This window comes from Bacillus sp. AFS031507, from assembly GCF_002584635.1.
In the GTDB taxonomy this organism is placed as follows: domain Bacteria; phylum Bacillota; class Bacilli; order Bacillales; family Cytobacillaceae; genus Neobacillus.
The window spans coordinates 1-57,671 of sequence record NZ_NUOW01000020.1 but is presented as its reverse complement, the minus strand read 5'-3'; the positions used below and the strand labels follow the sequence as shown (position 1 = coordinate 57,671).

At 37.6% G+C, this 57,671-nt stretch carries 46 protein-coding genes and 1 pseudogene (1 of these 47 running past the window's edge); 37 read left to right on the top strand and 10 right to left on the bottom strand.

The genetic code is table 11. From position 1 onward, the window contains the following. The 18 genes and pseudogenes from COE25_RS18655 to COE25_RS18570 form a co-directional block, all read left to right on the top strand. Positions 1-951, top strand: partial view of an NAD(P)/FAD-dependent oxidoreductase gene (locus COE25_RS18655; protein WP_098933677.1) — the 3' portion only. Its footprint begins 138 nt before the window's first position; only the last 951 of its 1,089 coding nucleotides appear in the window; its start codon lies off the left edge, out of view; its stop codon occupies positions 949-951. A 25-nt stretch (positions 952-976) separates the two neighbouring features. Further along, positions 977-1,315, top strand: a complete 339-nt coding sequence (locus COE25_RS18650) for a (2Fe-2S)-binding protein (protein ID WP_257208877.1) — start codon at positions 977-979, stop codon at positions 1,313-1,315. Beyond that, positions 1,316-2,401 carry an NAD(P)/FAD-dependent oxidoreductase gene (locus COE25_RS18645; protein WP_098933675.1) on the top strand — a complete coding sequence of 362 codons (1,086 nt, stop codon included), beginning with the start codon at positions 1,316-1,318 and terminating at the stop codon, positions 2,399-2,401. Positions 2,402-2,458: 57 nt separating this feature from the next. After that, positions 2,459-2,794 carry a DUF1904 family protein gene (locus COE25_RS18640; RefSeq protein WP_098933674.1) on the top strand — a complete coding sequence of 112 codons (336 nt, stop codon included), beginning with the start codon at positions 2,459-2,461 and terminating at the stop codon, positions 2,792-2,794. Between the two features lie 236 nt (positions 2,795-3,030). Beyond that, positions 3,031-3,810, top strand: coding sequence for a fumarylacetoacetate hydrolase family protein (locus COE25_RS18635; RefSeq protein ID WP_098933673.1), 780 nt, complete (start codon positions 3,031-3,033; stop codon positions 3,808-3,810). 446 nt (positions 3,811-4,256) lie between these two features. Beyond that, positions 4,257-5,741 carry a flavin monoamine oxidase family protein gene (locus COE25_RS18630; protein ID WP_098933672.1) on the top strand — a complete coding sequence of 495 codons (1,485 nt, stop codon included), beginning with the start codon at positions 4,257-4,259 and terminating at the stop codon, positions 5,739-5,741. A gap of 277 nt (positions 5,742-6,018) precedes the next feature. Continuing rightward, a pseudogene (locus tag COE25_RS32305) lies at positions 6,019-6,189 on the top strand (mechanosensitive ion channel domain-containing protein); the annotation flags it as partial. Positions 6,190-6,378: 189 nt separating this feature from the next. Next, complete coding sequence (locus COE25_RS18620) at positions 6,379-7,467, top strand: GntR family transcriptional regulator (RefSeq protein WP_098933671.1); 1,089 nt, start codon at positions 6,379-6,381, stop codon at positions 7,465-7,467. Between the two features lie 281 nt (positions 7,468-7,748). Beyond that, positions 7,749-9,506 carry a glycoside hydrolase family 2 protein gene (locus COE25_RS18615; protein ID WP_098933670.1) on the top strand — a complete coding sequence of 586 codons (1,758 nt, stop codon included), beginning with the start codon at positions 7,749-7,751 and terminating at the stop codon, positions 9,504-9,506. A gap of 26 nt (positions 9,507-9,532) precedes the next feature. Next, positions 9,533-11,323 (top strand): glycoside hydrolase family 2 protein, encoded by a 1,791-nt coding sequence (locus COE25_RS18610; protein ID WP_098933669.1) that lies wholly within the window; start codon positions 9,533-9,535, stop codon positions 11,321-11,323. A 216-nt stretch (positions 11,324-11,539) separates the two neighbouring features. Beyond that, positions 11,540-12,799: an extracellular solute-binding protein gene (locus COE25_RS18605; RefSeq protein WP_098933668.1), complete on the top strand. Its 1,260-nt coding sequence runs from the start codon at positions 11,540-11,542 to the stop codon at positions 12,797-12,799. 116 nt (positions 12,800-12,915) lie between these two features. Further along, positions 12,916-13,845: a carbohydrate ABC transporter permease gene (locus COE25_RS18600; RefSeq protein ID WP_098933667.1), complete on the top strand. Its 930-nt coding sequence runs from the start codon at positions 12,916-12,918 to the stop codon at positions 13,843-13,845. Positions 13,846-13,857: 12 nt separating this feature from the next. Next, a complete protein-coding gene (locus tag COE25_RS18595; protein WP_098933666.1) occupies positions 13,858-14,694 on the top strand; it encodes a carbohydrate ABC transporter permease in 837 nt (278 codons plus the stop codon). A 35-nt stretch (positions 14,695-14,729) separates the two neighbouring features. Then, a complete protein-coding gene (locus COE25_RS18590; protein ID WP_098933665.1) occupies positions 14,730-15,149 on the top strand; it encodes a hypothetical protein in 420 nt (139 codons plus the stop codon). Between the two features lie 240 nt (positions 15,150-15,389). Beyond that, on the top strand, positions 15,390-19,529 hold the full coding sequence (locus tag COE25_RS18585) for a carbohydrate-binding protein (protein WP_098933664.1): 4,140 nt from the start codon (positions 15,390-15,392) through the stop codon (positions 19,527-19,529). Positions 19,530-19,824: 295 nt separating this feature from the next. After that, positions 19,825-20,199, top strand: a complete 375-nt coding sequence (locus COE25_RS18580; protein WP_098933663.1) for a FixH family protein — start codon at positions 19,825-19,827, stop codon at positions 20,197-20,199. A 222-nt stretch (positions 20,200-20,421) separates the two neighbouring features. Continuing rightward, positions 20,422-21,663 carry a Bcr/CflA family multidrug efflux MFS transporter gene (locus COE25_RS18575; RefSeq protein ID WP_098933760.1) on the top strand — a complete coding sequence of 414 codons (1,242 nt, stop codon included), beginning with the start codon at positions 20,422-20,424 and terminating at the stop codon, positions 21,661-21,663. Positions 21,664-21,866: 203 nt separating this feature from the next. Further along, the gene (locus COE25_RS18570; protein WP_098933662.1) at positions 21,867-22,862 is read left to right on the top strand and encodes a zinc-dependent alcohol dehydrogenase family protein; all 996 of its coding nucleotides are present in this window, start codon (positions 21,867-21,869) and stop codon (positions 22,860-22,862) included. A 186-nt stretch (positions 22,863-23,048) separates the two neighbouring features. On the opposite strand, the gene COE25_RS30850 is transcribed toward COE25_RS18570, so the two are convergent. Next, on the bottom strand, positions 23,049-23,222 hold the full coding sequence (locus COE25_RS30850) for a hypothetical protein (protein ID WP_179195840.1): 174 nt from the start codon (positions 23,220-23,222) through the stop codon (positions 23,049-23,051). Positions 23,223-23,596: 374 nt separating this feature from the next. Between COE25_RS30850 and COE25_RS18565 the strand changes: the two genes are divergently transcribed. The 3 genes from COE25_RS18565 to COE25_RS18555 all read left to right on the top strand — a co-directional run bounded on the left by COE25_RS18565 (position 23,597) and on the right by COE25_RS18555 (position 30,428). Next, on the top strand, positions 23,597-25,924 hold the full coding sequence (locus tag COE25_RS18565) for a glycerophosphodiester phosphodiesterase family protein (protein WP_098933661.1): 2,328 nt from the start codon (positions 23,597-23,599) through the stop codon (positions 25,922-25,924). Between the two features lie 194 nt (positions 25,925-26,118). Next, positions 26,119-27,336 carry a metallophosphoesterase family protein gene (locus COE25_RS18560; protein ID WP_098933660.1) on the top strand — a complete coding sequence of 406 codons (1,218 nt, stop codon included), beginning with the start codon at positions 26,119-26,121 and terminating at the stop codon, positions 27,334-27,336. Between the two features lie 428 nt (positions 27,337-27,764). After that, positions 27,765-30,428 carry an IPT/TIG domain-containing protein gene (locus COE25_RS18555; RefSeq protein WP_098933659.1) on the top strand — a complete coding sequence of 888 codons (2,664 nt, stop codon included), beginning with the start codon at positions 27,765-27,767 and terminating at the stop codon, positions 30,426-30,428. A gap of 302 nt (positions 30,429-30,730) precedes the next feature. On the opposite strand, the gene COE25_RS18550 is transcribed toward COE25_RS18555, so the two are convergent. Further along, positions 30,731-31,606, bottom strand: a complete 876-nt coding sequence (locus COE25_RS18550) for a nuclease-related domain-containing protein (RefSeq protein WP_098933658.1) — start codon at positions 31,604-31,606, stop codon at positions 30,731-30,733. Positions 31,607-31,635: 29 nt separating this feature from the next. Then, positions 31,636-32,064: a hypothetical protein gene (locus tag COE25_RS18545; RefSeq protein WP_088087610.1), complete on the bottom strand. Its 429-nt coding sequence runs from the start codon at positions 32,062-32,064 to the stop codon at positions 31,636-31,638. A gap of 375 nt (positions 32,065-32,439) precedes the next feature. Here COE25_RS18545 and COE25_RS18540 point away from each other — a divergent pair, with 375 nt between their 5' ends. The 4 genes from COE25_RS18540 (at position 32,440) to COE25_RS18525 (ending at position 37,903) form a co-directional block, all read left to right on the top strand. Continuing rightward, the gene (locus COE25_RS18540; RefSeq protein WP_098933657.1) at positions 32,440-33,354 is read left to right on the top strand and encodes a proline dehydrogenase family protein; all 915 of its coding nucleotides are present in this window, start codon (positions 32,440-32,442) and stop codon (positions 33,352-33,354) included. A 30-nt stretch (positions 33,355-33,384) separates the two neighbouring features. Further along, complete coding sequence (gene pruA, locus COE25_RS18535; protein ID WP_098933656.1) at positions 33,385-34,953, top strand: L-glutamate gamma-semialdehyde dehydrogenase; 1,569 nt, start codon at positions 33,385-33,387, stop codon at positions 34,951-34,953. A 217-nt stretch (positions 34,954-35,170) separates the two neighbouring features. Continuing rightward, positions 35,171-36,865, top strand: coding sequence for a sigma-54 interaction domain-containing protein (locus COE25_RS18530; RefSeq protein ID WP_098933655.1), 1,695 nt, complete (start codon positions 35,171-35,173; stop codon positions 36,863-36,865). Positions 36,866-37,096: 231 nt separating this feature from the next. Beyond that, positions 37,097-37,903, top strand: coding sequence for a hypothetical protein (locus COE25_RS18525; RefSeq protein ID WP_098933654.1), 807 nt, complete (start codon positions 37,097-37,099; stop codon positions 37,901-37,903). Positions 37,904-38,142: 239 nt separating this feature from the next. Here COE25_RS18525 and COE25_RS18520 read toward each other — a convergent pair whose 3' ends face one another. After that, a complete protein-coding gene (locus tag COE25_RS18520; protein ID WP_098933653.1) occupies positions 38,143-39,330 on the bottom strand; it encodes a YsnF/AvaK domain-containing protein in 1,188 nt (395 codons plus the stop codon). 437 nt (positions 39,331-39,767) lie between these two features. Here COE25_RS18520 and COE25_RS18515 point away from each other — a divergent pair, with 437 nt between their 5' ends. After that, positions 39,768-41,018 carry an ATP-binding protein gene (locus tag COE25_RS18515; protein ID WP_098933652.1) on the top strand — a complete coding sequence of 417 codons (1,251 nt, stop codon included), beginning with the start codon at positions 39,768-39,770 and terminating at the stop codon, positions 41,016-41,018. Between the two features lie 109 nt (positions 41,019-41,127). Then, positions 41,128-41,490, top strand: coding sequence for a group I truncated hemoglobin (locus COE25_RS18510; RefSeq protein ID WP_098933651.1), 363 nt, complete (start codon positions 41,128-41,130; stop codon positions 41,488-41,490). A gap of 152 nt (positions 41,491-41,642) precedes the next feature. On the opposite strand, the gene gltC is transcribed toward COE25_RS18510, so the two are convergent. Continuing rightward, on the bottom strand, positions 41,643-42,554 hold the full coding sequence (gene gltC / locus COE25_RS18505) for a glutamate biosynthesis transcriptional regulator GltC (protein WP_098933650.1): 912 nt from the start codon (positions 42,552-42,554) through the stop codon (positions 41,643-41,645). Between the two features lie 148 nt (positions 42,555-42,702). Here gltC and gdhA point away from each other — a divergent pair, with 148 nt between their 5' ends. The 4 genes from gdhA to COE25_RS18485 all read left to right on the top strand — a co-directional run bounded on the left by gdhA (position 42,703) and on the right by COE25_RS18485 (position 46,247). Beyond that, entirely contained in the window at positions 42,703-44,085 is a 1,383-nt protein-coding gene (gdhA, locus tag COE25_RS18500; protein WP_098933649.1) for an NADP-specific glutamate dehydrogenase, read from the top strand. A 304-nt stretch (positions 44,086-44,389) separates the two neighbouring features. Next, the gene (locus COE25_RS18495; protein WP_098933648.1) at positions 44,390-45,109 is read left to right on the top strand and encodes a PadR family transcriptional regulator; all 720 of its coding nucleotides are present in this window, start codon (positions 44,390-44,392) and stop codon (positions 45,107-45,109) included. Positions 45,110-45,207: 98 nt separating this feature from the next. Then, positions 45,208-45,693: a nitroreductase family protein gene (locus tag COE25_RS18490; RefSeq protein ID WP_088087621.1), complete on the top strand. Its 486-nt coding sequence runs from the start codon at positions 45,208-45,210 to the stop codon at positions 45,691-45,693. Between the two features lie 140 nt (positions 45,694-45,833). Beyond that, a complete protein-coding gene (locus tag COE25_RS18485) occupies positions 45,834-46,247 on the top strand; it encodes a VOC family protein (protein ID WP_098933647.1) in 414 nt (137 codons plus the stop codon). Positions 46,248-46,382: 135 nt separating this feature from the next. Here the strand turns inward: COE25_RS18485 and acpP are convergent, their stop codons facing one another. From acpP to COE25_RS18465, 4 genes are all read right to left on the bottom strand, one after another. Then, on the bottom strand, positions 46,383-46,613 hold the full coding sequence (gene acpP, locus COE25_RS18480) for an acyl carrier protein (protein WP_098933646.1): 231 nt from the start codon (positions 46,611-46,613) through the stop codon (positions 46,383-46,385). 129 nt (positions 46,614-46,742) lie between these two features. Next, a complete protein-coding gene (locus COE25_RS18475; protein ID WP_098933645.1) occupies positions 46,743-47,852 on the bottom strand; it encodes a Ger(x)C family spore germination protein in 1,110 nt (369 codons plus the stop codon). After that, complete coding sequence (locus COE25_RS18470; RefSeq protein ID WP_098933644.1) at positions 47,849-48,949, bottom strand: GerAB/ArcD/ProY family transporter; 1,101 nt, start codon at positions 48,947-48,949, stop codon at positions 47,849-47,851. The genes COE25_RS18475 and COE25_RS18470 overlap by 4 nt, the downstream gene beginning before the upstream one ends. Continuing rightward, a complete protein-coding gene (locus tag COE25_RS18465; protein ID WP_098933643.1) occupies positions 48,930-50,474 on the bottom strand; it encodes a spore germination protein in 1,545 nt (514 codons plus the stop codon). The genes COE25_RS18470 and COE25_RS18465 overlap by 20 nt, the downstream gene beginning before the upstream one ends. Before the next feature lie 203 nt (positions 50,475-50,677). Between COE25_RS18465 and COE25_RS18455 the strand changes: the two genes are divergently transcribed. The 3 genes from COE25_RS18455 to COE25_RS18445 all read left to right on the top strand — a co-directional run bounded on the left by COE25_RS18455 (position 50,678) and on the right by COE25_RS18445 (position 54,511). Continuing rightward, positions 50,678-52,339 carry a sensor histidine kinase gene (locus COE25_RS18455; RefSeq protein ID WP_098933642.1) on the top strand — a complete coding sequence of 554 codons (1,662 nt, stop codon included), beginning with the start codon at positions 50,678-50,680 and terminating at the stop codon, positions 52,337-52,339. Further along, the gene (locus tag COE25_RS18450; protein WP_098933641.1) at positions 52,336-53,115 is read left to right on the top strand and encodes a LytR/AlgR family response regulator transcription factor; all 780 of its coding nucleotides are present in this window, start codon (positions 52,336-52,338) and stop codon (positions 53,113-53,115) included. The genes COE25_RS18455 and COE25_RS18450 overlap by 4 nt, the downstream gene beginning before the upstream one ends. 148 nt (positions 53,116-53,263) lie before the next feature. After that, positions 53,264-54,511: an L-lactate MFS transporter gene (locus COE25_RS18445; protein ID WP_098933640.1), complete on the top strand. Its 1,248-nt coding sequence runs from the start codon at positions 53,264-53,266 to the stop codon at positions 54,509-54,511. A gap of 89 nt (positions 54,512-54,600) precedes the next feature. Here the strand turns inward: COE25_RS18445 and COE25_RS18440 are convergent, their stop codons facing one another. Beyond that, positions 54,601-55,623 carry a DUF3231 family protein gene (locus COE25_RS18440; protein ID WP_098933639.1) on the bottom strand — a complete coding sequence of 341 codons (1,023 nt, stop codon included), beginning with the start codon at positions 55,621-55,623 and terminating at the stop codon, positions 54,601-54,603. A gap of 238 nt (positions 55,624-55,861) precedes the next feature. Here COE25_RS18440 and COE25_RS18435 point away from each other — a divergent pair, with 238 nt between their 5' ends. The 3 genes from COE25_RS18435 to COE25_RS18425 form a co-directional block, all read left to right on the top strand. Further along, positions 55,862-56,524, top strand: coding sequence for a GGDEF domain-containing protein (locus COE25_RS18435; protein ID WP_180247541.1), 663 nt, complete (start codon positions 55,862-55,864; stop codon positions 56,522-56,524). A 345-nt stretch (positions 56,525-56,869) separates the two neighbouring features. Further along, positions 56,870-57,292, top strand: a complete 423-nt coding sequence (locus tag COE25_RS18430; RefSeq protein ID WP_098933637.1) for a MarR family winged helix-turn-helix transcriptional regulator — start codon at positions 56,870-56,872, stop codon at positions 57,290-57,292. 64 nt (positions 57,293-57,356) lie between these two features. Next, the coding region (locus COE25_RS18425; RefSeq protein ID WP_098933636.1) for a DoxX family protein at positions 57,357-57,671 on the top strand (315 nt) is incomplete at its 3' end.

The following is a 57,671-nucleotide window of genomic DNA, read 5'->3' as shown; positions in this document are numbered from 1 at the left end:
GTCCTTCATTCGCTGCCTTCTTCCTATCAACCTATGCGCGGGTTTGAGTTGGCCGATCTTTTAACGAAACAATTAGAAGATTACTCTATTCGTTGTTTGCTAGGTCATCGAGTGATTGGTTTTTACAAGGATGGAAGTGTTGGTATTTCAGATGAGGTAAATGTATTCCCTCTAAAAGCGAAAAAAATAATCGTGGCTACGGGTGCGGCTGAAAATGCGCTTGCCTTTCCGAAATGGACGCTTCCGGGAGTCATGACCATAGGTGCAGCCCAAACCTTAATGAATCGGGATTTTGTGATACCAGGTAAACATGCCGTTATCGTAGGATCCAGTGACTTTACGATGGATGTTGCGCTCCAGCTTTCTGAGCTAGGTGTACAGATTAAGGGGATCATTGAAAAAACTCCAAGCTTAACGGCACGGGATGCAGAAAAAGGGGAAGAGGTTCGAAAAAGAGGTATTCCAGTTTATGTCAATTCCTCCATCAAGGAAGCCAGGGGAATTGGTAAGGTACAGGAAATTGATATCGAGAACGGAGAACAGATTGTTACCGTAAGTGTTGATGTCGTATGTATAGATGGCGGCCGGTCGCCTATTCTCGATGTTTTTTACCAGCTTGGCTGTTCATTCAGTTATCAAAAAGAACTAGGAGGCTGGATCCCGCAATACAACAAATCTTTACAAACAGACCGGGAAGATGTTTTTTTAGCGGGGAACGCTGCCGGGGTCAGTTCTCAGGGAGTATTACTAACAACAGGTATAATAGCCGGGGTTAATGTTTCTGAATCCCTGGGAGCTATCAGTAAGCAAGAGGCCGATATCGAGACCATGTCTCTATGGAGAGAACTCGAAATTCTTGAGACGAAGCTTCATCCAGATACATGGAAAGCAAGAATGCAGCATGTTGAAAACTTTGAACATCCCGTCCTTAAGGACCAATTTATCTCTTAGTTCGAAAAGATTAAGATACTAGAAGGTGATTAAATTGGATAAAACCACGATTATTTGTCGATGTGAAGAAATCAGTTACGAAGAAATCGAGGAAGTCATTTCGAATGGCGCCAAGAGATTTGATGATATTAAAAGAATGACACGCTGCGGCATGGGACCATGCCAGTCAAAAATATGCAATAGCCTGGTGTCCACTATCATTCATGAGAAAACAGGCATATCTATTCATGAGATTCCACTGCCGCGTATGAGGATGCCGATAAGTCCAATTAAGCTTGAAACCCTCGCAACGAATAGTACCTCATTTTCCACGGTGAAATCTGTTTTAGATGAGGTGGAGCTAGAGGATGGGAAGGTGAGATAAATGGAAACTAGTTATGAAACGATCATTATCGGGGGAGGGGTCGTCGGAAGCAGCATCGCTTATCACCTTTCGGAACGAAATAAGGAAGGAATTCTGGTGCTGGATCAAAAATTCCCTCTGTCGGGAACTTCAGGTTCCACACAAGCGTGGGTATGGGTTCATAATAAAACACCTTCCTGGTATGCAGAGTTTAATATGTATAGTGCCGAACTTTATCCTTATTTATCAAAAAAAATTGGGGATGTAGAATATAAACGGACTGGCGGACTTTCCCCATTTTTTAAGGAAGCCGATCGTGAAAAAGCGTTACGGCTTGCGGAGGCTTACAAAAAAATTGGCATCAAAATTAAGGTTTTATCCCGTAAGGAGGCCTTAGAAAAAGAACCATCGCTCAATCCGGAGGTTGCAGGCGCTACGTATAGTTCCATTGATGGCAACGTCAATCCTTTTCGGTTAGTCGATAGGTATATGAGAGCGGCCCAGAAAAATGGAGTTCAATACTCTACTTATAATAAAGTAACGGAAATTCAAAAGCTTCCTGGGAAATTCATTGTTGTCTCACAAAAGGGAACGTTCGTTTGTAAGAATCTTATTCTTGCTGGCGGCACCTGGTCAAGAGAATTAGGAAAATTAGTAGATATCACCATTCCGGTCAACCAGTTAAGAGGGCAGATTCTTGTTACCGAACCCCTAAAACCTTTTTTACATTATACCATCAGCGGGTTAAGACAGGCCTATAATGGCGAGGTATTAATCGGTTATTCAATGGAAGAAGAAGGATTTAACAGAGCAACCACATTGGATGTTATTCAAGAAACGGCTAATATGGCTGTTCACTATGTTCCGCAATTAAAAAAAGCAAAGGTTGTTCGCGCTTTTTCAGGAATTCGAGCCATGCCGGAAGATGGTTTTCCCATTCTGGGGAAAATCCCGGGTATTGAAAACCTTTATGTGGCAGCTACACATAGCGGCGTAACTCTATCACCGCTAATAGGAACTCTTATGACTGAGTTAATTCTGGATGGGGAAACTTCAATCCCAATTGATCGCTATTCCATCAGCAGGTTTGATTTGGCCCTTAGATAAATAAGTGTCATAATTTATATAATAAAAATTTATTAAACCATTACAGGAGAGATTTGTATGCCACTTTTAATCATTAGAGGAGTTTCAGTGGATCAGGTAAAAACGGTTAGTACTTCATTAGTACAAGATTTGGCGGATTTATGTGCATGTGGAACGGACAATTTCACCTTAGAAATTGTCCATTCTACCTATGTATTTGATGGCAATGAAGTGCCGGGTTACCCATTAATTGAAGTAAAATGGTTCAATCGCGGTCAGGAAATTCAAGATCAATTTGCCAGCATTGTAACCAAACATATACAAGCACTCGAATTTCCAGAAGTAGAAGTCGCTTTCAGCACATTTCAGGAGTCCGCTTATTATCTGAACGGAAAGAGTTTTGCCTCATCGTGACATAAAAGATTTTTATTTTTTAGAAATAACTTTTAGTAAAAAAATGGCGTTCCTAAACTAAAATCAGTTTGGGCACGCCATTTTTATAAAATTTTTGAAATCAATTGGGTAATCCTGCTATTTTTTTAAAACATTAACACCGGGTTTATTGACAGAACCGGTGAAGCTGCCATCAAAACGGAAGTGGCTCGAAAGAAGATTGAACTAGAATACACTGTTTGAGAGGGAGTATCGCAATGAAATTTACTAGATTTACTAAAGGTTCGTCCGTTTACACAGGTGTGATGTCTGAAAACACGATACAAGTAATTAATGGAGATATTTTTGGTGATAATTGGGAGTATACAGGACAAATATTTTCTGTAACTGATGTGACACTGCTGGCGCCTATAAAGCCAAACCAAATTATTGGAATTGGAGCAAACTATGTTTCTAAACTGGAAGACCGACCTTCAGAGCTTCCAGAAATTCCGGTATTCTTCTTTAAACCAATATCCTCCGTTATTGGGCCTGAGGAAGATATCATCCTTCCGGAAGGGATCGAAAAGGTGAAGTTCGAATCAGAGTTAGCCATTGTCATTGGTAAGGAAGCTAAAAATGTTCCTGAATCAGAAGTGTTGGATTACGTGTTCGGATATACGGTTGGAAACGATGTAACAGCTCCTCAATTTTTTCATCAGGACGGGCATTGGACCATTGGAAAGTCCTTTGATACCTTCACACCACTAGGGCCAGTTATTGAGACAGAATTAGATCCATTTGCTGTGAATGTGGAAGCAAGACTGAATGGTGTGGAGAAGCAAAATAGTGCAACCGAGCTAATGATTATTCCGATCCGAAGAATGGTATCCTATCTGTCAAAAGTGATGACACTTCAGCCGGGGGATGTCATCCTGACTGGTAGTCCAGTTGGAGCAGAGTTTGTCGGTGCTGGAGATACAATTGAATGTAAAATTAATGAGATTGGGACATTGAGCAATTCATTTGTATTGGCAAAAGAGCAAGTTAAATCTTAATCATACTAAATAAGTGAATATGCATTAAAATTCCATAATAGGGCGCAATTCTGTAGCAAGAATTGCGCTCGTTCTTTATGTATTGGGTTATATTGTGGTAAAAGAGGTTGTAGTTGTTTTAATTAAATATTCTTATTGAACTGATAGGCAGATTTTTAAGATCAACTTCAGTGATGCATATTATCCTCCCTAACCCCAAAATTCTGAACCTTAACGGATTGATTTGATTTCTCCCTATGCTGAATCTAACTTCATTCTCCTATAGACTCTTTAGCTGCTCGTATTCCAGATTCAACGGCTATCAATCCCACCTTTTTGAGAGGTAATGTCAGTATGTCCAAGTTTAATAGATTTTTTGTCCTTCCATGAATAATACTACTTTCTAGTTGAATAAGATGGCAGTAAGCCATATTACGGTCTAATTAGAAGTGTAGAGGAGAAAAAACATGTTAAATTACGTATTTCCTAAGCTATCCTCTGATCAAATGATTTCAATCATCAGAAGTGGACTTGAAAAAACCAAAACACCTAAGAAGATCATTATTATTGGCGCAGGTATGTCAGGACTGGTCTCGGCCTCTATACTTAAGCAAGCTGGACACAATGTTACAATCCTTGAAGCTACTGATAGGGTGGGAGGGAGGATCTATACGTTAAGAGGCGATTTAAGGGATGGGCAATATCTTGAGGCTGGGGCAATGCGAATTCCTCATACTCATTTGTTGACTTTGGAATATATAAAAAAATTCAAACTTCCGGTTAATAGGTTTCTCAATTCGACTCCTAATGACATTATTTATATTAAAGGAATCAAAACTCGTTTTAAGGTGTATGAACAGAACCCCGATATTTTGCGCTTTCCCGTGTACCCACAAGAAAAAGGTAAAACTGCTAAGGAGTTGCTTCAATTAGCAATAAAACCGGTGACAGATTTTATTGAACAAAACCCAAAGAGAAATTGGCCTTGGGTCATAAAAGAATTGGATAAATACTCGATGGACACTTATTTGAGATATAACCCGTTTGGAGTCACATTATCTCCGGGTGCCATCGAAATGATTAAAGTAATTCTTACACTGGAAGGACTTATGGAGCTTTCTTTCTTGGAACTGTTACGTGAACTGTTAATCCTATTTACCCCTGATATCACCTTTTATGAAATCACGGGCGGTAACGATCAACTTCCTAAAGCATTTACGACTCAATTAAAAGAAGAAATATTTTACGGACAAAAAGTGAGGAAAATTGTGCAGCATGACAACCAAGTAACCATTTATTCTGTCCATAAAATCTTAGAGCCATTTCAAATCACCGGTGATCTTGCGATTGTGACCATTCCTTTTTCAGTGTTACAATTTGTGGAAATCGAACCGCGAAATTCTTTTTCTGAAAACAAATGGAAGGCAATTCGGGAACTTAATTATGCGGGCTCTACGAAGACCGGCATCCAGTTTAAAAACAGGTTCTGGGAAAGGCAAGGTTTGTATGGTGGGCAAACCGTTACGGATCTCCCTATTAAATATATTCAATACCCGAGTTATGACCTCGGTACACAAGGATCGGGTGTTATTTTAGGGAGTTATACATGGGAGGATGATGCTGTACCTTGGGACAGTTTGGAAAATGATGATCGCTTGGAATATGTATTAAAAAACTTGGCAGCCATTTATGGTAAACAGGTGTTTAGTGAGTTTCAAGCAGGAGTGAGCCACAGTTGGGTTCGATATCCGTATTCTGCTGGGGCATTTACGATGTTTAAACCCGAACAGGTAAAAGAATTATCTCCTTATATTTCTACTCCCGAAGGAAGAGTTCATTTTGCTGGCGAACATGCCTCAACTACTCATGCTTGGATCCAAGGTGCAATCGAGTCCGGAATACATGCTGCTTTTGAAGTCAATGACTTACCAAGAACTTTAATTCAGGTTTAATCAGCAAAAAAGGTAAGGTTTATTCAACAATACTAGCAAATAAAAAATGTGTGTTTATTCAATTAAAGAGCGCGTTTGTGGAAGATCATAAGTCTAATTCCCTGCTAAAAATACGGAGGGATTAGGCTTTTTTATCTTTCAAAATCCTTAACATTGTAAATTCGGATTCCTGACGTTACCCATAGGTAAATGCATTGGCGATAAGTGGAAAATCTAGTGGCAATCGCTGGTAAAAAACATGACAGAAGTGGTACATTCTTATGGCTGTAATCACTTAACACCTAGCTTGGAGGGGATAGTAGAAGATATTAATTTCAGAAGTACTAAAATTCGCACGTTTAGCCAAGCACTAGTTACAGTTTAAATGCAACACTTGCAAACGAAGCGATTACTAAATTGGAGTCGTATGGGGAAAAGACGAATCCCTTTCCACTTAGGACTTAACTATCTGCTCTTTATTCGTAATCCGTTTTACTATGCTGTTATCCGACCGATCGTGAACCTCTTTATCATCGTAATTAAGACAGCCACAGGTTTTCTTTTTTAGCAGAGTAACTAAATTTGTTGTTAAAATTTATACTAAGTATTAATATATTTAGTATAAGAATAGAATAAATTGAGCTAAGGGTGAGCTGAGATAAAAAATGAACCTCTATATCAACAAATAAAAAATAAAATTAAAGAGCAAATTCTATCTGGTAGGCTGCGAGTAGGTGATCGTGTTCCCTCCGAAAAAGAGTTAACAGAGGAATTTCATGTAAGTCAGATTACTACTAAAAACGCACTTTCTGGTCTTGCGGAAGAAGGGATAGTAGAAAGAATTAAAGGGAAAGGAACTTTTGTTTGTGAAAGTAACCTAACGACTTCAATCAGACAACCGAATAAACCGACTGAATTAATTGGACTTATTCTTCCTAGTATGAAAACAAGGATTGAACTAGAGTTTGTCAATTTTATTGAAAAGTATGTTTCAAAGAATGGCCATAATCTAATAATAAAAATAACAAGAGAGTCTCAATTTGAAGAAGCAGATGCTATTGAGATGTTTAAAAAAATGAAAGTTAAAGGAATGATTATTTTTCCTACCGAAAAAGATAATTATAATGAAGCAGTGCTAAGGCTTACACTGGATAAATTTCCATTAGTATTAATTGACAGGTATATGGAGAATATTTTAACTTATAGTGTTACCTCTGAAAATGAGGTTGGGACTTTAGAAGCTATCTCATTCTTATTAAATAAAGGCCATAAAAATATTGGGCTTGTGTCTCCAATTATTACAAATACAGTAACTGACGAGAGAGCTAGAGGGTTTGAAAACGCTTTTTTGAAAAGGAGAACTACCATTAATAAGAATCTATGGCTGACATTAAGTTTCAATGAAATTTCTCAGAAGAAAACTCCAAAGTTAATTAAAGAATTTCTAATGAGTAGACCTGAAATGACAGCTGTATTTACAATGAATGCTGAATTAGCTGTGTATACTCATTTAGCAATAAGTTCTCTTAAGAATGAAACATGTCGAGATATTGAATTATTAACCTTTGATTCACCAGGTATACCTGGAATCTCGTTTATAAAGCAGGATATTGCTGAATGTAGTAAAAAAACAGTTGACCTACTATTAGAACAAATTGGAGGAATTTATAAACCGAAAAGAATTTATGTACCTGTCCATCTTAATTTAAGTGAAAATGTAGATTGGTTGGAAACTATAATAACCTAACTATGGTTACACTATATGAAAATAAAGTAGCTCAATGTATATATCCCATTCAAAAGGTAGTAAACCCAAACGTCCTCTGTCGTCGTTTGGGTTTTTTCATGAGATTATTTCTAAGGTAAAAAAGGTTAGAAAAAATTAACTTTTCAACAAATAGTATAATTTATATTAAATTTAGTATATAAAAGTTAATTTACTTAATATAAGATGTAAATGTAAGCACTTCCAATGACTGGATTATCAAGAAATCATTAATAAGTTTCATTTAAAAGGAGTTATATAAAATGACAAAAAAAAACATTCCAAGAAAAGAATATCCACGTCCCCATTTTGAAAGGGAAGACTGGCTGAATTTAAATGGGGAGTGGAATTTCAAATTTGATAGTGAAAACAAAGGTGAAAAGGAAAAATGGTATGAAAAATTAAATTTTGATAAAAAAATTATTGTTCCTTTTACATATGAAACAGAATCCAGCGGCATTGGAGAGGATGTATTTTGTCCTAATGTCTGGTATCAAAAAAGCATAATTATTCCAAGTGAATATGAAAATAAGGAGATAATACTTCATTTCCAAGCAGCTGATTATATAACGAAGCTATGGGTGAACGGCACCTTTGTTGGTAAAAAAAAGGGTGGGCAAATAGCTTTTTCTTTCAATATTACTGATTTTTTAGATGGGACAAATGAATTAAATATTGTTGTGAAAAACGAAGATAGTCAAAGCTGTTTTCAGCCAAGAGGAAAACAAAGATGGTTAGATCATAGTTATGAATGTTGGTATGTTCAAACAACGGGAATTTGGCAAACTGTATGGCTTGAGTTTTTAAATGAAGCACATGTTCAGGCAGTCAAAATAACTCCAGATATAGATACAGAATCAGTTGAGTTTGCATATGAAGTTTCAGGTAACATTGATCATTCCTTAGAGTTAAGGACATCCATATATTTTAAAGGTCAACAAATAAAATCTTTCGACCAAACCGTATGCCGTCCAAATCAAACAATTACTACTAATATTGCAAGTGATTTTCATCATTGGAGAGTTGTATATTGGAGTCCACAATCTCCCAATTTATATGATGTAGAATTTACATTAACTAAGAATGGTAAAGTAATAGACTATGTAAAATCATATTTTGGGATGAGGAAAATCTCTATAGAGAATGGGAACGTATTGCTTAATAATATTCCACTTTATCAAAAATTAATTTTGGATCAGGGTTATTGGGGAGAGTCACATTTAACACCACCTTCAGAAGAAGCGATTATTGAGGATATTGATCGTACATTAGAGATGGGCTTTAACGGAGTAAGAAAACATATGAAAGTGGAAGATCAACGATTTCTATATTGGGCAGATAAAAAGGGTCTACTTGTTTGGTCTGAAATGGCTGCAACATATGAGTTCTCCGATGAGGCTGTTCAAAATTTTACAGAGGAATGGATGGAGGTTGTAAAACAACATTATAATCACCCATGTATCATTACTTGGACTCCGTTTAATGAATCTTGGGGTGTGAAAAATATTTATACAGACGTTAAGCAGCAAAAGTTTACAGAAGGAATCTATCATCTAACTAAAGCAATCGACAGTATGAGACCTGTTATTGTAAACGATGGTTGGGAGCATACAGTTTCAGATATTATTACGTTACACGATTATGAAGAGTATGGGGATGAATTTCTAAGCCGCTATGGAAATAAAGAAAAAGTAGTTCATAACGAAATAGCGTTTAATAATTCTAAGCATGCTATGGCAGTAGGCTATAAATATAAGGGGCAGCCAATCATTATAAGTGAATATGGCGGTATTGCATTCAATTCCGAAAAAGGCTGGGGCTATGGTAATCAGGTAAAGAGTGAAGAGGACTTCTTACACCGTTATGAATCTATTACTCAAGCTATTAAAAATACTCCATATATTAGTGGATTTTGCTATACACAAATTACCGATGTGCAGCAAGAGGTTAATGGATTGCTAAAGGAAGATAGAGTGCCAAAAGTAGACTTAAACAAAATTAGAGAAATTAACAGTAAATAAATTTTCAATAGTAAAAGGAGACAGTTATGACAATTCGCCAAGAATACCCTCGCCCACAATTAATAAGACAAGACTGGCTTAATTTAAATGGGGAATGGGATTTTGAATTTGATGATCAGAATATAGGATTAGATGAAAAATGGTTTAAAAATAATAGGGAATTCAAACAAAAAATAAATGTCCCTTTTGCCTATCAGTCTAAGCTGAGCGGAATAAACGATTCTACTTTCCATGACTGGGTTTGGTATCGTCGTAAATTTGAAATTCCTGATTCAATGATTGGAAAGCAAATTATCATGCATTTTGGTGCAGTAGATTATCGAGCTATGGTATTCATAAATGGAAATTTAGTAGGTACTCATGAAGGTGGGCACACACCATTCTTATTCGATATTACTAATTATTTAATAAATGGAACACAATCTGTTGTTGTAAGAGTTGAAGATCCCTCTATTGAAGAGACGATTCCTCGCGGAAAGCAATATTGGATTGAGAAATCAGATGGAATTTGGTATACACGGACTACAGGAATTTGGCAGACGGTTTGGTTGGAGGCGGTGAATAAAACTCATATAAACAAGGTGAAATTCACTCCAGATATTGACAATGGCGATATTATTATTGATGTTGAATTAACAGGTGACTATATTAATAAAGCTCTTGAAATTGATATCACGTTTAAAGGTGATAATGTAGCGAATGATTCAGTGAAAATTCATGAAGGGTTTTTTAGGAGATCAATTAATCTCTATAATAGGAAAATTTTTCGAACAGGTTTCCATCATGCTGGATGGAATTGGACACCAGAAAGTCCTAATTTATTCGATGTGAATATACGTGTAAGAGAGAAAGAGCAAGTACTAGATGAAATTACTACTTATTTCGGGATGAGAAAAATTCATACTGAAAATGGGATGGTCTATTTAAATAACAAGCCATATTATCAAAAACTAGTACTTGATCAGGGATACTGGCCAGAAGGGTTATTAACTGCTCCAACAGAGCAAGATTTAAAGAGAGATATCGAACTATCAAAAGAAATGGGGTTTAATGGCTGTAGGAAACATCAAAAGGTAGAGGATCCACTATTTCTTTATTGGGCGGATAAATTAGGTTTTCTGGTTTGGGGAGAATGTGCTGCGGCTCCTTCATATAGTGAGGACGCAGTTGCACGTCTGACAAATGAATGGATTGAAATCATTAATCGTGACTACAATCATCCGTGTATTGTAACTTGGGTTCCCCTAAACGAAAGCTGGGGAGTTCCTCTTATCTGTAATAATGAACAACAAAAGCATCACTCGGCAGCTATGTATCATTTAATACATTCACTTGACACAACAAGGTTAGTCATTTCTAATGATGGATGGGAATTAACGAAAACTGATATATGTGCTATTCATAATTATAACCATGGACATAAGGATGAATTTGAAAAATACAATGAGTTTCGAAATTCAGTATTAACAAAAGAAAACCTACTTAACTCAAGACCAGCAGGACGAAGGATTTACACAAAAGGATTCGATCACTGTGGTGAACCAATTCTTTTAACAGAGTTTGGTGGAATCGGTTATAAAGTTGGAAATGAAAGTGGATGGGGTTATACTTCCGTTTTGAGTGAAGAAGATTATATAGCTGATTTTGAACGAGTTATGAAAGCAATCTATGAATCTAATTCATTACATGGTTTTTGTTATACACAGTTAACAGATGTAGAACAGGAGATCAATGGTATATTAACATATGATCGAACCCCAAAATGTAATTTAAAAACGATTCGTGAAATTAATGATATGTGGCACAAAAATGTTTAAATTAATTTTTTACATCATTATCAAAATTGATAACAAGTAGGTATGCACCTATTTGATTGAAAATTATGAGGATTCAGTTAAATGGGTTTATATATAGTAAAATGCTTAATTATAAATGTGTTTTTTATTAATTAATCTGTGCCTAAGTAGGAGGGGGTCCAAGTTACAAGCTGTTAGTGGATTAGTTTTAATAATTAAATATCGGGGGGAAAACAAATGAAGAGAAAAGCAGTATTAATGTTTTCTATACTTTTTACAATTATGTTGGCTTTGTCAGGATGTAGTTCATCCAGTTCAGGTTCTTCAGCCTCGGCTAAAAATGAAATTATATATTGGAATCCGTTTACAGGACCTGATGGCGAAAATATGAAACAAATCGTTAATGAATATAACAAAACAAATCCAAAATTCAAGATAAAAAATGTATCAATTGAAGCTGATGATATGTATAAAAAGATCCCAACTGTTGTTAACTCTGGAAAAGGTATCCCTGATCTTACAATTGTCCATGCTGAGAGAATTAAACAGTTTGTTGACAATGACCTATTAGCAACTTATGACGATAAGTTGGCTGACTATCCTGAAATTAAAGCTGAAAACTATGTACCTGCTGGTTGGAAAATTGGTGAAATCAATGGAAGTAGATATAGTGTTCCATTAGATGTACACAGTTTTGTAATGTATTACAATAAAGATTTACTAGAAAAATATGCACCAAATGCACTCGATGATAATGTTATAACCTTTGATGAAATAAAAGCTGCTGGAGAATTATCTAAAAAAGACAAGATTGCAGGTATTGGAATAACGTGGACACGACCAATCTTTTTATCGATTTACAATCAACTGGGTGGAGATATAACTAGTGACGGTGAAACACCAACTCTTAATACTCCAGAAGCTAAGAAAGCATTAGAATTATTAAAAGGGTTAGTTGATGACAAAATTACTAACAAGGATGGGGAAGATCCTGGTCAGTTATTCAAATCCGGTAAAGCAATCTTTTTTCCAGAAGGAATATGGATGCAAAATAGTTTAAATGAAGCGAAAAAATTAAATTGGGGTTTAACAAGCTTTCCTCAGATTTCACCTGATAAAATTGTAAACTGGACTTCTTCTCATCAATTCGTTATGTTTAACGACAAAAATCGTTCTGAAGAGAAGACGAAGGGTATTATGGATTTCCTTGATTATGTCAGAGAAAACTCGCTTCCATGGGCTAAAGCAGGACAAAACCCTGCAGCATTAGCGACATTAGAAGATCCTGAATATCAAAACTTACCACAATCATTTTTAGTGAAAAATCCTGAAATGCAAAATACGCTTAAAATCTTTGATTATAAGTACAATGGTTTTGTAGCCGAAGAAGTTGATAAATTGGTCGGTGATGCTATATATGGAAAATTGGATATTGATAAAGGACTAAAAGCGGCTCAAAAAGCGGTTGAAGATAAAATAGCAAATAATAAAAAATAAGAATACTAATAATTAGCTTAAAAATATTGGTTGTTAGTGGAATTATAGAGAAATCCTTATTAGAGCATAAGGGTTTCTCTCTCTATTCGATAACGTAAGAATAGGAGTTAAAACTTATGATAAATACTGGAGTGAACAAGGAATTAAATATGTCTGCAGTTATAGACAAAAAATCGAGTCGAAAACGATTTCTTTCTCCGTATCTTTACATCGGACCCCATCTACTATTATTTGCGATTTTTTTTCTACTTCCCACTTTATATGGTATTTATATTTCATTTACCAACTGGGATCTAATAGGAGATCCCGAATTTGTAGGATTCGCTAATTATAAAGAAATTTTGCTTAATCAAGAATCTACATTTTACGACCAACTTCGTATTGGGTTGGGGAATACATTTAAATTTGTGATTTTTACGGTTCCAGCTTGTATTATTGTTCCTCTACTTTTAGCTGCAGGCCTTAATACTAAACCAAAGGGATTGAAGTTTTTTCAAGCTTTATTTTACATGCCAACTTTGTTCTCGGTTTCTGCAGTAATGATTGTTTTTTCCATGCTTTTTAGTGTTTCTTTTGGACCAATTAATCATTATCTAAAGGTTGATACTAACTGGCTAGCTACGCAGCCATTCTCTTGGATTACATTAGTTATTGTTACTGTTTGGTGGACAATCGGTGCTAATATGATTATTTATCAGGCGGCTCTGAACGGTATTTCAAAAGATATACATGAAGCCGCCTCTATAGATGGAGCAAGTAGTATCCAAAGATTTTTTAGAATCACTCTACCAAGCATACGATCTCAAATATTATACACAGTTGTCATTACGACAATCTCGCAATTCAATGTATATGGGCAACCACTCATGTTAACAAAAGGGGGACCAACGAGTTCAACTACAGTTTTGTTAATGTACATTCAAGAAAACGCGTTTGGGTCTGGAATTTCCATTGCTGGGATTGGAGCAGCAATGGCTGTAATCCTGGGTATATGTATCATGGTTGTTTCTGCAATTCAATTCTTCTTTTTAAGACAACGTGATTAGGAGGTGCTTACTTTGGAGAAAAAAAGAGTTTCAAAATTCGTTTCTTTAATCTTTATACTACTCATGGCTTTTATATGGATTGTACCGGTTTTATATACAACTATTACTTCCTTCAAAAATGAAGCTGATATTCAATCAAGTGCTTTTACGATTTTACCAATTAACTGGGTTATTGGTAATTACCAGGATGTACTTTTTGGTAACACAAGTGCTCCTGTTGCAAAATGGTTTATGAACTCACTTATTATATCTGTATCACAAACAGTATTAGTTTTAGTAATCGTTTCATTAGCTGGTTATGGTTATTCAAGAATGAAATTTAAGGGAAGAGACGCTATCTTTGTCTTCTTAATGGCAACGATGATGTTTCCTGCAGTCGTAAATCTTATCCCACTGTATAAAATTATTGATACATTAGGATGGGTAAATAATTATTTAGCAGCAATTGTTCCAGGGGCAGCTGGAGTATTTAATATCTTTCTCGTAAGACAGTTTATGCAGGGGATTCCGAAGGATTTTGATGAATCTGCAAGAGTGGATGGTGCCTCTGATTTTCAAATTTTCACTAAGTTAATATTGCCATTAATAAGACCTGTATTGACTGTTGTAGCGTTGTTTACATTTACAGCCTCTTGGAATGACTTCTTATGGCCATCCATTGTGTTTAATGATGTTGAAAAAATGCCAATTACACCGGGATTACAATTACTTCAAGGGATGTATGTGCTAGACGTTGCTCATGCATTAACCGGAGCACTTGTAGCAATTGTTCCAACTTTTATTCTTTATCTATTCACACAAAAATACTTTATGGAATCACTATCGTTGTCATCCGGAGTTAAAGGATGATTAAAACAAATGCTGCTTGTTAAGGAGGTTTTATTGTGAATAGAAAACTAGAGAGAAGATTAGTTATGTTCGGTTCTATTTGGCAAATAGTCTCAGGGCTCCTTACCATTTTTGTTTATGCTTCATATATTAAAAATGAAGGACTGAATTCTTCGTATAACACACTTGCTAGACTTGAGGCTGCTCAATCCATTTTTGGTAGTTTGTATATGTTTTCAGTTAGCTTTGGAATGCTTTTTGTTATAATGGGTATCTTAAACTTTGTTTTAGCTAAAACATTGAAGGATGATACGGCAGAAGTTAAAAAACCTATATGGTTTATCCTATTAGGGTTTGGATCTTATCTTGTGATGGATCTTTTAGGGGCTTTAATGTTTCTATCGGCAGGAATTTTAGCTTTAGCTAAAAATAAATCAATATCAAAGATGGGAAACTATCAATTTCAAAAGCAATAATATAGTTATTAATCTCACTATTCAGTCGCCATGGATATATAGAAAATCAAAAGTATATAGCCAAAGGGATGTTAAGTTTCAATCATGCCCTTTGGTTATAGGTTGATTTTTTTTTGTCTGTTTTTCCGATATTGAGAGATTCACAAGTTAAACCGTTACATTTTTGTGTAGTAGGATTTGAAAATTTAAGCTCAGTGCTTAATAGAATGTTAGTTTGAATTATTACTAGGAGAATAAATAATGGAGGAGATTTTTCTGAAAAAGTTTGGAACTATAGCCATTTTAGCCGGTTTAATATTATCCATGCCATTATCGGCCTTTGCCTACAGTAACCCCTTTAAATTATCAAATTCTTGGAAATGGGATACAGGAGTGTTTTATGGAGAAGGAGATCCCTATATTTTAAAAAACAACGGTACTTATTATCTTTATGTCAGTACGGTGGATGATAAGAGTGGCGTAAAAGTTTGGAAGTCAGAAGATTTGGTTAATTGGGAGTATGGTGGTCTAGTGACGGAAGAACCTACAACCAAGGCTGCCTATGCCCCTGAGGTTGTATATTGGAATGGTGATTTTTATATGTACACTTCACCTGGGGGAAATGGTCATTATGTGTACAAAAGCTCAAATCCATTAGGTCCCTTTGTGAAGCAAACTGGTAACCTAGGCATGGGAATTGATGGTCATGTGTTTATTGATGATGATGGAAAATGGTATTTCTACAGTACGGGCGATCGAAGAATTGATGCACGTCCAATGACAGATCCCTATACCTTTGGTCAAGTATCAAACACTGGTGCAGAAATGGATGGCTGGACGGAAGGGCCAACGATTATTAAAAGAAATAGTAAATATTTTATGACCTATACAGGAAATCATGTATGGAACAAAGCGTATCGTGTTGACTATGCAAGCAGCGATAGTCCGATTACTGGTTTTTCTTATGACCTTGCACAAAATCCCATATTGCTAAATACAGAAGGGGAGAATGTAGGATTAGGGCATAATTCAGTCGTTCGAGGGCCAGATCTTGACTCTGATTATATGGTGTATCACAGTCATGCGAATCCAGGAAGATATATGAATCTAGATCGAATCGCTTGGAATGGAGATAAGATGCTCGTTCTTGGTCCAACTACTACAGAACAGCCTAACCCGGATTTACCCGATTTTAGTGAGAGGTATACCAAAGCCTCACTTGATGAAAATTGGAAAAATATAAATGGAGGAAGTTGGACTATTACTTCAGATATGCCTGGGTGGCTTCAACAAACGACAATAAATAATACTAATTCGTTTAAACAATTGACGAAAGCTTCCACTGCCTCAAACTACACTGCAGAATTTAATATGAAAGCTATTAAACAAGGATCAAAAAATAATCCACAATTGGGTGCTGTTTTCTCTTATAAGGATGAAAACAACTACGGATTAGCGGTACTAAGTCCTAAGAAAAATCAATTAGAAACTTTCTTTATTGTAAACGGGGTCGAACAAAGCAGCGAAGCAACGGATTTACCTGAGGGCTATGATTATTCTAAGCTCCATCAAATACGAATAGAAAAGTCTTCCTCCACCTTTAAGATTTTTGTAGATGGAATGCAAAAGCAAACTCGTGAAATTGCTGGGCTAAATGGAGGGAAGGTCGGATATACAACTTCTAATCTTCATGCTGCATTTGGCTATACTGCATTTAGTAATAAAGTGAACGGAAGCAACATCTTTAATGCTTATAAACCTTTACCAGGAAAGATAGAGGCAGTTCACTATAATGAAGGTGGTGAAGGAGTAGGCTTTCATGATATTACCACTGAGAATACAAAGGGAAAATATAGAAGAGATGCTGTTGATTTTAAAGTGAATTCTGAAGGTGGATATAACGTAAATTTAAATGAAAAAGAATGGCTCAACTACAATGTCAATATTGCAGAAGATGCTACTTATAACCTAGACCTCAGAGTATCTGCTTCGAGCGATGATGCACAAGTAAAATTAGTGTTAGATGACTCGACTGAATTGACAGTCATATTAAATATTCCGAAAACAAAAGAGTGGAAAACATTTTCGATTGAGGGAATTGATTTACCAAAAGGAAAGCATACGTTAAAAATAGTCGTCGAGGATGGAACATTTGATTTATCGAATATGAATTTCCAAAAAAATAAAGAAGTAAAACAAGTGTCATCAGATTTTAATGATGGAAAGAGTGAAGGCTGGGAGGAAATTGAAGGATTTTGGACGGTAAAAACAAATAAACCTAGCACCTTTGATGCATACAAACCCATACCAGGCTCAATCGGTGCTGCCTATTATATAACTGGTGGTGAGGGAGTAGCTTATCATGAAACAACTGCCGAAAATATTGGCGGTGTATTAAGAGGAGATTCTGTAGATATTCGTGATAATCCAAAAGGTGGTACTGCAGTTGGATGGAATCAAACAGGAGAATGGTTTAAATACAATGTCTCTATTAAAGAAACTGGTTTATATAATGTTCAATTAAATACAGCAACAACATTTAATGCGGCAAAAGTTCGTTTATGGCTAGATGATAAAACAGATTTAACGGGTGTGTTGGATGTTCCTAACACACGTGATTGGAATAATTGGCAGCCAGTTATTAAAAAAGGAATTACATTGCCGGAGGGCGAGCATACGATTAAGGTAGAGATAGTAGAAGGAGAATTTGATTTTACTAGTCTAGATTTTACTTCTTTTGATATTCATAAACCAGTTCCTGGAATCATTGAAGCCGCAGAATACAATCTTGGTGGTGAGGGTGTAGGATACCACGATAACACTGTAGAGGAAAGTGGACAAGAATACCGAGACGATTCTGTAGATATTCGAGTTAATCCAGAAGGGGGTTACGCAGTTAGCTCCAACCAAACAGGAGAATGGCTGGCATATGATGCTAACATTGAAGAAGAGGGCACATATGGTTTAGATATTCTTACATCTGCAACTAGAGATGGAGGAAAAGTAAAGCTCCTTTTAGATGATAAGATCGATTTAACAGGAGAAATGACCATACCAAATACAGGAGATTGGAATAGTTGGCAAAACATTTCATTAAAGGACATTTTATTACCAGCTGGAAAACACACATTAAAGCTAGTAACCCTACAGGGAGAATTTGATATTTCCAGATTAACACTCCACAGATTTGATAATCATAAGAAGCTTCCAGGAAAAATAATGGCGGTTGACTATATTACTGGTGGAGAAGGTATTGGTTATCATGATAATTCTCCTGAAAACATTGGTGGTAAATATAGAAGAGATTCTGTAGATATCCGCGTTAATCCAGAGGGCGGTTATAATGTAGGCTGGAATCAAGCAGGAGAATGGTTAAAATACAATGTCGATATTGAAAAAGAGGACAATTATCAAGTAGATATACGAGTTGCAACTGATCTAGAGGGAAGTCAAATTAGGCTTTGGCTTGATGATACTGTCGATTTAACAGGTATCATAGATGTGCCAACAACAGGGGGCTGGGATAACTGGGAAAGTGTTATTAAAGAAGATATTTCTCTACCAGCTGGAAAACATACTATTAAGGCAGAAATGGTAAAAGGAGAATTTGACTTTAGAAGTATTAATTTTACATCAGATAAAGGCGAAGAACCAACAGCACCTGAAGGGGAATATAGTACAGCACCTGGTACCTTTGCGAAATCGGTAATCGGAGACAGTAAGTGGAAGGATTATACGGTTGAAGCAGATATTAATATTGGAGCAGGGACAGGTGACGGTGGTTTAATTTTTAGAGTAAATAATCCAGCCAATGGTATTGAACTTGGTCAAAATAATCCAAATTTCATGCAAGGTTATGTAGCTTATATCAATAAGGATGGTGTTCATTTAGGGAAATTTAATTATAATTGGACATACTTAAAAGGTGCAGAAATCAATGACCCCTTAAATACATGGCTGCATATGAAAGTTGTTGCAAAAGGAACCAATATAAAGATATTTGTTGGAGACATGGATACTCCTAAAATAAATTATACTGACAACAGCAGCACAGCATTTACACAAGGAAAAGTAGGACTTAGGTCAAACCATAATTACACGAAGTTTGATAATTTTGAACTGAAACCTATAGAGACAACTCATTCATCAATTATGAACTATCTTGATAAGATGACAAAATCTGGTGATGTTGTTCAAAGTGAATATAATAAGTTAATAAATAAGCTGGAGCAGTCAAAGCATCATTTAGATAAAGGTAGATTTGAACAATCCATGAAACATCTTAATGATTTCCGAGTGTTTCTGGAAAAGAGGAGTAATTTATTAGAGGATGTAAAGCAAGTACTTGAGGCAGACTCTTTAAGACTATTAAAAAAAATAGATGATAAAATTAATGAATGATTAGGAGCTAAATCAGCAAATAGTTTATCAATATTTTTCATAAAAATCTAAATTCTTCATGATATACTTCAAAATACCTGCAAGGAGATGCCGATCTAAGAGGATACGGGCGAGAAGGACAACACAAAACCAGATATGCCAAAGCATATCTGGTTTTTTCTTTTCCTCAATAAAAAATATAGCCCTTCCGTTCAAATTAAATATTTGTGTCTGTCATGGTTTTGGTTGATAATCTTAAAGGGTGAGTGCCTCATTTTATATTATCAATATAAAACTAAAGAAAGGATGAGGAGGAATGAACAAATGTACGAGTTTAATTTTTAGCCTCATTTTAATTCTGATAACAGGCTGCAGTTCAAATAATTTTGAGATCAAGCTAGATACACCCAAATCTTTTACACCAGATCAATCTACTCCTATTCAAATGAAGATTTTCGATCGAGAAGGTAAACCAGTAAAGGGTGCGAAGGTTAGCGCAGATTTGGATATGCAAGGGATGAGTCATGGAGATATTTCTATGAAAATGCAGGAAACAGGAAATGGTGTGTATGTTGGACAAGCAAAAATTGAAATGGAAGGCGATTACACTGCTACCATTAAAATAGATGACAACGGAGAAAAGTGGTTGGGCGAAAAAAGATTCTCGATTGTTTATAATCATGCACAATAGTGTTAAACACAGGATTTTTATTTTATACAAAAAAGGGGGGACGGAGCAGAAAAACCGTCCCTCTGTTTCTTTTTCACCTTTGCTCGAAAATTGAAATCGTTTCCATATAATTTAATTGTTTACCCCTGAGCAAGTCTCAGGTTATAATAAAATTTATTATTTTGGATATCGAAATAAATGCAACGAGCAAGAAATACTTCTTTTATTGAAAGGCGATGGACATTGAATAAACCTAGTGGGAAAAAACGAATACAGCTTGCCATACTTCTTGGATCACTTGGATTGTTAGGACCCTTTACAATCGATACGTATTTACCGTCTTTTCCAACGATTGTAAAAGATTTTCATACGACCGCTTCACTTGTACAAATTAGCTTAACCTCTTGTTTATTAGGCCTGGGATTGGGGCAATTGATCATTGGACCTTTGAGTGATGTGAAAGGCCGCCGACAACCCTTGCTCATCTTTATTACCTTGTACCTACTTGCTTCAATAACATGCGCGTTGGCGCCGAATATCTATTTCCTTATCATTGCTCGTTTGGTCCAGGGCTTTGCTGCTGCCGGCGGACTTGTGATCTCTAGAGCGATTGTTCGAGACCTCTTTAGTGGGAGGGAACTGACCAAGTTCTTTACGATGATGGTGTTAGTGGGGAACCTTGGGCCGATCGTTGCACCGATTGCTGGAGGGGGGATTCTTGCTTTTACCAATTGGCATGGGGTTTTTATTGCATTGGCTTGTATAGGTGCGGTGCTGCTCTTCACGGTTGCTTTTAAATTAGAAGAAACGCTGCCAACAGAAAACCGTGTTCCAAGCAATTTACCACAAATCATGAACAACTTTGGTTCTTTATTCAGAGATCGAACGTTCATGGGGTATGCACTGACTCAAGGATTTACTGTTGCAGGAATCTTTGCCTATGTTTCTGGGATTCCGTTTGTCTATCAGAATATTTACGAAGTCACACCACAGCAATTTAGTTTATTATTTGGGACCAATGGATTAGCTTTAATTATTGGAAGTCAGTTGGTCGGCCGCTTTGCAGACACTATTTCGGAGCGGACTTTCTTAAAAATAGGTTTAGCCATCGCTAATATAGCGGGTGCCGGTTTACTCATTGCTCTACTATTAAACGCACCACTTCTCGCAGTTGCGATTCCGATTTTCTTTTTTGTATCTTCCATCAGTATTATTGGAACCACGTCTTTTACTTTAGCGATTGAAAACCAAGGACATATTGCCGGTAGTGCCTCTGCCTTATTAGGTTTGTTGCCATTTGTACTCGGTTCATTAACGGCTCCACTTGTGGGAGTAGCAGGGGCGTATTCAGGCGTTCCTATGGGCGTCATCATCTTTTGCTCCAGTTTACTGGCTTTTCTTTCCTATTTTGTATTGGTACGAAAAGCAACGCTAGGGATACAACTATCCAATGAGCAGTGCTCAGTAAAGAAACCCAGTATCTAAAAATATAAATTAAAAGGAGAACACATTTCGTTAACCAGCGAATGTGTTCTCCTTTATTTATCTACTATTAATCTAAGTTAAACGTACGGATGGATCTTCGCAGCTTGAGGGCGCAGGTTAGTAAAAGATAAATCCAAGATTCGCATTATTTTAAAAATTGTAGAGGCTTATAGTAAAATGATAGGAGAGGAGTGTGATAACAAATGAAAGCACAGGTGATTAAAAGATTTGGAGATCCATCTGTTTTCGAGATTGCTGAGGTTCCTAACCCTGAAGCAATTCCTGGGCATGTTGTTATTCAAGTAAAAGCAACAAGTGTAAATCCGATTGATACAAAGATTCGCGGCGGAGCGGTACCAGCAGTTGCACCAGAGTTTCCGGCGGTGTTACACGGCGATGTAGCAGGAGTTGTTGTAGAGGTCGGAGAAGGAATAACAGAGTTTAAGGTCGGTGATGAAGTCTTTGGTTGCGCAGGTGGTTTTAAAGGAACAGACGGTGCCCTTGCTGAATATATGCTTGCGGATGTGCAGCTTCTAGCTCCTAAACCAAAAAATGTTACGATGGCACAAGCAGCGGCGCTTCCTCTAGTAACAATTACTGCATGGGAGTCACTTTATAATCGTGCAAATGTTCAAAACGGACAAACGGTCCTTGTTCATGCAGCCACAGGCGGGGTAGGTCATGTGGCAATTCAACTAGCAAAGCTAGCCGGTGCCAAAGTGTTCACAACGGCTTCTTCTGAGGAAAAGTTAAGCATAGGAAGGCGTTTGGGTGCAGATGTGTCCATTAATTATCGGGAACAATCAGTGGAGGAGTACGTAAAGGAACATACAGATGGAAAAGGGTTTGACATTGTGTTTGATACTGTTGGTGGCGAAAATCTCGATCGATCGTTCCAAGCTGCTGCCACATTCGGAACAGTACTAGCAATCGCGGCCCGCTCAACGCATGATTTGTCTCTTCTTCATGCCAAGGCACTAACCTTACATATTACCTTCATGCTTTTAAAAGTAATTAATAAAGAGAAAAGGCAGGAATACGGGAAGATTTTGAGAGAGGTAACGAAGCTTGTAGAGGAAGGGAAACTCAAGCCTTTAGTCGATGAAAGAGTTTTTAATTTTGATGAAGTAATGGAAGCACATACTTTACTGGAATCTAAAAAGGCAATTGGAAAGGTCGTAATAACAAATGAATGGTAAGTAGTGGGGAAAATTCTAATTATCATATACTAGTATTACTAAAGAAACCAAGTTTTAAAAAATATAAATTAAAAGGAGAACACATTTCGTTAACCAGCGAATGTGTTCTCCTTTATTTATCTACTATTAATCTTAATAAGAACATATAGTTTAGGATTTTTCCTTTCAATATATTTTTATTAAAGGTTAATCCGTATATCTAACACCTTTTAAGATCATATTGACCTTTAATTTAGTACCTTGGACAATATTTTTTCGAAATTCCTTTGCCTTTTTGAAGGCATCCATCATACCTGATGCGAAAATCTTAATTTCTCTAGTACCCACTGGTTCTTCTAGAAGAAAAATATATTCTTTCATGCTGTTTCACCTCTCAAGTTGTAATTTTAATATAATTATATACGATTTTGTAAGCGATTACCACACTTATTTGTGAACGTTTTCACTTATTTCAACAATAGTTTGTTTAGGTTTATGAAAATGAATACATGTTAAACAGTACTATTTAGACCTAGTATGTCCTAGATATCGAGAATGGTAGAAAATACCTTAATACAAAAGGCCTGCAATTTTTTACAATATCTTTAAAATACATTAATGCTACATATAACTTCATTGAGTACAATTTCCCTAGTAAGTGTATGTATTTCTTTGCACTCTATCTATTAGAAAACACAAAAACACTCGTCATTCAGTCACAATGTTTCTACCAAATAAAAAGGAGACTGACTTAGGTGCCAAATTACAGGGGAAAATCAAAAAAATTGACAGCTGTTTTAGTATCAGCAAGTATTTTCGGAAGTTTATGGATGGCTCCGATTGATAGTTTAACCAAGGCTCATGCAGCGGAGCAAACTATCAAACAGGAGAATTTCGACCAAATCGCTAATGGAATGCTGCCTGCCGGCTGGAAGCTTGTACAGGGAGATGCCAAGGTCGTTGACGGCAAGCTAGTATTATCGTCTCCATCTTCCAGCGCTCCTGCCAGAGTAGTTATTCCTTTAGGAAACCAAACAGGGAATTACGTTTTTGAAGCAGACATGACGTTTCAAAGTGCAGTAGAAGACACCCGATGGGCTTCATTGATGTATCGTGTTCAGCCGAATTCTTATCCGTATTATCAATTCGCGATGCGCAAAGGCACTACGGCGTTGAACGGGCTGGAGTTTGCGATTCGGAATGAAAGCAATCAGTGGGTTGTGCCCGAAACGAATTTTTATCCTGAAAATATGACTTTTAATAAGACTTATCATATAAAAGTGATTGCAAGCGGAAATCGTGTGCAGCAATTTATCGATGGCCAGCTTGTGGTTGATACGGACCAGGCCGGGAAATGGACAAATGGAGATGTTGGCTTTCAAGCGAATGGGACCACAGTTCAGTTCGATAATGTTCAAGTGAATGAATATCCAAATGCCCTTCCTTCTTTAGCAAGTACGAACGCATTTCTACCGCAAGAAGTGAAAACGAATATAGTAAACCCGCCTACGATTATTTCGCAATCTGTTGCACAAGAAGGTGCAGCTTCAGTTCTTCTGCATGCAAATAGGAACGGGCAGGGGCAATGGACGGTTGACGGGGCACCTATTGAAAAAGCCCTAGATAACATCAAAGGCAAATTCATTCCGGTTGTTCAAGTGGAAGAACATGCGGATATTGAAGGTCTCGCGAATATCATGAAGGAAACACAGACACAGGATTTTCAAATTTTATCCAGCAATCCTGCAATCGTTAAAGAAATGAGGGGTTATATTAAAACGGCTCGCGGTGCCCTTCTTTACAATAAGACATCCTTCAATAAGAATGACATTGCCGCATTTGCGCGTGACATTCATAAAAGTGATGCAATGGTGGCAGTAATACCACAAAAATATCTTAGCCCTGATACCGTTCATTATTTGCATAGCCGTGCTATTTCCGTTTGGGGAATCGGTGCTGACGATTTGCAAGCGGCCCATTCGATTATTCATCTTGGAATAGACGGCATTGTAACAGATAAGCCTTCAGCTTCCATTGAAGCTTTGGGGCAGTATCCAGAGAATACCCTTGTGCAGCGTCCTGTGGTTGCTGCACATCGAGGCGTATCTTCCATTGCTCCTGAAAATACGATCGCTTCCTATCGAAAGGCCTATGAATTAGGTGCGGATATGATTGAGACTGATGTTCAGAGGACGAAGGACGGTAAGCTAGTCATTATGCATGACTATACTGTGGACCGTACAACCAACGGTAAAGGGTATGTAAAGGATTTAACACTTGAGCAGATTCGTTCCCTGGATGCCGGCATCAAGTTTAGTCCAGAATTCAAAGGGGAGAAGGTACCTACATTTATAGAGTATTTAAATGAGTTCAAGGGGAAAGATGTAGTCCTTCTTGTCGAGATTAAGGCGGATGGTATCGAGAAGCAAGTGATGGAGGAAATCGAGCAAGCCGGTATGGTTGATAACGTCGTGATTCAAAGCTTTAATGCCAATCATATCAGAAATACCCGCAGTCTCAACCCTGAAGTTGGCACTGGTTATCTTTATTCGTCAGGTGTACCATCCACGGTAGAAAGCAGGCTGAAAAAAGCTCAGCAAATGATGCAGTACGGGGCCAGCATGAACGCGACACTGAACGCAGACTATGGGAGTCTGAATCCGGAATTCATCCGATTCATGCGCCAGCGCGGATTCCTGAATATGCATTGGACGTTTAGAAACGAGGATCCGTTTGGCCAAGCCTTGGAGGCTGGCGTTGTCGGACCAATCACAGACTATACTCAGTGGCTGACGGATGCGCCGATTCGTCTGGAAATTCCGAACAAAAAGGTCAACCTGAAGGTCGGAAAATCAGCAACGATTCAGGTGAAATCCTTTGTGAACTATCGTGAAGCCAAAACGGAAAATATTTCGACGACGCTCTTTGTAAACAGCGGAGAAACAAAGGTGAAAATCCAAGGAAATACCATTCAAGCGATTGGGCCTGGAACGGTTAATGTATTTGCGATGCATACCTTCCAAATGCTTGGGAAGGTATGGCATTTAGTAGCTGAGCCGATTGAAGTAACGGTTACAGAATGATAAGTTAGACAAATGCGCCTCTTTCAATGGGAGGCGCATTTTATTGTTATCGGTAACGATTATCCAAATTCTATCTTTACCAATAAATAATAGATAATTTACAAAAAGGAAACATGGACTTAATATCGCTTTGCTAATCTATTAATAGGTTTAGTTTTTTAAATCCTTAATAAAAGAAATTAGGAGGCTTTGTTATGAGTAATCAGGATTCTAAATTAGAAATGGACAGACGGAAATTTATCAAAATCGGTGGAATGAGTACACTTGCCCTAACACTTGGATCAGCCGGCCTTCCAGCTGAATTGTTCACTGGCACAGCACATGCCGAATTAAATGATGATATCAAGCTTCAATTTAATCAGGACGGAAAACTCAAAATCGTACAGTTTAACGATACACAGGATGATGAAAACATTGACCGCCGGACTATACAGCTGATGGAAAAAGTGCTAGATACAGAAAAACCTGATTTTGTGGTCCTTAACGGAGACAACATCACAGGAGGCTGTGACACGCCAACGGAGATGAAACAAGCGATTAATAATGTAGCCCAGCCAATGGAGCAAAGAGGGATTAAGTGGGCCATTACTTTCGGGAATCATGATGAGGATTCAACGCCAAAAAGCGGCCTTGATGAGGAGGACATGCTCCGGATTTATATGTCATACCGATACAATATGAACAAGCCTGGAGTAAAAGACATTACTGGAACAGGGAATATGAATCTGCTTATCAAAAATTCCAAAGGCACGGATGCCGCTTTCAACCTCTGGCTGCTTGACAGTGGGAGATATGCTCCTTCAACGATTGCAGGTCAAGACTTTAAAGGTTACCCAACATGGGACTGGCTTCGTTTCAACCAGGTTAGCTGGTATTATGAGACGTCCAAAAAACTGGAGAAGCAATGGGGGCATAAGGTTCCTTCACTTGTATTCATTCATATTCCTCTCTGGGAACACAGATTTATGTGGTTTGGAAGTGTTGACGGAAGAACGGAAGCACATCATGCCACTGCTCTGAACAAATACAGCATTGTAGGAGAAAGAAATGAAGAGGAATGCCCGGGTCCAATTAACGGCGGCATGTTTTCAGCTATGCTGGAGAGAGGCGATGTAAAAGGGGTCTTCTGCGGACATGACCATGTGAACACGTATATGGGCAATTATTATGGAATCTTGCTAGGCTATGCTGGCAGCACTGGCTTTGGTACATACGGCCTTCCAGGGGCAGAACGAAATAGATTGCGCGGTGCCCGGGTGTTCAATTTAGATGAAAACACCGAGAACGTGCTAGTGGAAACACATATGGTGTTTGCCAAGGATTATGGAATTGATCTAACAGCCAATGATCAGAGTATTGCTCCAGCTCCTATTGATGAAAGCAAAAAGCATGAAAAAGTTATAAGAAGTTAAAATCCATTAATGATTTTTCGTAAAAATTAGTGGATTTAGCCATCAGTCACCCTCTACTTGACTGTGAAGAATAAATTTTAAAGCTTAACAAAGGATGCCATCTAAAAAATGGCATCCTTTAATCCTTTTAGTGACAGTTCAATCTATTATGTTTATCTACCTTTTTTTTTAAAAACACAACTAATACATAAAGCGAAAAACGCTAAACTCTACTTATTCTGAGTTTAGCGTTTTTTCTTTTATTCTATTAGTTTGAATTATTCTGAAATCACGAAATGGCGACTTTTATCATTACTTGCTATTGATGTTGTCGAACGAATAGGACTAATGTCTCTACAATGAAGGGTCTTACGGATGTATTCTGTTAAAGTAAGTCTTTTAGAATAATTTTACATATTTGTAAAGTTATTATATGAAGGAGGAGCTAAATGTCCATAACGTTAGGTAATGTACTAAACCCTGTTTCCCTTGTGTCACTTTCCGTTAATTCTCAGTCAATTGCCTCATTAGCAAGTAGTCAGGATCGCATGCAATATCATAAGGCGGTTTTGGAATCAGTTGGAATTACCTCTCTCTCATCTCTTGGATTACTCAATTTGTCCGGTAATTTAATCCCTCAGGCTGGAGTTACAAAGCCCAGCTCAAACTTAATAGCCACTACGACCTACTTTCAATCTGCCTATAAAGCTATAAGTACAGGAACAACGAAGAATTCAGTTCTTCAGCCTTTTGGCGGGCAAGCATCCGTTTTAAAGGCAGTGCCAATTCCAGCTCAAACCGTTTATGCTGCTTCTGGACCTAGCGTTACCACCCAAATTAACATTGATACAGCCTACTGGGTTGCCACTGAAATTAACATACAGGATAATACGACTGTCGTATTGAAACAACCACAACGATATCTCATATTAATTGCAGAAAAAATAACCGTCGGACAGAATGTCACATTTACATGGGAGCGTCCGACTAAAGCCAGTCCGGCGAAACCATGGAAACCTGGTACACCTCCACAAGCTCCGACTTCCTCGACACTCGTTGGGATCAATGGTACAAATGGAACGCATGGAGTAAAAGGGGGACGCGGTCCCGATGGTCATAGTGCGCCTGAAATTGAATTGTGGGTGTTAGACATGACAGGCTGTCCAGCCTTCGACTTGAATGGTCAAGACGGAACAGCTGGTGGTGCTGGGCAAGACGGTGGAAATGGTGGACAAGGAGGCAGAGGGAAGCCAGCTCAACTCGATTGGGCCGGATTCTGTAAATCTGGTGCTGGAGCTGGCGGAAACGGCGGCTCTGGTGGAAATGCAGGAATAGGCGGTGATGGAGGAAACGGTGGAAGCGGCGGAAGACTGTATATATATGCTCCTCAAACAGTCATTAATTCTTATATTTCAGGTTTCGACGTTGCCGTTGAGGGCGGCCGCGGCGGTGTTGGTGGCCAGCCAGGTAACCCAGGTTATGGTGGTGAAGGAGGTCCTGTCGGTGCTTCGGTTAAAGCAAATTTAGGAGCTGTATGTGGGCCAGGGTCGAGAACAGCTGGTTCTAGAGGACCGGATGGCTATTATGCAAGCCTAGGATTGACGGGATCCAATGGTGTGAAATTACCTGAACCGATCCGTATTTCTATCATTGATCCTGATGATTTTCGTCGTAAAATGCTTGAACCGGCCATCTTTGAATTAAAGCCTGCTTATGCTTTTGCTGAAGAAAACGTCAACATTATAGGGAACAGATTTACAAAAACAGATGAGGTGTTAATCGATGGATTACCGGCGAAAACGTTGGTATACAGCGATACATCTATTCAATTTTCTGTACCACTCATAAACGGAGGCCAGCATACTGTTCAGGTCCGACAGGCTGATGGAACACTCTCGAACAAGGCTACTTTATATATGAAACCGAAGATCAATTCCATTCTGCAAGATGGTATGGATAAAGAATACCCAAATCGAGTTTGCCCGGGCAAAAAAGTAACTTTGATTGGAAGTGGTTTCACAGACAACGCACTTGTGCGAATTCATGGCCAGGAGATGACAGATGTAAGGCTTTTAAGTCCGACACAACTGGAGTTTACATTGGTTCGACCTAACACAGTGGCAGAAAATACTTCTGGGGAGCAGGTAACCGCACAGGTGGTTCTCGCTGATGGAACGCCTTCCAATACATTTGATTTAGTACTTGATACCTTCCATATGCTTGTGCTTGGAGATTCGATTTCGTGGGGCCAAGGTCTCGGACCGCATGAAAAGCACTATTCACTTGTTAGCAGTGCAGTGAAATCACGGCTAGGAAATATCGGATCTTATACTCAAGTCCTTGCCCACTCAGGTGCGATTATTGGCGTTGAGGATACAAGTTCAAATTCAGCATGGGACGGCGAAGTTCCGACTTCATATCCGACAATTTTACAGCAAGTTGATCGTGTCGTCGGAGAACCTGACAAGGTTGATTTAATTATTTTAGATGGCGGAATAAACGATGTAAATTTAAGAGTAGTTCTTAACCCATTTACAAACATTGATTTAACTCCTATCCACCGTAAGTATTTTTTAGATCATGCAAAAAATTTACTCGAAAAGGTACATTCTACGTTTAAGAAAGCAAAAATCATCATGACGGGCTATTATCCACCTGTTTCAGAACATAGTGACTTAACAGCCGTTGAGGTATTGCTGGTTGCTTTAGGTGTAGCAACATCAGGCGTGCCAGGTGGCGTCGTTTCAGGATTTTTGACGAAACACCATCTAGATATTATACATGCTCGTAGCATGCAGCTGAGAAGTGAATCTAAGACTTTCTTGCAGCAAGCTGTAGATGAAATAAATACGGAAAAAGGCGGAGTACCTCGAATATTCTTTGCAGATCCAAACATCGGTCCAGAGCATGCTGCACTAACAAATGATCCTTATGTATTTGGCATTAATTTAGATTTATCACCACAAGATTTAATTGCAGCCGAACGTCTCGTTTCTTGTACAGAAGCAGGTTGTACAGGTGTAGACTTTGAGATTTGTAAGCGTGCTTCCATGGGCCACCCGAACCAAAAAGGTGCACAGGCATACGCCAATGCTATCTACCCGTTTTTATAAGTAGGAGAACAGTAGGAGTTTACAAGAAATTTAAAGAGATGGATAAAATCCTTTACAGATTGGCAAATGGTAGTAAAAGTGCTATTTTCCGGATAATTTTGATTGTTGAATGTAAAATATTAAAAGACATCGAAAATAATTTAAAAAAAGTAAAAGGAAGGGCAGATGAATCCTCATCTGCCTTTTTTTATGTCTTTAATATTCAATAAATTAAGTCAAAAAAAAACGATTAAAGCTTCTTTTAGGCACATTTTCGCCTAAAGAGGAAACTCGTATCCTACCTCTCTTAAATTCTAGCAAACTTAAATATAATTAGCGTGTTCGATCAGATGCTTTATATTTTGAAGCTGAAAAGCGCCATATATTCTATCTTTGGAGGTAAGCTCATGGATAAAATACTGTTGTAACTGTTCTTTATCCGTAACCCGTTTTACGATGCTGTTATCCGACCAATCGTGAACCTCTTTTTCATTTTCATCGTAATTAAAGAATACCAAGGTGTTGATCCATGTGGTAATATCTTGATCTTGTAAATAATTGGATAGGATGACGGCGGTCTCCTGAACCTGACTAATTGGATTTTCATATGTCTTCACAGTTAAAGCTCCCGACTCATCCTTATCAAATACGAGCGTTTCCTCTTTTTCACTATCTATTATCTCTGTTAAGAACGAAAACTTGTGGCCGCCCATTCTTTTTAATCCCAAAACGATGTGGCCTTTCCAGTGTTTTGTTTCTATTATATATATACCGGTTGATAAAAGGACAATGTGATCGATCTGCCGCGTAGTACCGTTTCTCTCAGGAATAAAAATGTTCGGCATAATAATCATTTCATCTGGTGAGATTAGTGTCTTTCTAACTAAATCTGATTTGAAATTTTCTAGTACCTGATGGGTAATGATTTCCTCGCCGTTTCGATAATTTTTCCGAATCACTTCGTTTTCGATCAACAGTTTTTCTATTTCACGTTGGAATGATTCGTTCAAACGCATGACCTTCTCATCGAATTTAGTTGCTGCCGTTTCCATCGAAGCCTTTTGCCATTCTTTAATGGCTGTTACTTCTTGGAAATGGTTGCTTCTCATTTCTTTTTGTTTCGCCTTTTCCTTTTTTACGATAAAAATAAGCCAAGCAACAGATCCAGCTAGTACTGTGGAAATAATTATCCAGGTCATTTCATTTCTCCTTGTCTATCAGATCATATTTAATAGTTTTTTAATAGCATTTTATCTAATTCACGGACTTTATCATAGGAATTTACTAATTTTTCAGGTACCAATGTTCTGCCAGAATCCCAAGCATTCTTTTCTATTTTAGCTAGAAGCTGTGCTTTTTCTTCATCCTCGAAATATTTTAATACCCTTAAATCATGTTTGTTATTCTTAAATTCTAAATAATAACCGAGTTGACGATATAGAATAATTTTAACACAATCTTCATCTGTCTTTTTAATTTTAAAGTTAATATTAGCAATATATCCATTAATTTGTAAATAGTTAAACTTAATCGTATTCGTCGATACATTAAAGCTCATAGGAGCAAGGAGTTTATTGTTCATTTCATAATCAATTGTTAATTGGTGCTCTTGCAAAGTATTTTCAATTATTGCCTCAATATCTCTTATATAAAGCATTTTCTCGATCGCTACCTTTCAAAATCTACTACTCTTATTTTTAAGAAATAATAGTAGAAAGTAAATCCATCTATTTTCCTTTAGACTTTATTCCTATCGCATGGAGTGGCGGGATATAGCCGCTTGCAGGGCCTTTTTTCATAGATTGTCTTTATTGGCGTATGGAAGGTAAAACCATTCATAAAAAACTATGTCTGATTTCCTTACAATATTGTTCAAAATATATTGAACAAGGAGTATATTCAGGTTAACAAGTTAACAAATGTGTTTAAACTTTAAAAATAGATAGACACTTCTGTGTAATATGTTATAAGATTAGATAAAGGCATTACATAATAAACAATAATGTTCATTCTATGAAGGAGGTTTGAAGGCATGGAATTATTAATGAGAAATATGTTTCAATCGCTTGGGAAGAATACCTCAGCTAACAAACTAGCAAAAAAATACGGCTTGCGTTTTGGAGCAGGGCGATTTGTAGCGGGGGAATCCATCCAAACAGCGATTGATTCCGTGAAAAAGTTGAATCGTGATGGGAAAATGGTCACTTTAGACCACCTGGGGGAATTTGTTTATACAGAAGAAGAAGCACAGGAATCAACTGCCATGTGTGTTCAAACCCTCGATGCTATTGCTGAAGCAGGGGTCAACTCCAATCTTTCTCTTAAAATGACATCGCTGGGCCTAGATATTAGCAGAGAGTTATGTATGAAGAATATGCGTAAAATTCTTAACCGGGCTAAACTCCATCAGAATTTTGTCAGAATCGATATGGAAGATTATGATCACTGTCAAGTATCATTGGATATTTATAAAGAGCTTCGGAAGGAATATGACAATGTAGGACTCGTTATTCAAGCCTACCTTTTTAGAACAGAACAGGATATCGCCGATTTACATCAACTGAATGCAAACCTGCGTCTCGTAAAAGGGGCATACAAAGAGTCTCCAACCGTTGCTTTTCCGGAGAAAAAAGAGGTCGATGAAAATTTTAAAAAGATTATTAAGCAGCATCTATTAAACGGCAACTATACAGCGGTAGCCACCCATGATGAAGCGATGATTGAATATACAAAAACGCTAGTCAGTGAACACCGAATAGCTAAAGAACAATTTGAGTTTCAAATGCTCTATGGAATTTGTGAGGATATTCAAGCAAAACTAGTAAAAGAAGGGTTTAATGTCCGTGTGTATGTGCCTTACGGGGTAGACTGGTTTGGTTATTTTATGAGACGGTTGGCTGAAAGACCCGCCAATGTCTGGTTTGTTCTTAAAAATCTATTAAAATAGCAATTTTATATAAAAAGGAGTCGGAAAATTATGACAACTGTAACACAACAAGCACCTTACAAAAATGAGCCTTTTACCAATTTTTCTCTGGAAGAAAATAAGCAACCGATGACTGCAGCTCTGGCAAAAGTGAAAACGGAGCTAGGCAGGAAGTATCCGCTCGTGATCGGCAATGAAAAGTTATTTACCGAAGAACAAACCATTTCCATTAATCCAGGAAATGTAGATGAAGTCATCGGGTCAGTTAGTAAAGGGAACAAGGAATTAGCTGAACAAGCGATGCAGGAAGCGTTGAAAACCTTTGAAACCTGGAAAAAGGTTGCTCCGGCTGAGCGTGCGGGATATCTATTCAAAGCAGCAGATTTAATGAGACAGCGCAAGCACGAGTTTTCTTCTTACCTTGTCTATGAATCAGGGAAAAACTGGGCTGAAGCTGACGCTGATACAGCAGAAGCCATCGATTTTATGGAATTCTATGCAAGAGAAATGATACGCCTTAGCGAGACAAGCATTCATCAACCGCTTGTAAAAATTCAAGGGGAAGACAATCAAATTTCTTATATTCCTCTTGGTGTTGGGATTATCATTTCTCCGTTTAACTTCCCATTGGCGATCATGGCGGGAACAACGGTCGCAGCGATTGTATCAGGAAATACGGTTATATTGAAACCAGCGGATGCTACTCCTGTGATTGCAGCCAAATTTGTGGAATTAATGGAAGAGGTCGGTCTTCCTTCAGGCGTCCTCAACTATATGCCAGGGGATGGAATCGATGTGGGTGAGTATTTGGTCGAGCATCCAAACACTCGGTTTATCTCTTTTACAGGCTCACGTGCTGTCGGATGCCGTATTTATGAAAGAGCATCAAAGGTTCAGCCTGGCCAATTGTGGTTAAAGCGTGTTATTGCTGAGATGGGCGGCAAGGACGGGGTTGTTGTCGATGAAACAGCCGACTTGGATGCAGCAGCAGCGGCGATTGTCGCTTCGGCTTTTGGCTTCCAAGGACAAAAATGTTCCGCGGGCTCGAGAGCGATTATTGTGGCATCGGTTTATGATGAAGTGGTTGAGAAAGTAACGGAGTTAACAAAAAATCTAACAGTGGGTCTTCCTGAAGAGAACTATGCGATTGGACCGGTAATCGACCAAAAATCAGTAGATAAAATCATGGGCTATATCGAAATTGGCAAAACAGAAGGCCGATTGCTTACAGGCGGCTCAAGAGCAGATGGGAACGGCTTCTACATTGAACCAACCGTGATTGCGGATGTTCAACCAAAAGCCCGGATCATGCAGGAGGAAATCTTTGGCCCGGTCCTTGCCCTAGCGAAAGCAGCTGACTGGCAGGAAGCGATTGAAATCTATAATGATACGGACTATGGATTGACGGGCGCTTATCATTCCCAGGATGAAGAACGCATTCAGTATGCCCTTGAAAACATGTATTGCGGAAACCTTTATATTAATAAAAAGTGTACGGGTGCATTAGTTGGTGCCCATCCATTTGGCGGATTCAACATGTCAGGAACCGATTCAAAAGCTGGAGGATACGATTACCTGCTGTTGTTTACGCAAGCGAAACTGAAATCTAGAAAAATTTAATCACATCCTAACAAGATGGGTATGGGGTTATAGAATAGTTTTGTGAAAAAGCTGATACCCGTACAAAAATACGGGTTCAGCTTTTTTTATTAATGTTCATTCATATTAAGAGAGTCCTACTGGTGCGCTATTACGATATCACACCTAAAGGGCTGGTTCGCTAGAATAGCCGTTGAATTTATGTTAAAGTGAAGAAAAAGCTTGAAAGGATTTTAGCATGTTCAAAAGTGCACCATTTATACTGGATGACTCCTTTACAATTGTAAATTATCATATACCATTACTAGAAATAAAAAAGAAACTTAACGAGTACAATTTTGTTATTGTATCAGGTGGAACCTACTTTATCATTACTCATGATGAAAACAGCCTGATGGCCTTAGGTGACGACTCCATACCCATTATTGATTGGCTTGAACAGCTCCATTGGCTGGAATCCACCGTCATTTCTGATGTCAATGAAATCGATACCTCTGTTGATTGGCGCAGACCGGTTCTAGTTAAAAACGAAAAGGGAATAATCGGTGTTTTTTCAGCTGAAAAGAGGATCGAAATGCTTGAAGAAGAAAACCGCCAAGTTTCTGCTTATTTTCAGACCTTAGCGGAGACGATTAATGAATCGGTTACAGCGGTCGATCAAGCGGGACATGTCGTCTATTGGAATACTACAGCAGAAGAAACCTATAAGATTAAAAAAGAGTACATTCTCGGAAAAAAAATAGGGGAACACTTTCGTGATGAATCGATTGTCCTTCACCGAATTTTAAATGAAGGACGCCCGGTAAGAGGGCAATATCATCGACCTGATAAGGATACGCATGTTCTCATTAACGCTTCACCCATCATGATCGAAAATAGGATTATTGGCGGCGTCGCGACCGAACAAAATATCACGAAAATTATCCGGCTAAACGAAGAATTGGATTCAAACTCAACCTTGCTTGTTCAAAAATCCAATCCCTTTTCATCTCTGGTAAGCGGGAGTCCTAAATTTCAAGAAACCTTGAAGATTGCGCAAAAGGTTGCCCATGCGGATATCCCCATCCATTTAACAGGGGAACCTGGGTCTGGTAAGGAAATGCTGGCACAAGCGATTCATTATGGCGGCACAAAAGCCGAAGGTCCTTTTATCACCCTAAACTGTTCGGTCATCCCTCCTGCCTTGTTGGAAATGGAACTTTTCGGATTTCAAAAGGAAACCTTTACAGCGGAACAACTAACCTTACAAATCGGTCGGATCGAGCAAGCATTAGAAGGTACGTTATTCATAGAAGATATTGATAAGATGCCGCTTCAGGTCCAAGGGAAACTATTAAATTATATGGTCGATCATCGTTTTTACCGGGTGGGTGGAGTTGAGAAAATTACCTCGCCCACACGAATCATTACCTCCACCTCAGAATCGATTGAGGTTCTCGTGAAACAAGGAAATTTTAACGAGCAGCTTTATTTTCATTTATCCGTTATTACGATCGATATCCCGCCATTAAGAACCAGAAAAGAGGATATCATTGCTCATGCCCAGAATTATATTCAAGAATTCAGTTCTAAGTATAAAAAGCCTGTCCCGGAGATCTCTTCTGAAACGATGAACCAGTTAGTGTTCTATGATTGGCCAGGAAACATTCGTGAGCTTAGAAACACAATGGAGCGCTTGGTTCTCCTTAATGACAAATCCGTTATTACCGATGAACATTTGCCTGATAATATGAAGAGTCAGTTGATTGTGAAACAAACGAATAGCCCAATAGGGGAAAGCGATCAACAGGTAGATGTTGTAATAAATTCTGAAGTGTTAGAGATTGAGGAAGCATTACGGAAAACGTATGGAAATAAAAGTGCAGCCGCTAACCTTTTAGGGATTTCAAGAGGGACATTATATAACAAAATAAAAGAATTTGGATTAAATTAAACGGAAAATACACCAACATTGGTGTATTTTTTGTTGAATCTTTACTTTCCTTTATATTTGAAGGAATGGGGTTCCTAACACAGTTTCTCAGTTTAATTTTTGAATTAAGAAAAAGCCTAAGTTCAACAGATGATCTGATTGACCGTTTTTGAAACATTAAGGATTACGATTGCTTTTGCCAGTCTAATCGTTGCCGTAATGTCATTTACATACATATAGGAGGGTAATGCTTTGTCATATATTCCAAAGCAACAGCGTGATAAGGTGAGTTCTTATAAAAATTTACGTTCTTTATACGAGCAAAACATCACTGTGAACAGTATTTCAGAAACTATGGATACTTGTCATCTTCATGAAGATGCCGAAATGATTCGAAGGATGATGGTTATAAAAGACTATGATGTTTTAGGTGTTGAAGATAAGGGAATCGTCATTGGTTATGTAGTTAGAAATGAATTGAAGGAAGGATCCTGTGAAGAATATTATCGGAGTTTTAGTCCGACGGAACTCGTCTCAGAATCAACACCACTGATCGATACGTTATTTTTTTTAAAAGAGATAGATAGAATATTTATACTAGAAGGAAATAGGGTAACAAAAGTTGTGACACTTGCCGATCTCCAGAAACCTCCGATTCGAATGTTATTATTTGGGTTGATTTCATTATTAGAGATGCACCTTTATCGGATTATTAATCATTATTTTCCTGAAGATACCTGGAAGACACATTTAAATACCAATCGAATCAGCTTAGCTGAGGAATTATTTTCTCTTAGAAAGTCACAAAATGAAGCGATCCAATTAAGTGATTGTCTACAGATTTGTGATAAAAGAGACATTGTCCTTAATGAGAAACCATTAAGGGAACGTTTGGGTATTGAAACAAAAAGCAAGGGGAACCATTATTTCAAACAATTAGAAAAATTAAGAAACAACTTGGCACATTCCCAGAATATTAATACCCAAAATTCTTGGGATGAAATGTTCTTGCTAATTGAACAGACTGAGAAATTATTAGGAGCATGTGAAAAGATGTGATGTTGAATTTCTACAGAAAGTGTTTCAAGTGGTATGTAAAAGATTAATAAATACAAGGTGAAGGTAATGGGTTAAGTTGTGAAAACATCAATAGTAGTGGAAAAACTGTAGGTAAGAATCCTACAGTTTTCTATTTTAAATCCTTCAGAAAAAAAGCTGACTTCAAAAGATCACATTTTAGTGATTTGAAATCAGCTTTTTTAACGTATCTAAGAATTTCATATTCTATCCAATCCTATTTACTGAGTAGTATTTTTTCTTTTTTTCATTTGATTTTTATTATTTTTATTTTCCTCATCTAAGGAAGAATTTTCATTATTGTGAGATACTTCTTCTTTTACAGTAGCTGCTGAAACCGGTACATAACTTTCACTTTCACTTTCATTTTCCTTAAGAACAGGAGATTCTGTTAGCGTCCCGCTCGCTTTTTCATTTTTACTGGCAGATGATTCTGATTTGTTTTTCTCACTTTGAACCGCGAGGGAACCTGTGCGTTTTTCGCGGGTTTCTTGCTTTTTAACCTCATTCATTATGCTTGCAATATCGGGATTTCCTTCCACAATCAAAATATTGGGACTTTCCGTAATAACCTCTTCTTGCTCTACAACGGCCAATTGGGTGACCAGTTTCTTTTCTTCCATTGGCGAGGGGATAGAGCGCTCAATCCGCGCTTCTTCTTTTCTAATGATATCCTGTACCTGCTTTGTTTCTTGAATTTTTCGCTTGCCTACAATTACTTCTTCAACGACTACCGGTCTTTTCGTTACTTCTATCCGTTCTTCCATAATGGGGATACGAATAATTTCATCCGCAGTAAACGGGCTGCCATCAACCTTTCCATCAATGACAGGACGGCGCTCTACATATATTTCTTCTCGAATGAGTGGAACATGCACTGTTCGCTGCTCTTCAACTACTTCTTTATGGAGCTGTAATTCGCCGACTTGGACACGCTCTTTTATGATATCAAGCTGTTCTTCACGGAGTTGGACGGCGTTTGTTTTTTCAGTCTCATATCTTTCAGTCTCATATTGTGCTTTATTAACAGAGCTGTCGTAAGTTCCATTCGTATCAACCAGCAAAATCATTTTCCCTTTATTAATTTCCTCTTCACACAGTTTTGCCGTAAATACTGGTAGTCCTCTTTCAATAAGCCTGTTGGATAGAGTGTTTACCTTTCCTCCGCCCATTCCTGCAGTCATTATGGTAATAAAGTTATCCATCATAACACCTGCTAAAGTACTCACTTGTACATCCGCTTCTACCATGACTCCAGTGTGTGAAATGACCAATGGAATGCGACTTCTATTTTCTGCCACTACCATCATATCTGTTTCACGATGCCCCTGACGTTTCAATTCTTCAATCGCATACAAGACTTCTTGCTCCGAATTAAAGGTTCCAATGATTCTTTTTTCCATACTCATTCTATCGTACCTCCTAAAATATAGTTAATGTGGAATATAAAGTACATCCGCATTTAAAGTATATCTACCCGAGAGGTATCCACTTGAAACATGTAAAAATCGAAATGAAGGATAATATTTTGTAAAAAAAATAAGAAGTTTACCTAAAAACAAGTCAAATAGGCACATTTCTAGAGCTACTTTACGAAATTTAAAAATAATAACCAACGTAAATGTGACGCAACCACCGCCAAAAGCGACACGATAACGTATAACGAATAAACGAAGTGCCGATTTCTATTAAAGAGAAATTGTCACTATTTTTATTTTATAGGGGGAATTATGAAAACTTTAAAGTATAATATGAAATATGTTTGTAGGGAACAGTAACAAACATATTGAAAATGAATATCTTCTGCACCAATCAGGTATTGAACAGATTATGAAAGGTAACAAAAATGAGTATAATAAAGGATTTTTTGCTGCAATTAACGTTTATGGTAATACCCATTTTTACGTACTTTACATTTATTACGGAGAGGGTAAAAAGTGATAAAAATAGAAACGTAATAATGTCCATTTTGTGGGGCATATCAATATTATTTTGCATGTCCTTTCCAGTGAGCTTTGGCCAAAATGCTCGTTTGGAGTTAAGAATTATTCCTCTATTATTAGGGACCTTATACGGCGGATTTTGGCCAGGCATCTTCCTTTCAGTGCTAATCATACTTTATCGACTTTATTCTGGAATCAGTATAGGATTTTATAATACTTTTCTTGTCTTATTATTTACATTGCCTGTTATATTGTTTTTTCAAAAATCATTTGCAAGTTCGCATAAAGATAAAAGGATTAAAATTGCTGTTGGTCTTTCCTTTTACTACTGTCTAATTGGCCTTACTTTTTTTGGTATTCTAAGAGGTTTTTCCATAGATCATCTTAAAGTACCGATTATTCATCTTATCTTTGTAGTGGTAGTTACTTGGTTCTTCACTATGTTAAATGAAACGATTAGGGAGATTCATCAGCTTCGATCAGAAATGCTGAACTCAGAGAAATTACGAGTGATAAGTGAGTTAACAAGTGTTTTCGCTCATGAAATTAGAAATCCGATGCAAGTGACTCGTGGCTTTCTGCAACTTCTAGACGAGCCTGATTTGCCTAAAGAAAAGAAGGAATATATCCAAATTTCCATTGAAGAATTAGATCGTGCAAATGAAATTATTAATGATTTTTTATCCTTTGGAAAACCCACAATAAATAATAGCGATAGAATCGACGTAGGTTATCAGTTACAACGTGTAGTAAATATCCTTCAGGGTTACTCCCTGAAACATAATGTTGAAATTAAAACTGATTTTTTGGATAACTGTTGGATTTATGCTAATCCTCAAAAATTGAACCAGTCATTGATTAATATTTTAAAAAATGCGATAGAGTCTATGCCGAATGGTGGAATGGTTTGGATTACATGTACTTCAACAGATGATGGATATATAAAGATTATCATTAAGGACCAAGGAATTGGTATGACAAAAAAGCAAATAGATATGCTTGGATCTCCGTTTTATTCCTTAAAGGAACGTGGGACAGGACTTGGAATGAGGGTAAGTTTTCAAATTGTCCATTCTTTCAATGGTAAAATACAAGTGAACAGTGAAAAGGATATAGGGACAGAAGTTATTATTCTTTTACCCCAGATATCCTAAAGATTAACTATTAATGTGAGAATGCTGCACAATCCCTTTTTTTGATTAGGAATAGTAACAATTTTTCTGCAGAAAATACTTCTATTAAATTCAAAATAGGAGTGTATATATGGAACAAACACTTTATGAAAAAGTTGGCGGAGAAGCAGCGATTGCAAAAGTTGTGGACTATTTTTACTCCGAGTTGGTACTTAAGGATGAGACAGTTAATCATTTTTTTAAAGAAACGGATATGGAAAAACAACGCCGTCATCAGTCAAAATTTATTAGTTTTGCATTAGGCGGTCCAAATCAATATTCTGGTCAATCTATGGCAAAAGCTCATCAAGGAATGAATCTCCAACCAGCCCATTTTAATGCTATTGTAAAACATCTTCACGATGCTCTTGCTCATTTTGGAGTGAATGAAAGAGACATAGATACAGCTTTAACTCAAGTAGCTTCACTAAGAGACGATATTTTGTATCAATAACTGTTATTCTGCTAATGGATCCTAGAAGGAAGATCGAGCTGCCACTAAGGTAGCTTTTTCTTTTTAACAATGTAAGTTTGGACGTTTCTTTCTTAAGAATATTGTTAATCTCCAGGCCTGGCACGACCCGGAGAATGTTCTTTAAGAAATTTTTACTTTCTAAACTCATTTAATCTTTCATAGGTTTCAAGTAAGAAATCATAAAACAATGCTTCGGTTGGGAGCAGTTGACGTTGTGTCGGGTAGATGACACCGACTGTGCGTGTGAGACTCGCATCTGATATGGAAATCACGACGGTGGAGCGCGGGGTGTTATCTACCAATGTCATCTCTGGCATCAATGCTACCCCTAAGCCAGCAGACACTAACCCTTTTAATGCATCAATATCTTTCCCTTCGAATGCGATTTGTGGTGAAAAACCTGCATCCTTACATGCTTGAACAACCTGTTCGCGAAATACAAATCCTTCAGGTAGGACACAAAATGGGTCATTTCTTAAATCCCGTAAACGAATCGATTCCCGATCAGATAATGGATGATGAAGTGGGAGGAGGGCAACGATATTTTCTGTAAATAACGTAACTCCTTTGATTTTTTTTTCTTTTTCCGGATTGGGCATGGGTGCCATCATGGCCAAATTAAATTCCCCATTTACCACACCATCAATTAAATCATAATAAAGGGCATTGCTCATTTGAAATTTCGCATCCGGGTACCGAGTGCGAAAAGCATAAATGATGGAAGGCAATGTATGGGCGGCCATGCTAATAGGGAACGCAATTCGAACGGTTCCTTTTTCCGGATTTAAATTTTCTTCTACTTCTCTCTTTGCATCCTCCATCAAATACCACACGTGTTTCATACGATCATAAAAAATTCTTCCTATTGGGGTTAACTTTACGCTTCTTCCCTCACGAATAAAAAGTTTCACACCTAATTCGTCTTCTAAATTGAAGATTTGCCTGCTAACGGAAGACTGGGCAACATGTAAGACATCTGCTGCCTCTGTTACATGCTCTCTTTTAGCCACTTCTAGGAAATATTGAATTTGCCTCGTCTCCATTTTTTAATCACTCCAGATTCATGCGTTAAATGCATTAATTTCATCGGAAATTAAGATTGAAACTATTAATTATAAAATTATAAAATGAAAATACATTTAAGAAAAGTAATTTTTCACTGTATTTAATAAATTTTTAGGGGCGAACATTATGAAAATGCTGGACAAAGTAGAAGAAAATCAAACGCAAATCGTGAAAGATTACGTAAATCGTTTATTTGAAAGTGTTCAAATGCGTAATCCAAATGAATGGGAGTTCCAACAGGCGGTTAAAGAAGTACTTGATTCTTTAGTACCTGTCCTTGTGAAAAATCCGATATATATCAAACAGGCCGTTCTAGAAAGAATGGTCGAACCAGAGCGAATGATTACCTTTCGGGTTCCATGGGTAGATGATAAAGGGAATGTAAAAGTGAATCGTGGATATCGTGTCCAGTTTAGTAGCGCGATTGGACCTTATAAGGGGGGACTAAGATTTCACCCGTCTGTTAACGCAAGTATTATCAAGTTTCTCGGGTTTGAGCAAATCTTCAAAAACTCATTAACAGGTCAGCCAATAGGCGGTGGAAAAGGCGGTTCCGACTTTGATCCAAAAGGTAAATCTGATTTAGAAATTATGCGCTTTTGTCAGAGCTTTATGACAGAGCTTAGCAGACATATCGGGCCGGATATCGATGTTCCCGCTGGGGATATAGGAGTAGGGGCAAGAGAGATCGGTTATATGTTCGGGCAATATAAAAAATTAAAAGGTGCTTATGAAGCAGGTGTGCTAACTGGAAAAGGCATAGGTTATGGAGGAAGCTTAGGCCGGAAAGAAGCGACAGGATATGGATTGGTTTATTTTGTAGAAGAAATGCTGAAACGTCAGGGATTAAGCTTTCAAGGAAGTACCGTTGTGGTATCTGGTTCAGGAAATGTTTCGATTTATGCAATGGAAAAAGCGATGCAGTTTGGTGCAAAAGTGGTAGCATGCAGCGATTCAAACGGCTATGTTTATGATCGAAATGGAATTAACTTAGATACGGTTAAACGTTTAAAAGAAGTAGAGAATAAAAGAATGATTGAATATGTCAAAGAACATCCAGATGCTATCTATCAAGAAGGGTGTTCAGGCATCTGGGCGATCCCGTGCGATATTGCTTTACCGTGTGCAACGCAAAATGAGGTAGATAAGGAAGCGGCAGAATTGTTAGTTTCAAATGGGGTAAAGGCAGTGGGCGAAGGTGCAAATATGCCTTCTACTCTAGAAGCCATCGATACCTATTTGTATCATCATGTTTTATTTGCACCTGCCAAAGCAGCAAATGCAGGCGGGGTTGCAGTCTCCGCGTTAGAAATGGCGCAAAATAGTGCAAGGCTGTCTTGGACACAAGAAGAAGTGGACCTGAAATTACAAGGCATCATGAAAGATATTTATTGTAAGAGTATGAAGGCATCAGAAGATTATGATGCTCGAGGAAATCTTGTTGTCGGTGCTAATATAGCTGGATTCGTAAAAGTAGCTAATGCCATGATCGAACAGGGTGTTATATAAAATATTCTATCTTGTTATGATAATAATAGAATATTGATACCGTTCAAAACAACGATAAAAGGTCACAGATTGGTGGCCTTTCATCGTTGTTTTTTCTTTTCTATCAATCGTCTACTTATCTTTTTAAGTAACGTGGAAGCAATAGTCGTTTGAATTTTTGTTAATTGAACAAACTGAGAACATATTAGGAAAATGTGAAAAGATAGGTAATTATTATATCGAAAAAAATAATCGATATATCTATTGCTTTATCTATGTATATCGATTAAAATTTATCGTAATAGTGAAAGAATGGAGGGCTGGCATGTCAGGTATAAAAAAACAAGACATTCTAACAATCCTTACATTTGTGAGTCGTAAGGATATAAGTAGGGAAGACTTGCTTGGGGCACTAAGTGAGGAAATCTCTAATTTCGATACAATCATTGAGTATTTGCTTAACGAAGAAATGGTTGTAAATAGAAAAGGGATGCTTTCAATTACAGAAAAAGGCTTAAACCAAGCACGCCACTTATACGAAAAAAAATCTCATCATAGGAAGCCAGGAAAAAAGAAGCCTGGAACACGAAGGGGACTTATTCAAATAGCAGTCCTTCAGCTGCTTAAGGAGGAGCCGCGACATGGCTATGAAGTGATGAAGCTGCTGGAAGAGCGGAGTAAAGGTGTGTATTCTCCGAGTGCAGGAACAATTTATCCAGCTTTGCAGGATTTATCCGAAAGAGGTTTGATCTCAATTGATGAACAAACAGATAAAAAAGTATGTACGTTAACTCCTGATGGCTTGGAATTTCTGTCAGAGACGGTTCACGATGAGGATCAGGTGTTTTGGGAGGAATGGCGCCTTCATTTATTGTGGAAGCAATCGAAGGAAGCTGGATTACTGCGCGAAGAGATGGATAAATTTCAATTGGAGTTTCAATACGCAGTAAGTAAAGTATTGCACGAGCCTTCACTTGCACCAGAACTTGCCGAAATCATTAAGAGCGGAAGGGCTCACTTGATTCAGTGGTCAAACAAGAACTGAGAAAACATATCAAACGAATACCCATGTAGAAGGTTTTCCGCGCTACAAGGTACAGGACAGATTTAGGGAAAAGATTAGAACAAATAGGAGGAATTTTCTTGGATATCATCGATATTATCTATTCTCGACGTAATATAAAAAATTTCAAATCAGATCCGGTCACTATAGAGCAAATCAGCAAATGGCTGGAAGCCGGCTCAATGGCTCCCAATCATAAAATGACTGAACCATGGGAAGTGTACATGGTTGGTGTGGAGACAAGAGAAAAGTTAAACCACAAAACCAATTTCTTCCATGCACCTGTTGTACTTGCCATTTTATCCAAACACGGTGCCAATGAAATTGAAAAAGTAGAAAACGCACATGCTACAGCCTGCTTTGTACAAAATTTTAATCTAGCCGCTTGGGCAGAAGGGGTTGGAACATTCTGGTCATCCATGGGGGCTGCTCCGAAAAACCGTGAAATTCTAGGTGTTCCGGATGGGTATGATGTGATTGGGATCTTTGGTGTAGGGTACCCAGAAGAAATCAATGAACCAAAAGAAAGGACTCCTATTCAAGAAAAAATAAAGTACCTTTCTTAAAAAAGGAAAATTACGAGTTTTACATAATATGGTATAATTACAATTGATTTAGAAGTAAAAATAAGTGCGGTATAAACACCAATCCAAAATTTTCGAATAGCCATGCCAATCGAATGAATAGTAAAAAAGGAGAAATAACAATGCCAAAACAATTTTGGATTAACTTGCCGGTAAAAGACATCAATAAATCAAAAGAGTTTTATAGCAAAGTAGGATTTATTGTTAATGAGCAACATGGCAATAGCGACCAAGCACAATTGATCATCGGGGATCATAATGCTACGGTTATGCTATTTCCAGAGTCTACTTTCGAAAACTTTACCAGACAGGTAATTGTTGATACAAAGCAAGCTACGGAAGTATTGCTATACGTGGATGCCGACAGCAGAGAAGAAGTAGATGTAATGGCAAAGAATGCAGAAGAGGCTGGCGGTAAAATATTTGGAAAGCCTTCAGAGAGCCAAGGATGGATGTACGGCTGCGGTTTTACAGATTTGGATGGTCATCGGTGGAATGTGTTGTATATGGATATGAGCAAAATGCCGAAAGAATGAGATAGGATTATAAGGGAAATATTCTGCGGCGATAAGAGCATTTATGTAATATCGATTGTAGCGGATGCCTTCTGCGATACGTCCAACTGCGTTCAAATGTCCGCCTGCGTTGGGTCATCCGCCTTTACTTATTTGTTAACGAAAATTTTCAATATAGTTTACGACATCTCCCACCGTTTGAAGCGTCGCTGCAACTTTGTCACTAATTTCGATAGCGAATTCATCTTCAATTTCCATCGTCAGGTTCACCATATCAAGTGAATCAGCTTCGAAGTCATCTTTGAATGATGCTTCCGGTTTAATATACTCCATTTTCACTCCCAGTTGGTCTGCGATAATAGGTTTTAACTTTTCAAATGTGGTCATTGTGCCATCCCCCTAAGTATTTCATAACCTCCATTATAACAACCAATATCGGAACGGAAAACATAAAAGTATTGCCAATATCCGGCGAACATCTCCCTTTCTTAGTGTTCATGGTTGATTACTTAAACATTACAAGACAATACCTTGTTTGATGATTTCGACTTTTACATTCGTTTGAATCTTTATATTTTTAAAATAATCCTTCTTATCTAGTATTTTCCAAGTATTGGGGTGAAACGCGATCAATCTCCTCCCAATTCCAAATACATCACAATTCGCCTGCTGTAAATTTGTTATAACCTGTTTCGCGTCTTCTGTAAGCTCCTTTGATAAAACCTTGTTTAGTCGTTCTATATCTTTTGGAACATCCCCTTTGGGATATTCTTCTACGTTTATCTTTAAATGTAGGTTTAATTGAACAGAAACCTCTCCATTTTTTACATGAACTTTTAATTTTCTTTTCATATTGTTGACATTATATGAAATATAATTTTTTATTTTCTGCTGCTCTTTTTTATTCACTCGTTTTGTAAATCGTGCGTATTTTCCTTTTTTGTTATTCAATAAAAGAAGGAGGCATGAATCTTGCGGCGATAAACTTCCCGAATATTTTTTTTCATTCATTAGGGCTAGGCCGACCACTACTGCGCTTTTCTTTTTATTCATTTTAAGATAAGGGAGGACGATATCTTCTCCCGGATCAATCATTTCTGAGGCTAGTGTCTGGATGGTTTGAATCGGAACGATCGAGTTTTCTTCTGCGCTAGTAAGAGCTTCTTGAATATATTCGCTAACGTTTGGCTCATGTTTTGGATTAATTTCAAGCAGGTTCACCGCTTCACCGGCCACTACCCCTAGTGTCGCCCCAAGCGAATTGCGCGGATCTCTCCAAATGACATCTAATGGTGGATAAATACCTGCAGCCGCCATCCGCTCGCCGAACAAAATCAGTTTATTTTTAGATGAATCTAATATTCCAGATACTTCTCGATCGATTTTAAGCCGACAATCCCTTGGTGTATGACCTTTTGCAGAAAGTGTTTCACTTTTTACCCTAGCTTGCGGTCCCTCGGAGGACTCCTCGACTATGGGAATGGAAACCCCTAATAACATTTCGTCGTTATCTGCTAAATCATAACTTAATATCTGTACCAATACTGCATTTTTCATCAGGTGCTGGTCCCAGCATCCAGTAAGTAATAAACATAGAAGTACAAGGATAGGCTTTTTGCTTTTCATGGCTTATTCACCACTTCTTTTTTCGATAAAACCCACGAGAGAATAAGTAAAAGTACAGGTATGATGCCGATGAAAATATAGTGCGTCGGCCCAAGAAAGTGATTAAAATTTTCAAAGTCTCTTCCTTGATCAGGAAGAAGAGCCAAAATTAAATAGAATCCTGCAACAATAGGCAGGAAGCGGGCATAGTGTTTTTTTCTAAAAAGGCTGGCCAACCCCATTGCAGATAATAATAGCCAGTTCGCAATCGAAGTTGCAACAACTACAAGCCAGAGCGATAAGAAAAATAAATCCGTCCTTTCGATAACCTGAAACGAATAGGCTTTAATCATATATAATAATGGCTCTGGAGTCAGTCCGATATCTAAATTGGGTTCGAAATAGACAAGGGCTGCAAACACCAAAAAGGTATAAAAGAAGGTGACAAAAATGTTCGCTGTTGTGATAGCGATCAGCTTCTCTTTTCCGGAAGCTTGCACATAGGGATGGATAAAAAGAAACAGTTCAAAGCCCAACATAGAGAAAGCAGCTTCTTTTGAACCTTTCAATATCGTTAGAATGCTATGGTCCCCTACTGGAAAGATATACAGGAAGTTCGCATCCTTCATTGCATACACAATCAACATTAATAATACAAACAGAATGGGGGATACCAATACATAAAATCTCGCAATACTGGTTAATCCTGCACTGACGATGTAAATGCAGGTGATGAGGATTAAAACCATTGTAATCCAATTAGGGGTACGCGGTAAGATCCATTTATCGAGGATATCACTATATCTTGCTAAAACTAAGCTCCCTGTTACCATAAAATAGAGTGCATAACTGAGAATGAATAGCTTCCCGACAAATTTCCCCAGTAATTTTGGAAGTATTTCGTACAAAGATGACGAAGGAAATCTTCTGCTTAGTCCCCAAAAGGCAAAAATAATCGCCTGCGAGATGACTCCTGCTAGTAGAGTGGAAATCCAGCCATCCTGTTTGGCTAATAATGCCACATCATGGGGCAACGATAATATTCCTACACCAATTTGGGCCTGGATAATCATAAAGACAAGCTGTTTGTTCGTAATTCTATTCTTGTTTTGTTTCATTACTATCCCATCCCCTTGCCAAAGATTGCTTTTTAAGGGTGTTCGGTTTTGAATCAAGCGGACGTGAATTAAATTTCCATAGGGGCAAACGGATAAACGTATCTTTAATGTCTTTTAATCGAAATGGTGCCCAAGGTGCAAAGTAGGCTGTGCCAAATGATTCTAACCTGCATAAATGAGCTAAAGTAAACATAAACCCAAAGGTAATCCCTACAAATCCAAAGGTTGATGCCAAAATCATATGGGGAAAACGCAAAAATCGTACGGCATCACTCATTTCTGTGGTCGGGATGCTGTAGGCTGCAATAGCTGTAATCGCCACAACCACAATCATGGTATTCGAAATGAGGCCTGCACGGACAACTGCATCACCAATAACCAAACCTCCGACAATACCGATGGTTTGTCCAATCCTTGATGGAAGGCGTACCCCCGCTTCACGAATCAGTTCAATGGTCAACTCCATGACAAGTGCTTCAATTAACGGAGGAAAAGGTATATTTTTGATTGAACTTACAACAGGGAGAACTAAATCATCCGGCAGTACTTCAAAATGAAAACCAATCACCGCAATATAAATAGCAGGCAAATTGACCGCAATGAAAATGCTTACGAGCCTCATGGAACGGATAAAGGTTCCGATCATCCAGCGTGAATTATAATCATCAGGTGAATGGAAAAAGGCAAAAAAAGTGACGGGAATAATTAAACAAGCAGGAGACCCTTCCATCAACACCGCCACTCGTCCTTCATTCAGATGACTTACAACACGATCTACTCTCTCTGTACTTAAAACCTGAGGAAAGGGTGACCAGGTGGAATCTTCGATCAATTCCTGAAGAGCTCCAGTACTGGGGATATAATCCATTGAAATATGATGGACCCTCCGTTTAAATTCGGTGACCATTTCATTATTGGCAAGGTCTTTCATATAAACCATAGCTATTTTGGATTGAATCTGGTCACCCACTGTTATATGTTCCATGGTAAGGTTTGCAGTTCTACAAGATTTCCTAATTAAATGAAGATTGGTTGAAATATTTTCGATAAAACCTTCATGAGACCCCTGAATGACTTGTTCATTACTAGGTTCTATAATGGTCCTCTCTTTGGAGAGGCCAACTTCCACCATGTAGAACTCTTTGACACCATCCAAGAACAGGATACAGGATCCATTCAAGAGTGCTTCTTGAGCTTTGAATAAGTTATCTGATTTAAGAAAGTTAGAATAAAGTACACTTGCGAACGGGGTACACTCCGATTCCATCATGGGTTTTACAATATCTCTTTGAATCTTATCCTTATCTGCCATCGTATCTAAGAAAATCAAAATTCCCCGATTATTTCTTTCATTTAATTCCTTAATCATTAAATCAGCTGAATCGGAAAATGTATGTTTAAAAAAAGAAATATTTTCATCGATGGTATGGAAAACGTCCTTAAAGAATATAGAGTCCTGATTTGAAGCAATTGGTTGGATATCCTTTTTCATGAACTTTTTTAAAGCAGGGTAAATGAATTTCATTTTTTTACTCCATTATCAAAATGTTTCCATTATCATCCCCAATATATGGTATAACTATGTATTTGCTTGTTCTAGTTAATAATAATGAAGTCAATGCTAAAAACACTTTGGTTGATGATATAGGTTTTGGTAGTATGATTAGTTGTGAAGTAAATGATAATCAAATAGACAAAAGATTTGATATAAAAAGAAAGGAACTTTAGATGAATACATCATTAGAAATGCTGATCCATTTATTCGAACGAGCTGCCTTGCTCTTGATTTGCCTGTTCTTTATGATACGGATCCCGAGATTTAAGGAATCGCTTCAAAAAGACCACCATTCTCCAACCGAACGTGTCGTCATTACCCTTGTGTTTTGCTTATTTGCTATATTTGGTACATATTCAGGGATTCATGTGGAAGGGTCACTTGTGAATGTCAGGATTATTGCTGTCGTTTCGGGGGGAATCTTGTTTGGCCCCTGGGTAGGAATTATTACCGGTATTGTTTCAGGAGTCCATCGATATTTAATAGATATTGGTGGACCCACTTCGATCCCATGTCTCATTACAAGCATTTTAGCGGGAATTGTTTCGGGTTATATTAACCGAAGAGTGAAGAGGTCCTTACGCTGGGTTTATGGAATAGTTGCCGGCATGTTGTCCGAAATATTGACGATGGTGCTGATTCTTGCGATGGCGAATCCATTTGAACTAGGTTTGGACATTGTTTCTAAAATCGCTTTTCCGATGATTGTAGGAGAGGTAAACATTGGCCTAATTGTATTGCTTGTGATGAGCGTCGAAGGTGAGAAGGAATTGATTGCAGCGAGACAGGCAAAGTTAGCCTTAGATATTGCAAACAAGACACTGCCTTATTTTCGATCTGTTAATTTTGATTCTTTGAAGAAGATTTGCCGTATTATAAAAAATGATATCAAGGCCGACGCGGTTGCGATTACAGATACGCATAATGTGCTTGCTTATGTTGGCTTTGGAGAAGAACGATATGTAATCGGGCAGGAAATCATTAGTGATTTGACAAAAGAGGCGATTCACAGCGGGAAATTCATCATTCGGAATCAAGTGGCCGATCACCATACACCCCAAATTCACTCCCTGCTCATTGTTCCCTTTGAGGAGCATGGCGAGGTGACGGGAACACTTAAGATCTATTACCGCAAAGCCTATAAAATGACCTATTCGCTGCAAACGATGGCCATCGGACTATCGCAAATCATCTCCACACTTATGGAGGTTTCCCGGATTGAACAGATTAGGGAAGGGGCGAACAAGGCGGAGCTGAAGGCTCTCCAAACGAAGATTAATCCGCACTTTTTATTTAATGCCCTAAATGCAATTGCCTCCACCACACGCAGAAATCCGGACAAGGCACGTGAGTTGATTATTAATCTTTCTGGCTATATGCGTTACACTTTAGAAATTAGTGATGAATTGATTAATATCCATAAAGAATTGGAGCAAGTCCGTGATTACGTTGAAATAGAGAAGGCGCGTTTTGGCAACCGGTTAACGGTGGAATACGATATTGACGAAGTAAATGTAAATATCCCGAGCCTGCTCATCCAACCTTTGGTCGAAAATGCCATTATTCATGGGATCTTAACGATAAAGGGCCCAGGGGTGGTGACGATAGCGGTTAAGGATATGGGGAATAAAATAAGAATTAGTGTGATGGATACGGGGGCTGGAATTAGCGAAAATGTCATTCAGCATTTGCTGCATGATGATGTACCGGCCAACAAAATAGGTTTGTATAATGTTCACCAGCGAGTGAAACTCATTTATGGACATGGATTGGTCATTCACCGCTTGTCACCAGGAACAGAAGTTTTTTTTGATATCGTAAAGGAGAACCTATGAGAGCGATTATTGTGGAAGATGAAGTTCCAGCTCGTGAAGAACTGGAGTATTTAGTGGAAGCCTATAGTGAAATTGAAGTGACCCATTTCTTTGATGATGGCTTAGATGTTTTAAAATTTTTGCAGGAGCATGAAACAGATGTAATCTTTCTTGATATTAATATTCCTTCCTTAAATGGCATGTTGTTAGCGAGTACCATAAGTAAATTTACAAAAAGGCCTTATATTGTCTTTACCACTGCCTACAAAGAGCATGCAGCGCAAGCCTTTGAACTTGAGGCCTTTGATTATATTTTAAAGCCCTATGACGAGAAGCGGATTGCTGGGATGTTAAGCAGGTTGGAATCTGCCTTTAAACGAGATCACGTCGAAATAACGATCCCGAATAGCAACCTTAAATCTAATTTGAATTCTCAAGGACAGCAAAGAGAAATCCCAACGCAGGCTTCTAATCGAATCAATTTGAAAAAGAACGATAAAATTATCGTAACAGATGCGAATGATATCTATTACGCTATCGCCAACGAAAAAGTTACATTGGTGTATACCAAAAAGGAGGAGTACACCATGCCGATGAGCATAACGGAATTCGATTCCCTATTGCCTGAGAATCTTTTCTTTCGCTGTCACCGTTCGTATACAGTTAACTTGACCAAAATCCTTGAAATTGTTCCATGGTTTAATCAAACCTACATGCTCCGTCTGAAAGATCTTACAGCGGAAATTCCGGTAAGCCGAAGCAAAGTGAAAGCGTTTCGACAAATTATGCATCTATAACCTCCATTCATTCCGAATAATAGGCATCTCATTCTGAAAACGGTTTCTCTCTTTTTTTCAATGCTATGATGATCATGTAAATAAAATCAATTAAAGATTCTGATGTTAAACATGATCATTTTTATAAGGAAGAAAAGAGGAGATCACAATGAAATCAAATACAGATCGTCGATGGCTGATTGTGTTAGGAACTATTATCGTACAGATGGGTTTAGGTACCATCTATACGTGGAGTCTTTTTAACCAGCCGTTAGTAGAACTCTTTCATTGGAAGTTAAATTCAGTTGCTATTACTTTTTCAATTACGAGCTTCGCCTTGGCATTCTCTACTTTATTTGCCGGGAAGCTACAGGATAAATGGGGGCTTCGCCGTGTAATTGGTTGTGCAGGTCTTGTGCTGGGAGCAGGCTTAATCCTTAGTTCCCAGGTATCATCATTATGGATGCTTTATATTTTAGTAGGGGTTGTCGTTGGGGCAGCAGATGGCACAGCTTACATCACATCCTTATCTAATTTAATTAAGTGGTTTCCAGAGAGAAAAGGACTTATTTCTGGAATTTCTGTTGGTGCGTACGGTACGGGCAGTTTGTTATTCAAGTTCATTAACGGTTCACTTATCCAATCTGTTGGGGTGTCTCAAGCCTTCTTTTACTGGGGAGTAATTGTCCTGATTTTGGTTGTGGGTGGTTCATTCCTTGTCCGGGAAGCAAAAATGAGTCATGAGCCGCAAACCGTTGGTGGCAGTATCCAAAAAGATTATACAGTTAAAGAAATGCTTAAAACAAAGCAAGCCTACCTATTATTCTTTATTTTCTTTACAGCGTGCATGAGTGGTTTATTCTTGATTGGGATCGTGAAGGATATTGGTGTTCGATTGGTAGGACTTGATATTGAAGCAGCAAGTAATGCAGTGGCATTGGTTGCCATATTTAATACAAGCGGGCGCATCATTCTCGGGGCCTTATCAGATAAAGTGGGCCGTTTAAGAGTGGTATCAGGTACACTTGTTGTAACAGCTGCAGCAGTAACAGTATTAAGCTTTGTGCAGCTTAATTATGCCTTGTTCTTTATCTGTGTCGCTGGAATTGCCTTTTGTTTTGGCGGTAATATTACGATTTTCCCTGCAATTGTAGCTGATTTCTTTGGCTTGAAAAATCAGAGCAAAAACTACGGCATCATTTATCAGGGCTTCGGAATTGGAGCCATTTCTGGATCATTTATTGCTTCTGCCTTAGGTGGTTTCATACCTACATTTAAGCTTATTGCTGTACTGAGCATTGTTTCATTACTCATCGCATTGACCATCAAGGCACCAAATTTTGGCGAGCCGAAAACGAAGAAGAAAAGGAATCATGGAGAGATTCGCAATCTTTCACCAGAGACACGAGCAAGTTAATAGAACTATATACAGAAAAGGCAGCGAACCCAATCGGGGGCGTTGCCTTTTCTTTTATCTGGTAAAAAGCAGTGGGAAAACAAATTGATTCAATCACCTTTTATTATTTGAGCCCTATCCTCCATTTGTGGAGGTTCTTCAAACCACCCATGCTTAATCTTAATTTCAATTCCTTCTTGTCCGTAGAAATATATATCTTTAGCAATTAATGAAAACTTTATAGAAATATCATTTCTTAAACTAAAAAAGGTTCCAAAACTACCTCCTACAAGTCCAAATCCATTGAGAAGGTAGACGCAATGCATCATGAGATTATCCGAAAATGGTGCCATTGTAGAAGTAGTTACCGTGCTTCCAGATGTAGCAGAGAAGTGAACATTACTCTCTAAAAGCATTTCCTCGAATGTTTTGATTTGTTTCTTACAAAGTTCAATTCCTTTTACAAAATATTGTTTAACATCTTTGTTAACTGCACATTGTGCGAAACCAGTAATCAATTGCATCCCAATATTATTTGTCTCAATTCCATGGTGAATAATACCAAGCTCCATGTCATTTAAAGTCCTCTTGTCACCAAAAGGCTTAAATCCTTGCATGTACTTTTTACTTCTAATAAATTCAGTTGTTTTTGGCATAGTAACTTTTGGGGGAAGGGTAAGAATCCCTTTTTCTAGCAGATAAAGGGTAGACAATTTATAAAATTTTTGAGTAACAGAAGTAAGTCCCTCATAAATCTGAATAACTTTATCGTTATATGCCATATTCATATTAATGGTGTACATACCCATGCTAACTTCTTTTAATATACGGACCAACATAATATCAAATCCATTATCGAATAACTTAGGAGCTTCTACGTTGACGTTTTCTTTTGTGTATCCAACAGGTTTCGCCATTTTTTGGTTTGTAAATATCTCTTCCATTTGCACAACAAAATAATTCAGTTCTTGCCACAAACCGCCCATAATATTCCTAGCTTCTTGGTCATCCGATTTCTCTATAAAGTATTCCAACATTCTCATAATAAGGGTTTTTTCTATGTATGTAAGCCAAAGTGTACCCACCTCTGGTGCACTTATTGGGTTTGTTAGAATCAAATCTATAACCTCCATGACTTTTTAATTTTAGTGTGTTCAAAGGGACGGGAATTAGTCAAATTTAAAACGTTCCTTCTATCAGGAGTCGAGCCTACTTCTTTTTCGGAATAATTCTTAACCTTATACCATAATAAGACAATAAAAGAAAAAAGCGTAAGGATGTGGTATATTAGGGGAATATACAGGTTATTTATTATGGAAAAAATATTTATAAAAATAGGTTTTAATTCGGAAAGAAAGAGTGATACATACCTTGAAATACAAAGGAAGAATAGTAACAACCTTAATTAGTATAATTGTTGGAATACCTTATGTTGCTTATAATTATAAAACACTTCAAAGTTCGATTCGGACGTTCATAGATACAACCGTTTTGATTGTAACTACCGTGATACTCTGGTGGCTGGGAAAACAATATGATAAGGCTAAGTTTTATTCCGAAAAAGACTATTTAACTGGGCTTTATAATAGACGTTTTATTGAGGAGATTTTCCCAAAACTAATATCATCAGCGAAAAAAATTGAACAACTTAGTATATTAATATTAGATTGTAATGACTTTAAACAAATAAATGATACATATGGCCATAAATATGGAGATCTGGTACTTGAAAATATTTCGACTATACTTTTAAAAAGCACTAGCGTCAGTGACATTATCGCAAGATGGGGAGGAGATGAATTTTTAATCATTTCCCCCTTCTCAGATCAAACTGAAACTGAAGTAATGATTAAGAGGATTGAAAACGGATTGAGAGAACTATCCCAGAAGACAGAAAAAAAAATTTCAGTTTCGGCTGGATTTGCTATTTATCCAAATGATGGAAAAGATATGGATAGTCTAATTAAGATTGCTGATAAAAATATGTATAAATTAAAAACCTTAAGTAAAAAAGCTACCCTTAAAAAAATATGAAACTATGAAAAAATATCATTCAATTACTTGGAGCGATTGTTCAATAAGAGCAGTCGCTTTTTTACTAACGAGGAGGGTTGTTCAATTAGAAATGATAATTATGTGTGAAAAATGTTCAGATAAACAATGAGGCAATTTTTTCACTCTTCACAAATTCTTATGATTTTTCACTAACGGTAGTTTGTGTTTAATTAAGAGTTGCTGCTGCAACTCTTTTCCTTGTTCCGCTTACGGGGCAGTTTCTTTCAATATAATAAAATGTTATTGACAAAAAAATTTATAAGGATTATTATTATCTCAGATTCAAGATAAATTAATTCAAGATTTTTTAAGGAGGTGGAATTAATGGAGAGGAAATGCAATAATTTGCCCTTTCTGTTATTAATGCAAACATCTAAAGCAATTCATGATCGAATAAAGGAAGAAATGACAAAAAACAAGCTTGGTATTACGGATTTTTCTGTTTTAGAGGTACTTTATCAAAAAGGGAAACAAACCATTCAACAAATTGGAAATTGCATATTGGTCTCAAGTGGTTCAATGACCTATTGTTTAGATAAGCTAGAACAAAAAGGTTTATTAAGCCGAAATGCCTGTCCAGATGATCGCCGGGTGATACATGTGACATTAACTGATTATGGAAATGAATTGATGAACGAAATCATGCCGAAATATCATGAGCTTATTAATCAAATGTTTAAATCATTAGATTCTGATGAGGCAGAGATATTGGTGCAGCTTTTGAAAAAAGTAAGGAATAAAGTTTAAACTTTCATTTTTTTTAATACATTATCTCGAATTCGAGATAAATAACATTTAGGAGGGTTTTAAGATGATAAATATTGGTTTATTAATCATTCGTTTGGTAATTGGTTTACTATTTGTGGGTCACGGTGCTCAAAAATTATTTGGCTGGTTCGGTGGCTATGGATTGAAAGGAACCGGTGGATGGTTTGAATCCATAGGCATGAAACCAGGAGTAACCATGGCTCTTTTCGCAGGATTAGCGGAACTTATTGGGGGACTTTTATTTGCTTTAGGACTATTAACGCCACTTGCAGGAATTATGATTGCAGGGACTATGGTAATGGCTATTGTAAAAGTCCATGCTCCAAACGGATTATGGTCAACAGCAAATGGATATGAA

Excerpts from the sequence above, each read along its gene's own strand:
- COE25_RS18645 (WP_098933675.1), top strand. The coding sequence starts at position 1,316 with ATGGAAACTAGTTATGAAACGATCATTATCGGGGGAGGGGTCGTCGGA.
- COE25_RS18640 (WP_098933674.1), top strand. The coding sequence starts at position 2,459 with ATGCCACTTTTAATCATTAGAGGAGTTTCAGTGGATCAGGTAAAAACG.
- COE25_RS18635 (WP_098933673.1), top strand. The coding sequence starts at position 3,031 with ATGAAATTTACTAGATTTACTAAAGGTTCGTCCGTTTACACAGGTGTG.
- COE25_RS18630 (WP_098933672.1), top strand. The coding sequence starts at position 4,257 with ATGTTAAATTACGTATTTCCTAAGCTATCCTCTGATCAAATGATTTCA.
- COE25_RS18615 (WP_098933670.1), top strand. The coding sequence starts at position 7,749 with ATGACAAAAAAAAACATTCCAAGAAAAGAATATCCACGTCCCCATTTT.
- COE25_RS18610 (WP_098933669.1), top strand. The coding sequence starts at position 9,533 with ATGACAATTCGCCAAGAATACCCTCGCCCACAATTAATAAGACAAGAC.
- COE25_RS18605 (WP_098933668.1), top strand. The coding sequence starts at position 11,540 with ATGAAGAGAAAAGCAGTATTAATGTTTTCTATACTTTTTACAATTATG.
- COE25_RS18600 (WP_098933667.1), top strand. The coding sequence starts at position 12,916 with ATGATAAATACTGGAGTGAACAAGGAATTAAATATGTCTGCAGTTATA.
- COE25_RS18585 (WP_098933664.1), top strand. The coding sequence starts at position 15,390 with ATGGAGGAGATTTTTCTGAAAAAGTTTGGAACTATAGCCATTTTAGCC.
- COE25_RS18580 (WP_098933663.1), top strand. The coding sequence starts at position 19,825 with ATGAACAAATGTACGAGTTTAATTTTTAGCCTCATTTTAATTCTGATA.
- COE25_RS18570 (WP_098933662.1), top strand. The coding sequence starts at position 21,867 with ATGAAAGCACAGGTGATTAAAAGATTTGGAGATCCATCTGTTTTCGAG.
- COE25_RS30850 (WP_179195840.1), bottom strand. The coding sequence starts at position 23,222 with ATGAAAGAATATATTTTTCTTCTAGAAGAACCAGTGGGTACTAGAGAA.
- COE25_RS18560 (WP_098933660.1), top strand. The coding sequence starts at position 26,119 with ATGAGTAATCAGGATTCTAAATTAGAAATGGACAGACGGAAATTTATC.
- COE25_RS18555 (WP_098933659.1), top strand. The coding sequence starts at position 27,765 with ATGTCCATAACGTTAGGTAATGTACTAAACCCTGTTTCCCTTGTGTCA.
- COE25_RS18550 (WP_098933658.1), bottom strand. The coding sequence starts at position 31,606 with ATGACCTGGATAATTATTTCCACAGTACTAGCTGGATCTGTTGCTTGG.
- COE25_RS18545 (WP_088087610.1), bottom strand. The coding sequence starts at position 32,064 with ATGCTTTATATAAGAGATATTGAGGCAATAATTGAAAATACTTTGCAA.
- COE25_RS18540 (WP_098933657.1), top strand. The coding sequence starts at position 32,440 with ATGGAATTATTAATGAGAAATATGTTTCAATCGCTTGGGAAGAATACC.
- pruA (WP_098933656.1), top strand. The coding sequence starts at position 33,385 with ATGACAACTGTAACACAACAAGCACCTTACAAAAATGAGCCTTTTACC.
- COE25_RS18530 (WP_098933655.1), top strand. The coding sequence starts at position 35,171 with ATGTTCAAAAGTGCACCATTTATACTGGATGACTCCTTTACAATTGTA.
- COE25_RS18520 (WP_098933653.1), bottom strand. The coding sequence starts at position 39,330 with ATGAGTATGGAAAAAAGAATCATTGGAACCTTTAATTCGGAGCAAGAA.
- COE25_RS18515 (WP_098933652.1), top strand. The coding sequence starts at position 39,768 with ATGAGTATAATAAAGGATTTTTTGCTGCAATTAACGTTTATGGTAATA.
- COE25_RS18510 (WP_098933651.1), top strand. The coding sequence starts at position 41,128 with ATGGAACAAACACTTTATGAAAAAGTTGGCGGAGAAGCAGCGATTGCA.
- gltC (WP_098933650.1), bottom strand. The coding sequence starts at position 42,554 with ATGGAGACGAGGCAAATTCAATATTTCCTAGAAGTGGCTAAAAGAGAG.
- gdhA (WP_098933649.1), top strand. The coding sequence starts at position 42,703 with ATGAAAATGCTGGACAAAGTAGAAGAAAATCAAACGCAAATCGTGAAA.
- COE25_RS18495 (WP_098933648.1), top strand. The coding sequence starts at position 44,390 with ATGTCAGGTATAAAAAAACAAGACATTCTAACAATCCTTACATTTGTG.
- COE25_RS18485 (WP_098933647.1), top strand. The coding sequence starts at position 45,834 with ATGCCAAAACAATTTTGGATTAACTTGCCGGTAAAAGACATCAATAAA.
- acpP (WP_098933646.1), bottom strand. The coding sequence starts at position 46,613 with ATGACCACATTTGAAAAGTTAAAACCTATTATCGCAGACCAACTGGGA.
- COE25_RS18475 (WP_098933645.1), bottom strand. The coding sequence starts at position 47,852 with ATGAAAAGCAAAAAGCCTATCCTTGTACTTCTATGTTTATTACTTACT.
- COE25_RS18470 (WP_098933644.1), bottom strand. The coding sequence starts at position 48,949 with ATGAAACAAAACAAGAATAGAATTACGAACAAACAGCTTGTCTTTATG.
- COE25_RS18465 (WP_098933643.1), bottom strand. The coding sequence starts at position 50,474 with ATGAAATTCATTTACCCTGCTTTAAAAAAGTTCATGAAAAAGGATATC.
- COE25_RS18455 (WP_098933642.1), top strand. The coding sequence starts at position 50,678 with ATGAATACATCATTAGAAATGCTGATCCATTTATTCGAACGAGCTGCC.
- COE25_RS18450 (WP_098933641.1), top strand. The coding sequence starts at position 52,336 with ATGAGAGCGATTATTGTGGAAGATGAAGTTCCAGCTCGTGAAGAACTG.
- COE25_RS18445 (WP_098933640.1), top strand. The coding sequence starts at position 53,264 with ATGAAATCAAATACAGATCGTCGATGGCTGATTGTGTTAGGAACTATT.
- COE25_RS18440 (WP_098933639.1), bottom strand. The coding sequence starts at position 55,623 with ATGGAGGTTATAGATTTGATTCTAACAAACCCAATAAGTGCACCAGAG.
- COE25_RS18430 (WP_098933637.1), top strand. The coding sequence starts at position 56,870 with ATGGAGAGGAAATGCAATAATTTGCCCTTTCTGTTATTAATGCAAACA.